This window comes from Chitinimonas sp. (genome assembly GCF_036568685.1).
Lineage (GTDB): Bacteria > Pseudomonadota > Gammaproteobacteria > Burkholderiales > Chitinimonadaceae > Chitinimonas.
Map to the genome: position 1 here is coordinate 1 of NZ_DATCSC010000006.1, position 46,891 is coordinate 46,891.

Sequence of the window (46,891 nt, forward strand, 5' to 3'; positions counted from 1 at the left end):
CTTGCCCACATCGCTGCCCGTTCCATGGTCGTAGCTGCTGCAGGTTTCGATGGCCTTTTCCAGGCCTGAGACAAATTTCCAGCCACCGTCGCCAAAATTTTCCCGAGAATGGTCATCGGTCCCGTATTTGAAGTGCATTACGCCGCCCACATCGTGGATATGGTAGGCGGCGGGATCACCTAGGAACTTGCCTTTCTGTGATACATGTTTCGTGAAGGTGGTATAGAGCACGCCCTGCATCACCGATCCCGAGAGCGATATGGGCTCATGTTTTGCGGGCGCGGGCAAGCCGCCCTGCAGCGCCTTCGCCCCCATCACGTCGGCTTCGCGCTCCAGCCCGATGTCGTCGTTTACCGGCACGCCGGTTTTCATCTGCATGGTCGGTTTGACCCGGCCCTGGGCCTGCTGCACCACGTGCCAAGCCTCGTGCGGCAGATGCTTTTCCTGGCCGGGGGCGAGGTGGATGTCGGTACCCTGGGCATAGGCGTGGGCGTTCAATTGGGCCGGCTGGGATGAGTTGTAGTGCACGCGTACGTTGTCCAGCGACATGCCGGAGAGTGACTCCACGCCGGATTTGAGCTGGTCCGGCAGGCCGGTTCGATTGGGCGTGCGTGCACCATGCGATACGGTGTTGGCATCGTTGGCCATCTCTGCCATCTGGGTCAGATTCCGTACCTGCGAACTCCGTTTTGCGATGGTGGCGAGCTGTGCCGATTTTTCGACCTGTGAGCTGCGTTCGGCCATGGCGGTCAACTGGGCTAGCGGCAAGTGGACCGCTGCCGCGAGCTGGCCATTTTTGCGCTGTGCCACTTGAGTGGGTGGGGTGATGTGACGATGCTGCAATGGCGCTTTGGGCATGACACGCTCCTGACCCGAAGTTGCCGGGGCAATATGGGATGATTTGAGAGCAGATTAGGATGCAATGCGCTATTCCGCCTCCTTGGATCCCACGCAGTCCGATGCTTGGACAATGCACCGTTCAATCAGCCAGGCGCCCGGCAGGGGTATGTCGGCAGGGAAGCAAGGGAGGCTACCAGGCTACAGCCTGCCTTGAATGGCAAAACTCTGTCATCACCCAAACGGATGAAGGCCGGTTCTTTATTCTATTTCCGCTGTCCAGTTGGCCGCGGCACGGTTCAGTCCTGTTGCACTACCCGCATTACCGTGTACTGCAGGATGCGCGCGTCGTTGCTGGCGCGGTGGCGGGAGAGTTGCAGCTCTTCGGTCACGGCCTGGCGGGCAGCATCCCAGTGGCTGGTATCGGTGCGCGCCAGCAGTAGGCGCAGGTCCTGCAGATTGAAGTGGGGCGAGGTGTCGGCGGCGTCGAAGAGGCGGCTGAGCCAGGTGTAGTCGTGGTACCAGGAATCGGTATAGACCGTGCGCCCGAGTAGTTTGTCGTTGAGCGCCTGGGCCACCGTCTGAGGGCTGCGGCCGCAGCGCAGCAGCAGGTCGCGCTGGATGCCGTGCAGCGCCTCGGCACGGTCGTCCCAATATTGCCAGCCGGGTTCGGGCTGGATCAGGGTGCAGTAGCTCTCGCCGTCGGGCAACACACAGCCCACCTCGATAGGGTAGCTGGCGGGGCCGAAGCCGGAAGCTTCGATATCGATGATGGTCGGTGGCAGGCTGTCCATCGCTTTCCCTCTTTTAATGCTGGGCGGGGTACTGCACCAGGCCCGGCAAGCAAGTTCCGCACCCTGTCCTTGCAACCGAGCCAGTGCATGCCGCTCGGGTATTACACCGCGCTCTTTGCACCGCCTTTGCGCACATCGCTCACCGGGCGCACCAGGTTTGCGTCGTGTGAAGGCGGTGCATTTCGTCGCCCTTTGCTGCGTTTGGTGCCATTGGCGGTCCATTCTGTCGCGGCCTTGGTTGTGGCTTGGGAAACCGTTTCCTAGACTGGCCGTCACAGTCTGGCTGTATCTATCCCACTATCGACCATAAAGGTGTGACGTGTTGCCCATTCGCCTCTCGCTGTCCCTACCTGCCGCTAGCCTTTTGCTGTGCGCTTCGCTGACCAGCCATGCCGATGGCCTGGCCGACCTCAAGGGTGCCTTGGCCCGCCTGCAGGGGCAGGCCCCGGTGAGCGGGGCTTTGGAGGTGAAATCCTGGCGCAAGACGGGCGACGGTAAGGACGCGCAGGAGAAGCAGGGCCAGGCCAACTTCAATATTGAAGAAAGCGCCCGCGGTCTGCAGGTGCTGTACGGCAAGGAGCTCCTGGCGCGGGCGGATGCCGAGGACCGCGCCAAGAGCAAGGACAAGAAGGCCAAGACACCGACCCTGTATGCCTTGGGTGAGGTAGGCAACAGAGAGCTGCGCAATATGACCACCGCGGCGGCGGCGCTGAGCCGCGAGCTGGAAGACGCGGTGTTCAAGACCGAGGCTGCCGATAGCTACAACGGCAAGCCGGCCCGCAAGCTGAGTTTTGAGATGCCGCTGGAAAAGCTCTCTGAAGAGGCACGTAAATACGTGCGCAAGTTCGATACCACCCTGGATATCTGGATTGCCAACGATGGCACCCCTTTGGCCAGCAGTCTGCACGTGAATGCATCGGGCCGGGCCTTTGTGGTGATCAGCTTCGAGCAGCGCTCGGACGAGGAGCGCCGTTACGCCGTTGTGGGCGACCGCCTGGTGCTGCTGCGCAAGGACGAGAAGGGGTCGTCCTCCGGTGCGGGTGAGAAGCAGGAATACAAGACCACCACGACACTGCAATTGGCATCCTGAGCCGCTTGAGCGGCCGCAAGAGGGGGAGTGGACATGAGGAAATGGATGTGGGGACAGACCCGTGTGCTGCTGGGCCTGGCAGTGGCGGCCGGCCTGCTGGCGGGAAATGTGGCGCAGGCGGCAGCCGCCGCGCAGCGGCTGGATGCTGCCGATCTCGGCGCTTTTGTCGACGGTTATCTGCCGATCGAGATGGAGCGGGCCGATATTGCCGGTATGGCGGTGGCCGTGGTCAAGGACGGCAAGCTGCTTCTGGCGCGCGGCTATGGTTACGCCGACCGTGAACGCAAGACGCCGGTGGTGGCGGATGAGACGCTGTTCCGCATTGGCTCCATCTCCAAGCTCTTTGTCTGGACTGCGGTGCTGCAACTGGTGGAGCAGGGGCAACTGGACCTGGACACCGACGTACAGGGCTACCTCGACTTCCCCTTGCCCAAGCGCGACGACAAGCCATTGACCCTGCGCCAGCTGATGACGCATACGGCCGGCTTTGAGGAGACGCTGCAGGACATGTGGGCCATGCCTGGCTCCAGCCTGGATCTGCGCGACTACGTGGTCAATCATGTGCCGCTGCAGCGTTACCCGGCCGGCAGCACCGTGGCGTATTCCAACTACGGCGCCACGCTGGCGGCCTATATCGTTGCCCGGCGCAGCGGGCTGAGTTTTGACGACTACGTGGCCCAGCGCCTACTCAACCCCTTGGGCATGCACCACACCAGCCTTCGCCAGCCCTTGCCCCATGAACTGGCAGCTGCCATGGCCAGCGGTTACGGCATGGGTAGCGAGGCAGCCCAGCCCTTCGAGCTTATCCGGGTGGCGCCGGCCGGCAGTGCGTCGGCCACCGCCGGCGATATTGCGCGCTTCATGCAGGCGGAACTGAGCGGTGGGCTGACTGCGGGGCCACGTATTCTGCAGCCGGCCTCGCTGGTGCAGATGCAGGCGCCTACCTGGCACTTGCACCCGCAAGGGCCGGCCATGACACTGGGCTACTGGGAGGTGGCGGGGTTTGGGCAGCGGGTGATCAGCCACGGTGGCGATACCATGTGGTTCCACAGTGGGCTCTACCTCTTGCCCGAGCAGCGAGTGGGCGTATTCATCGTGCAGAACAGCAATGGCGAGCGGGTGTTGCGCGATGCGTTCTTCCGTCGCTTTATGGCGCGCTACTTTCCATCCGCGCCGACGGCGGTGAAGGCGGATACCGGACCCATGCCCTGGTTGGCCGGCAACTACCTCGACACCCGCCGCAATGAGCACAGCCCCATGTATCTCTTGAGCTTGTTGAGCCAGGTGCAGGTGAGCCAGGCGGCAGACGGTACGCTGACCATGGACCAAGCACGCTGGCCCAATGGCAAGCCCATCGTCTTCCGCCCACGCGGTGCAGGCGTATGGCAGAACGGCGACGACAGTTCGCGCCAGCTTTACTTCCAGCAGGACGGGCAGGGACGTTGGCGCATGGGTGGGACGGTAGGGATGCAGGTGCTGGAGCGCGTGCTGTGGTACCAGGATATGGCCTTGTGGCGCTGGGTCCTGGGTGGGGCGATGGCGGTGGCCTTGCTGGCTCTGCTGGGCTGGCCCGCCGGGGCTGCCCTGCGCCGTTATGCAGGCCGCAGCCGGGTATTGCCGCCGGATCTGCGGCAGGCACAGTGGTTGGCGCGCGGTTCGGCACTGCTTACGGTGCTCCCGTGGGCCATCCTGGCGGTGGGCGGGCTCTGCTGGCAGAGCGCCGGCCTGCTGCAGGACTCCCGTCTGCAGCTGGTGCTCAGGGCCATGCAGCTGGCGGCTTGGCTGGCACTCCTGATGCTGCTGCCGCTGGCTCGTGCGCAACTGGCGGTCTGGCGTACCGCGGGTACCGGCTGGCAACGTGCCCATCATGCACTGGTGTGGCTGGCAGGGCTTGCCGCGGCAATCTTGGCCTGGCAGGGGCAGCTCTTGTTCTGGGCCGGCAAATACTGATGCCTGCCTGGCTTGCAATTATGCAAAGCACCACCACGTAAGCAGGATAGGCCCGCCGCTAAAGCGGGCCCGGTGCCTACCCAGCCAAGGAAACCCCATGACCCAGCTCGCCGACTTCCCTATCCACCAGAAATGGCCCGCCCAGCACCCCGAGCGGCTGCAACTGTATTCGTTGCCCACGCCCAATGGCGTGAAGGTATCCATCGCGCTGGAAGAACTGGGCCTCGCGTATGAGCCGCACTTGGTGAGCTTTGGTACCAACGACCAGCTCAGCCCCGAATTCCTGTCACTGAACCCGAACAACAAGATCCCCGCCATCATCGACCCGAACGGCCCTGGTGGCCAGCCGCTGCCGCTGTTCGAATCGGGCGCCATCCTGATCTATCTGGCCGAGAAGACCGGCAAGCTCATCCCTTCCGACGCCGCCAAGCGTTACGAAACCATACAGTGGGTGATGTTCCAGATGGGTGGCATCGGCCCCATGTTCGGCCAGGTGGGCTTCTTCCATAAGTTCGCCGGCAAGGAATACGAGGACAAGCGCCCGCTGCAGCGCTACCTCGATGAATCCAAGCGCCTGCTGGCCGTACTGGACCAACGCCTGGAAGGCCGCAACTGGGTGATGGGCGACGAATACACCATCGCCGACATCGCCATCTTCCCCTGGGTGCGCAATCTGGTGGGCTTCTACGAAGCCGGCGAGCTGGTGGAGTTCAGCAAGTTCAAGAACGTGAACCGCGTGCTGGAGGCTTTCGTGGCACGACCGGCGGTGGTGAAGGGCCTGGATATACCCAAGCGCGGTTAAGCTGCTGCTGCCTTGATACGGCCCCTGCCTCCATGCTGGAGGCGGGGGCCGTTTTCATTCAGAAGCACTCGTCAAGGCACAGATGAAAAGTCAGCTTGCCTTCGTCCGGCTCGGCCAGGCCGTAGGCCTTGAAGAAGGTCTGCTGTAGCTCGGGGCCGAATTCGGCCAGGCAGTTCCAGAGGATGGCCAGGTCCTGGTAGCGGTCCGCCACCCCCAGGCGACCCAGGTCGATCAGGCCGGTGATCTGGCCGTGTTCATCGAGCAGGATATTGTCCAGCGAATAGTCGCCGTGGCTGACTACCGGGTCCGGGATCAGCGGCAGGTACTGGGTCATGGCCTGCCAGACTTGCTCGGCTGTCCAGCCGGCGCGTTCCTCGTCGAAGTCGTCGACATCCACCTCTTCCGCATCGATACGGCGGCGCGCCTCGGCCAGCCGGCCGCTATGGTGGGCATGGTAGGGGCATTGTTCAGGCGGCAGCAGATGCAGGCTTTGCAGGCACTGGGCCAGGGCGGTGACGACCGCCTCGCTGCGCTCTGGTGCCTCGGTCAGCCATTGGTAGGCGGTACGGCCCGGTAGGGCACGGGTGGGCAGCCACGCCTCGTTGTCCGTCCATTCGAAGTACTCCAGCATCGCGGCCGGTAGCAAACCGGATAACCAGCGCAGCCGGGTCATCTCGTCGATCAGCTGGCTGACGGATTCAGCTGAAGCGTACTTGAGATAAAGATCGGCCTCGCCCGCTTTGGCAAGGCGGTAGACCGTTGCACCAGCCTGCCCTACCAGATTGCGCGTCCATCGAAAACCAGCCAGGCGCTGCAGCAGTCCATGGGGGAGCGGTGGGGCATCGGCCGGGACTTCGCGGACGGGGAGGGCGAGGCTGTTGGCGGACATGGGTCTATAGCATTGCGTCAGGTATCTACTTTAGGTGGCTGGCGGCGAGGGAGTTCCCCTGATACTCAACGGTAGGCAAGATGGTGGCAAGACGCCAATTCCGGCGGGATATTCTGGCCAGGCAGGAGCAAGCATGAGCGTAGGCAACCTCTTTGATGACGCGGGTGTACCCGTAAACGGCGAACGCTTTGACGTGCTGCTTGCGCATCGCAATCTGGTGGTGGAGCGCATCATCAGCTCCAGCGATATCACCCCCAGCCAGTATGTGCAGGAACAGGACGAGTGGGTGCTGCTGGTGCAGGGTGAAGCGGTGCTCGATATTGCGGGTGAGCAGAAAGCGCTCAAGGCCGGAGACTATGTCTTTCTGCCCGCGAAAACGCCGCACATGGTGCTCAGTACTTCACACGGCGCGATGTGGCTGGCGCTGCATTTGCACCCGGATGCAGCCCGGTAAGTAGCAAGCAGGCGATGCCCTATGCGGCAATTTGACCACGCCTGCTACCTTGCTGTGCACACGGCTTCCCTCTGACGGTGTGGTCCGCTATGGTGCCGGCTCGCCAATAAAAGCACGCAAGAGGGGGAGTCGATGCAAGGAATTCGAGTTGCCATGCTGGGTCTGGCGGCGCTGGTCGCCGCTGCGGCAGACAATCTGCCACAGCGGGGGGCGCAGCCGGTGCCGGTGCTGGAGGTCAAGAAGCTGGCACGGCAGTTTGTCGATCTTTGGGATGCGAGCAAGGATCTCCCCAGCGAGCAGCGGGTAGCGCGCTTCAAGACCGACATTGCCGTTCGCTTTCCCGAGTTCTACGGGGTAGAGCGCTATGCGGGAGCGGTCACCGAGGCTGAGCAGGACAAGCGTATCGCCAATGCTATCGAGAAGTTCGGCCCACTGCGGGAGGCCTACCTTGCCAAGCTGACCCAGTTTGACCAGGACCTGCCACGGCATATCGCCAGCTTTACCGCCGCCTTCCCGGACTACCGGCCCAGTGGGGAGACCTGGTTGCTGCACTCGCTGGGTGAGATGGACGGCGGCACGCGCGAATTCAAGGGTAAGCAATACCTGATCTTTGGTGTGGACGGGATGGTGCGCTACCACGGTACCAGCAACGAGGCGGCCTTCTTTCACCATGAGCTCTTCCATACCTACCATCAGAAGTCCTTTGGAGATTGCGCCCAGAGTGGTGTGTGGGAGCCGCTTTGGATTGAAGGGCTGGCGGTGCATGTTTCCAAGGTGTTGAACCCGGATGCCAGCCTGAAGGAGATGCTGCTGGATATGCCGGAGGGCCTGGTTGCCCGGACGGATGAGAAGCTGGCGGCATCGTTCGCTCAACTTGAATCGATTTTGGCCAGTACCGATGTCAAATACGCCGCGCCGCTATTTCAGTTCGGCAAGGATGACACCGGCCTGATCCCGCGGCGAGGTTATTACCTGGGCTATCTGGTTGCTCGTGAGCTTGGCAAGACGCGGGATATCCAGGCCCTGGGCAAACTGAGCTGCGAAGAGGCCAGGCCGCTGGTGTTTGCCACGGTGCACCAGCTCCGGCTGGAAGCAGAGCAGCGCCAGGCGGCGGGTAAGGCGCAGTAAAGAACGGGTAGTCCCAACTGGCCTGCAATGAAAACGGCGCAAACTCTTGCGGGCTTGCGCCGTTTGCTTGCCTAGGCGTCGATCAACCGGCGATAGGCAGCGGTGCGGCGGGGTGGACCAGCTCGGCGGCGCGCAGCTCGCGCCAGAAGTCGGCCGGGACCAGCTCGTTCAGCGCGGCGCGGTCCTCGGCAATGCGGCCGGGCTTGCTGGCACCGGGGATGACCGCGGCCACGGCCGGGTTGGCCAGGGCGAACTGCAGGCCTGCGGCCTTCATGCTGATGCCGTAGCGGTCGGCAATCGCCTTGATCTTGGCGACCTTGGCCAGGATCTGCGGTGTGGCCGGGGCGTACTCGAAATTGGGGCCGCCCACCAGGGCGCCGGAGCTGTAGGGGCCGCCGACGACGATGCCCAGGCCACGCTCGGCCACAGCCGGCATAACACGCTGCAGGGCGCGCTCGTGGTCCAGCAGGGTGTAACGGCCGGCGAGGAGGAAGCCGTCCGGGCGGTTGTTTTCCAGCGCCAGCAGGGTCTCGATCGGCTCGACGCGATTCACGCCCAAACCCCAGGCCTTGATCACGCCTTCGTCGCGCAGCTGGTCCAGCACCTTGAAGGCACCCTTGCGGGCGCTTTCGAACACGCTGAGCCATTCGTCACCGTAGAAGTCCTGCGCCACATCGTGCACCCAGACAATCTCGATATGGTCGGTCTTGAGCCGCTTGAGACTGTCCTCGATCGAGCGCAGGGTGGCGTCGGCCGAGTAGTCGTTGACGATCTTGTTAGGGCGGCCGTACTTGAACACGTCGCCCTTTTCCCCGAGGTCGCGGGCGCTGACATCCTCGACCTCATCGAGGATCAGTCGGCCGACCTTGGTGCTGATCACATAGTCGCTACGTGGCTTGCTGGCCAGCGCCTCACCCATGCGGATCTCGGCGAGGCCGGCGCCATAGAAGGGGGCGTTGTCGAAGTAGCGGATGCCGTCGTTCCAGGCGGCTTCTACCGTGGCCAAGGCTTCGGCCTCGGGGATGTCGCGGAACATATTGCCCAGAGGGGCGGTACCGAAGCCGAGCTTGCCGGGGAGAAGGTCTTTGAGTGCCATGATGGGTTCCTTTTAATGGTTGATTCGCCAGGGAGGAGCGGTGTCTTGCCGTTCTCGATAGCGAGATCATGCGCGCCCAGGGTGCCATTCCTGTAATTTATTCAATGGATTCAAGACATTCGTGTTATGAATGTCTGGTGAATAGAATTCACGCCACGCCGTATTTGCCTGCCCCCTACAGAGAGCACCCCCATGCGGTACGACCTGAACCTGCTACCTGTCTTTGTTGCCCTGATGGAAGAGCGCAATGTGACCCGTGCGGCCGAGCGGCTGGGCATCACCCAGCCGGCGCTGTCCAACTCGTTGGCCCGCTTGCGTACCGTGATGCGCGACCCGCTGTTCATACGCGAGCGCTATGGCATGCAGCCCACGCAAAAGGCCGAGGAGCTGGCGCCGGTGATTGCCGAGGCGCTGGCGAGGCTGGATGAGGTGGTGCTGGGGCAACAGGAGTTCGACCCGGCGCAGGCCAAGCTGCTAGTCACCATTGCGGTGAACAGCTATGTGGAATTTGTGATGGTGCCGGCCATCGTGGCCAGGCTGCGCGAGCTGGCACCTGGCATACGGCTCAGGCTTACACCCTTTGCCACCGATCTGGCCGAGACCGGCGTGATATCGGGCACCACCGCCATGGTGCTGGGCCGCATTAGCGACCCGCCGGATAACCTGGTGGTACAGCACGTGATGGACGACAGCCTGGCCTGCGTGGTGCGCGCCGACCACCCCACGGTGGGCAAGCGCATGAGCAAGCAGCAGTTCGAGCAGCTCAAGCATGTGAATGTGCTGCCGGCAGGGCGGCTACGGGTAGGCCTGGCGCAGACCCTAGCGCGGCACGGCTTGCGGCGCGAAGTGGCAGTGTCGGTCACGCACTTTTTGGCCACGCCGGAGCTGGTGGCGGCAACCGACTACTGCGCCACCTTGCCCTGCCTGATCTGCCGGCGGCTGGCGGGCGACACCCGGCTCAAGATCGTGCCCTCGCCGGTGGAGCTGGGCACCTTCCCGGTAGAGATGGCCTGGCATGTGCGCTACCGCACCGACCCGGTACATATGTGGCTGCGGGGGCTGGTGGCGGAGGTGGCGAAGGAAGTGTCGGGCGGGTGAGCGCCAGACGATAGAGATACAAAACGGCGCAATACCCCAAGAGGTATTGCGCCGCTAGTTCAGACTCAACGGCCCGTGAACTGCGTGTAGCCCTCGGCGCCGCCACCGAAGAAGCCGGCCATCGGGGCTTCAAACAAGGGGGCTTCGGTGCGCAGGCGTTCCACCAGGTCCGGGTTGCCGATAAAGGGCTTGCCGAAGGCCACCATGCTGGCGTGGCCTGAGCCGGTTGCATCAATAGCGCGTTCACGGTTATAGCCATTGTTGGCGATATAGGCGCCGGTAAAGCGTTCGCGCAGGGCCTTCACATCGAAGAGGTCGGTGCCGTCGCTGTCATGCAGCTGGCCTTCCACCACGTGCAGGTAAGCGAGGCCCATCTCGCTCAGCTTCTTCACCAGGTAGCCGTGGGTCTCCATGGGCGTGCTGTCGAGTGGGGTATCGCCAATCGCGGTGGAGAGCGGCGAGAGGCGCAGGCCCACGTGGTCAGCACCCCAGACCTCGATCACCGCCTCGGTCACTTCCAGCGTCAGCCGGGCACGGTTGGCGATGGAGCCGCCGTATTGGTCGGTGCGCTGGTTGGTGCTGTCGCGCAAGAACTGCTCCAAGAGGTAGCCGTTGGCGGCATGGACTTCTACCCCATCAAAACCGGCCTGCTTGGCGCGGATAGCGGCCTGGCGGTAGTCATCGATGATGCCGGCGATCTCCCCGGTCTCCAGCGCACGCGGCATGGAGGGCGCTTCGAAGCCTTGCTCGGTAAAGACATTGCCGCCGGCGCGGATGGCAGACGGTGCCACCGGGGCGATACCGTCTGCCTGCATGCTCACATGCGACATACGGCCCACATGCCAGAGCTGCAGCACGATCTTGCCGCCTTTGGCATGCACGGCGTCAGTCACGCGCTTCCAGGCAGCCACATGTTCATCGGTATAGATGCCCGGCGTGTAGGCATAGCCACGACCCTGGCGGGAGATATTGGTGGCCTCGGCAATGATCAGGCCGGCAGTGGCACGCTGGCTGTAGTACTCCACGGCCAGGGGCGTCTGCACGCCTTCCATATCGGCCCGCGAACGGGTGAGCGGGGCCATGGCAATGCGGTTCTGCACTTCGATAGCGCCGATCTTGGTGGGGGCGAAGAGGTTCATGATTTGCTCCAGTAGGTTGATTTTAAATACGAAGATCAATTCCATCGAGCCGTTCAATGGTGGCTCGGTAGCTGGAGCGAAGCATGCGCTGACGGGGTTAATTCATGAAATTTATTAGATGGATTTCAGAAATTTCTCGAGTGAATGTCTCAGTGGCGGGGGGTTTGAACAGGGATTACATCGAATTCCCTGGCGCACATATGGCGCAATGCCCTTAAGGGATTGGCCCTGCGAGCGGGCATGTGCGTTGCCGGCACGGTTCGATGCATATGTGGCCGCGGACCTTAACGGCGGATGTTGCGAGGGAAATGACCGGCGGGTCAGCCTACGGGGACCAGGGAGGCTTGATATGTCTGGGCCGTGTTTCAGTCCGGCAAGACAACCCGTATGGGTCGGCTTCCAATCTCCGCCCCGGTCACCTTATCGATGGCTAGCGGCTGAATCTCGGTCCCGGTTTCGGCATCGAAGAAGCGGGTGAGTTTTCCTTCCCCCCGGTGTTTGCGACCCCAGGCGCCGATCATGAAGAGTGCTGGCAGGAAGTCCTTTCCCGCGCTTGTCAGCACGTACTCGTCACGGGGTGGTCGCTGCGAGTAGCGGCGTTTGTCGAGTAGCCCTTCCTCCGTAAGCGTAGCCAGCCGTTTGGTCAAGATCGTGGGGGCAATGCCCAGACTTTGGCGGAACTGGTCAAAGCGGGTGAGCCCTGCATGGGCATCCCTAAGAATCAGCATGCTCCAGGCATCGCCCAAGAAAGCAAGGGTGCGCGCGATGGGACAGGCCGCGGCAGAAGATTTTTCGTCGTCCATATCATTTAAGTAGTGACTTACTACTCATTTAGTAGTAACGTTGATATCGAATTGATAGTAACACTTTCATGCTGAATCAGCCACTACAGATAGGAAACGAGATCCATGACTAAGATCGGAATGGGCGTAGCGCTCGTAACGGGAGCGTCGTCAGGAATTGGACGTGCAACGACCCAGGCTTTGTTGCAGGCGGGTTATCGTGTTTTTGGTACCAGCCGCAAGGAAGTTGTCGAGGGTGTCGACGGAGTCACCATGCTGAATTGCGATGTGACGGACGATGCGTCGGTCCAGAGCATGATGGCAGAGGTGCTGCATCAAGCCGGGCGTATCGACCTGCTGGTCAACAATGCGGGCGTAGGCCTGCTTGGTGGTGCTGAAGAGTCATCTACGCAGCAGGCTCAAGCCTTGTTTAATGTGAACGTGTTTGGTGTTATCCGGGTAAGCAACGCAGTGCTGCCATTGATGCGCCAGCAGGGACAAGGCCGGATCGTCAACGTCAGTTCAATATTGGGCCTGATTCCCGCCCCTTTCAACGCCCTCTACGCCGCCACCAAGCACGCCGTCGAAGGCTACTCTGAGTCGCTTGACCATGAGCTGCGAACCCAAGGGATTCGGGTTGTGTTGATCGAGCCTGGTGTTACCCGGACTTCATTTGAAGAAAACATCATTCGGCCAGACCGCCAAATCCCCGTCTACGACGTGGTACGCGATCGTATGGAGCAGTTGATGCGGAAATGGGTGGATGCGGGAGATGCGCCAGAAATCGTTGCGGACGCTGTGGTTTTGGCTGCCACGGCCGCGATGCCAAGAAGGCGTTACACCGCAGGCAAACAGGCCAGCCAGGTCCGTGCATTGCGACGATTCCTTCCTGAATCCGTCGTCGACAGGAGCTTGCGAAAGTTCAACGAACTCCCCGTCTGACCATCCCGATGTGTACGCATCAAGCGCCCCTGGTCGCGTGCCAGCCGCTACATTCAATTTGGAGATAAGCATGGTTATCTTTGCCGCTCCCGTCTTTGCCCTCGTGCTATCGGTATTTGGGTATGGCGTGATTCACGAACATGGCGCCTCATCGAAGAAACCGCAGTCCTCGGTCGTCCTTGACAGCACGCTACCTCCCCGTCCAGGCAGTAGCGTGGTGGCTGTCGAACTGGCCTGCCTGGATCAGGGGCAGGGGTGCCGGCAAATCGATGCATCCCCGGCAGCAACGACTGCTTCAACCCACCATGAAGGCATGGAGCAGACACAATGAAGGCTTACGTTGTAGCGCAGTACGGAAAAGGTAAACCTCTGCAGCTGCGTGAGATGCCTGACCCGGAGCCAGGTCCGCACGAGGTCTTGGTCCAAGTCCATGCCACGAGTGTAAATATGCTGGACTCCAAGATCAGGGATGGTGAGTTCAAAATGCTTCTACCATACCGTTTGCCGCTGATTCTCGGGAACGATGTGGCGGGTGTCGTGATGCGTGTTGGTGTAAACGTGCGTGGATTCAAGCCTGGCGACGAGGTTTACGCGAGACCGGATAAAAGCAAGATCGGTACCTTTGCAGAGCTCATTGCGGTCAACGAAGCGGACCTGGCAATCAAACCCAAGACCTTGTCCATGGAAGAGGCTGCATCCATACCTCTGGTTGGCTTGACTGCATGGCAAGTTCTGGTCGAGAGAGCGAATTTGCAAAAGGGGCAGAAAGTACTGATCCATGCGGGCTCAGGGGGCGTGGGCACCTTCGCCATCCAATTGGCAAAACATCTGGGTGCCAAGGTTGCCGTAACGACCAGCACAAAGAACCAGGCGCTTGTACGTGCCCTCGGCGCCGACGTTGTTATCGACTACACGAAGGAGGACTTCTCGACGGTTCTCCGAGACTACGATGTGGTGTTGAATAGTCTTGGCGCGGAAGTGCTCGAAAAATCGGTCCAAGTGCTCAAGCCAGGGGGACGTCTGATCTCGATCTCCGGGCCTCCGGATCCTGACTTTGCGAGAGAGTTGGGGTTGCCATGGCTGCTGGGGCTGGTCATGCGTATGTTGAGCTATCGCATCCGCAAGAAGGCAAAGTCCCACGGTGCCAGCTATTCATTCGTCTTCATGAGGGCAGAAGGAACGCAATTGCGCGAAATCAGCCACCTTATCGATACCGGCGCGATCCGACCTGTCATTGACAACGTCCTACCTTTCGAGTCGACCAACGAAGCGATCACCTATGTCGAAAGCGGCCGTGCAAAAGGCAAGGTTGTCATTAAATTGCGATAGTGCCGCGTTTCGTTGTTACCGGATTTCAGCCACAGCCCAGCAGGGTTTAGATGGCACCTAACATGGCAAGCGCGCCACCGAATCCCGCATCCGCAAGCTCAGCTCAAAGCTGCGCTCCACCGGCAAATTCATGCCATAGCAGCGGTTGAGCAGCCAGTTGAGGCTGCCTTGCACCAGCTCCGGTAGTGGAGCGTGGATGGTGCTCAGGCGGGGGGAGGCGTAGGCGGCCATGTCGATATCGTCGTAGCCGACCACCGAGATATCGCCGGGTACCTGCAGGCCCACGCCCTGCAGGCAGGAGATGGCTGCCAGGGCCATTTCGTCGTTGGCGGCGAAGAGGCCGGTGAAGGGTTTGTCCATGGCCAATAGCTGCTGGGCGCACTGCCAGCCGCTGGGCATGGAAAAGTCGCCGGTCACATGCAGGACTGACTCGCGTGCGATGCCTTGCTCGGCCAGCTCGGCGTAGAAGCCTTCCAGACGCTCGCGGTTATCGGTGGCGCGGTCCGGGCCGGCGATCACCGCCAGCTTGCGGTGGCCGTGTTCCAGAAGGGCGCGGGCAGCCAGTCGACCGCCGCCGCGGTGGTCCATGAAAAAGCAGCCTTCCTCGAGCAGCGGTACCTCGCGGTTGACCACGGCGAGGTTGGGCTGGCGGCGCTTGAATTCGCCCAGCTCGGCGTCGCTGATCTCGTGGCTGAACACCAGGATGCCATCGCACTGGCGCTGGATCAGGAAGTCCACGCCCTCAAGTGCCTCCTCGTGCGGGCCGCCGTGGCCACAACCGTTGACCGCCACCATATGGCGGTCCACCTTGCGCAGCTCGGTGTCCAGTACGCGCAGGATGGGGCCGTAGTAGGCGCCGCCAAAGTCGGGTACGAATACGCCGATGGTGCCCAAGGAGCGGGCCGAGAGGGCACGGCCGATATGGGAGGGGCGGAAGTCCAGCTCGGCAATGGCACTACGTACCTTGTCGGTGGCGCGGGCTGATACCGCACCCTTGCCCGAGAGGACGCGCGAGACGGTGCCTACGCCCACGCCGGCGAGCTTTGCTACATCCTTGATGGTGGCCACTGCCGTTTCCCCTAGCCCTGAAAGCGCATTCTGAATTGTGAAAAGGTTTAGTTAATTCAACACAATGACGAGCGTCAGCGAGGTTCCCCGCGACGGCGGGGCGGAGGGGGGGATTAAAACAGGAAAGAGCCGACTGTCTCAGGCTTCTCTGCTGCGTAGCGCCAGGGTCACCCTGGCGCCTGCACAACCCTCCAGCATCAATCAATGACTTACGATTTATACCAGGCTCAGAGTCGTTGTCCGTTGTCGCCCGAGAACAGCGAGATGCGGGTCTGGTCTATGCCGAAGTCTACCCGGCTGTCGGCACTGACTGGCAAGTCCTCTGCCAGCATGGCGGCCAATTGGCTCTGGCCCTGTTGCAACCAGACCACCTGATGGTTGCCCATGGGCTCGACCAGGGTCACCTGGGCCTGGTAGCCGGCACCGGGACGCAGTTGCAGGTGCTCGGGCCGCACACCCAGGGTAACGGGCATGCCGTGCTGTGGTGTGCCCTGGAAGGCGTAGCCGGCCAGCGGCAGGGCCAGCCCAGGGGCATGGAAGTGCCAGCTGTCGCCTTGCTGCTGCAGCTGGCCCTCGATGAAGTTCATGCCCGGCGAGCCCAGAAAGCCGGCCACGAAGCGGTTGGCCGGGCGGGCGTAGACCTCGCCGGGGGCGCCGATCTGCTGGATGCGGCCGTCCTTCATGACCGCGATGCGGTTCGCCAGGGTCATGGCCTCCACCTGGTCGTGGGTGACGTAGATCATGGTGGAGCGCAGCTGCTTGTGCAGTTGCTTGATCTCGCGCCGCAGTTCGCCACGCAGCTTGGCGTCGAGGTTGGAGAGCGGTTCGTCGAACAGGAAGACCCGTGCCTGCCGCACCAGGGCCCGGCCGATGGCCACGCGCTGGCGTTGGCCGCCTGATAGCTGTGCAGGCTTGCGCTTCAGTAGCGGGCCCAGCTGCAATATCTCCGCCGCGCGGTCTACCCGGCGTTGGATCTCGGCCTTGTCGGTGCCATTGATGCGCAGGCCGAAGGCAAGGTTGCGTTCCACATTCATGGTCGGGTAGAGGGCGTAGGACTGGAACACCATGCCGATATGGCGGTCCTTGGGGTCGGCCCAGGTCATGTCCTCGCCGCCGATCTCGATACGGCCGTCGCTGACGTCGATCAGGCCGGCGATGCTGTGCAAGAGGGTGGATTTGCCACAGCCCGAGGGGCCGAGCAGGACCAGGAACTCGCCCTCGGCGACTTCCAGGTCCAGCGCCGGGATGATGGCATTGCCGGAGAGGGTGATCTGCAGTTGCTGGATGGATACCTTGGACATGGGTCAACCCTTGACGGCGCCGGCGGCGATGCCCCGCACGAACCAGCGGCCGGATACGAGATAGATGGACAGTGGCACCAGCGAGGTAAGGATGGTGGCGGCCATGTTCACGTTGTAGAGCCGCTCGCCAGTGGTGGTGTTGATGATGTTGTTGAGCTGTACCGTCATGGGTAGGTTGTCGCGGCCGGCGAACACGAGGCCCAGGATGTAGTCGTTCCAGATGCCGGTGACCTGCATGATGACCGCCACGATCAGCATGGGCGTGGACATGGGCAACATGAGCTGCAGGAAGATGCGCCAGAAGCCGCCGCCGTCGATGCGCGCCGCCTTGAAGAGCTCGAGCGGGATGGAGGCATAGTAGTTGCGGAACAAGAGGGTCATGACCGGCATGCCGAACATGGTGTGGATGAGCACGATGCCGGGCAGGGAGCTGAAGAGGCCCACGCTGGCCAGCACCCGCACCAGCGGGAACATCATGACCTGCACCGGGATAAAGGCGCCGAGCATGAGGACGCCGAACAGGAGGTTGGCCCCGCGCGCGCGCCAGAAGGAGAGCGCATAGCCATTGAGCGCGCCCAGGAAGATGGACAGCACGGTGCTGGGCAGCACGATCTTGATGGAATTCCAGAAGCCGCCCTGTATGCCCTCGCAGGCGAGGCCGGTGCAGGCCGAGGACCAGGCGATGCGCCAGGCGTCGAGATTGAGGCTGCCGGGCAGACCGAAGAGATGGCCCAGGCGGATCTCGTCCATGCTCTTGAAGGAGGTGATGAGCATGACGTAGAGCGGCATCAGGAAGAAGATCGCCGCGCTCAAGAGGAAGGCATAGGTACCGAGCCGGACTGGCGAGTAGTGGCGGCGCTTGCGCGCAGCGGCGGCGGGCGTGGCAAGGGTGGTGGCGGTGGCGTTCATGCCCGCTCCTTGGCGTGGTTGCGCGCATAGGCAATGGGGGCCAGCAGGGCCAGTACCGAGAGCAGCAATACGATGGAACCGGCGGAGGCCAGGCCGATATTCGCGCGGCCGAAGAGGTGGTCCATGATGAACTTGGCCGGTACCTCGCTGGCGTCCCCCGGGCCGCCCTGGGTCATGGCGACCACGGCGTCGTAGAGCTTGATCACCGCTACCCACAAGAGCACAAAGACGGTGGCGAAAGTGGGTGCCAGCATGGGCAGGACGATGGAGAAATACACCCGCCAGCGCGGGATGCCGTCGATGCGGGCGGCCTTCCAGATGTCTTCATCCACGCCGCGCAGGCCGGCCAGGAAGAGCGCCATGACGACGCCGGAAGCCTGCCAGACACTGGCGATGACCACGGTGTAGATCACCTTGTCCTGGTTCACCAACCAGTCGAACTCGAAATTGGGAAAACCGAGCTGGCGTACCGTCTCCTGCAGGCCCAGGGTGGGGTTGAGCATCCATTGCCACACGAGGCCGGTGGCCACGAAGGAGAGGGCGTAGGGGTAGAGGAAGATGGCCCTGAGGATGCCCTCGCCGCGCACGTTCTGGTCGATAAAGACTGCGAGCAGAAAGCCGATGACCAGGCAGGCGATGATGAACAGCAGGCCGAACACGGCGAGGTGCTCCAGCGAGACCTGCCAGCGTTCATTGGCGAACAGCCGCACGTACTGCGCCAAGCCGACGAACTGGTCGGACGGGAAGGTGCGCGAGGCGGTGAGCGAAATCTTGAGCGACCAGGCGATGGTGCCCAGATAGGCGAACACCACCGTCAGCAGCATGGGCAGGAGCGCTGTATAGAGCGTGAACCCCTGCCGCCAGCCGCGTTTGGCTTTGGACATGTTGATAACCCCAGGGACGGCCGTTTACACACCACCGGGTGACAACCCGGCGGTGCCTAGAGTACGCCAGCACCCGCAGTGCCGCTATGGGCGGCGCGGACGGGCGGCAGGGAAGGTCAACCCTTCAGCGCGGAGGCAAAGGCCTTTTGTGCGTCTTCGACCGACTGGTTGGTGTTCCAGAACTTGCTGACGGCGTCCTGCAGTGCGCCCACCATATCGGGGGAGGTCAGCATTTCCGGGTTGGGGATCTGGCGGCTCTTGTCCTTCATGATCTCCACGCCCTGCTTGGCGCAGATATCGAGTTCGCCAAGGTTCACGTCGGTACGGATGGGGATGGAGCCCTTCTTGTTGTTGAAGGCCACCTGGGTAGTGGGCGAGGTCATCACGGTGGCCAGCAGCTTTTGCGCCTTCACGATGTCGGCCTTGTCGGTCTTGGGGAAGACGAACACGTCACCGGCGATGATGTAGGGCGAACGTGGGCCGAAGCCGGCAAAGCAGCCGAACTCCTTGCCGGCGGTCTGCTTGGCGGCGGCGAATTCACCCTTGGCCCAGTCGCCCATGATCTGCACGCCACCCTTGCCGGAGATCAGCATGGCGGTGGCGTCGTTCCAGTTGCGGCCGGGAGAGCCGGCGTCCACATAGTTGTGCAGGCGCTTGAAGTCGCTCAGTACCTTCTTGAAGGCAGCCGAGTTGACGGTGGCCACGTCACGGTCGCGGTAGATCTTCATATAGAGGTCGGCACCGCCCGCGTGGGCCAGCCAGGCGTCGAAGGTGATCTTCTCTTGCCAGCCCTGGCCACCGAGGGCCAGCGGAGTGACGCCGGCAGCCTTGAGCTTGTCGAGCGCGGCGAAGAATTCGTCCGGGGTCTTGGGTTCGGCCTTGATGCCGGCCTTGGCGAAGGCGGCCTTGGAATACCAGAACCAGGCCGGCATGTGGATGTTCACGGGGGCTGCGTAGTAGTGGCCCTTGACCTTGATGGCGTTGAGGATGGGCGCCGGCAGGATCTTGTCCCAGCCTTCCTTGGTGGCCACGTCGTCCACATTGTTGAGCAGGCCCTCGGCGATCACGTCGTGGAACTGCTGCGAGGTGTTGAACTGGGCCGCGGCCGGCGGGTTGCCGCCGACAATGCGGTTGATGGCGGCCGCGCGGGCCTGCTCGCCACCGGCGACGGCGCTGTCCACCCATTCGCCGCCTGCCGCCTTGTAGGCATTGGCCATTTCCTTGATGGCGGCTGATTCACCACCCGAGGTCCACCAGTGGATCACCTCCGCACGGGTACCCGCGGCTTGCGCGGAAAGGCCGGCACCGAGGAAGGCCAGGGCCAGGGCGAGCTTGAGTTGCTTCTGTTTCATCGGGTATGTCTCCTCTTTCGGGACTCCGAGCTGTGCTCATGTCCCTGTGGGTTTATGAGGCTGCCCGCCTCAAGGGCTACTGCAGTATGACAACTGCCCGTTACAGGGTGTTGCGACGCTTGCGCGCCGCCGTGAATGCGGCCAGCGCGTGGGCACTGTTCTTGGGCGTGCGGAACTGGGTGGCGTAGTCCACGTGGACGAGGCCGAAGCGGCGCTCATAGCCATAGGCCCACTCGAAGTTATCGAGCAGCGACCAGACAAAGTAGCCGCGTACGTCTACTCCGGCTTTCATCGCCTCCGAGACGGCATTGAAGTGCCGTTTGAGGAAACTGATGCGCTGGGCGTCGTCCACCACGCCGTCCACCACCTTGTCGTCCGAGGCCATGCCATTCTCGGTGATATAGATCGGGGGCAGGGTGGGGTAATCGCGGCGAAAACCGATCAAGAGGTCGCGCAGACCGTTGGGATAGACCTCCCAGCCCATCTGGGTTCGCTCCACACCGGGTAGCGGCACTTCCGTATAGCCATGCTTACCGTCGCTCTCCACATTGCTGCGGAAATAGTAGTTGATGCCAAGGTAGTCGAGGCGGCTGGCGATGACGGCCATGTCACCTTCAAGTATCAAGGGCTCGGTGCCAGGGTAAAGCTCGAACATCGCGGCGGGGTAGCTACCCTTGAGCAGCGGGTCCAGCACCCAGGCGTTGTGTTGCACTTCAAAGAGCTCGGCAGCGCGGCGGTCGGCCGGACTGTCGGTCTGTGGCGAGGATTTGCCCACATTGGCGACAATACCGACCTGCGCGCCAGGATCGTTACGGCGCAGCAGCGGCACGGCCAGGCCGTGGCCCAACAGCAGATGGTGCATGGCCTGCAGGGCATAGCGGCGGTTCTTGCGGCCGGGGGCGTGGGCGCCTTCGGCATAGCCCAGCATGGCTGAGCACCAGGGCTCGTTGAGGGTGGACCAGGCGGTCACGCGGCCTGACAGCTCTCGGCTCATCAGATCGGCGTATTCGGCAAAGCGGTAGGCGGTATCGCGGTTCAGCCAGCCGCCGCGGTCTTCCAGGTATTGCGGCAGGTCCCAGTGGTAGAGGGTGACAAAGCGCTGCAGACCCTGCTCCTGCAGGCGGTCGAGCAGGCGCTTGTAGAAGTCTATGCCCTTGGGGTTGGGGCGGCCTTGCGCGTCCATCACCCGCGGCCAGGCAATGGAGAGGCGGTAGCCATCCAGCCCCAGCTGGCTCAAGAGCTCGAAGTCGGATTCCCAGCGGTGGTAGTGGTCACAGGCGACATCGCCGTTGTCACCGTTGAGTACCTTGCCCGGAGTGTGGGAATAGGTATCCCAGATGGAAGGCAGGCGGCCATCGGCATGGGCCGCGCCTTCGATCTGATAGGAGGCGGTAGCGGCCCCGAGCAGGAAGTCGGGCTGCCAGAAACCAGAGTCGGCAGACGGAAAGAGGCTCTCGGCCAGTGGCGAGTTCATGGTGTTGTCTCCAATATCGTTATGGTGTGGACCGACCTCTATGGAACCGGTTCCACTCCTTCTGCGGCGCAATGTAGCACCGGCTTTTTTGTCATGTCAATCAATGCCTTTGCCGCATTGCAGCGTAGTCGATGCCGCTGTTGCTACATGCCATGTCGGGCTGGGCCCCGGGGGGAGGGCAGAGGCAAAAAAAGGGCGACCCCACGGGGTCGCCCTGCATGGGCTGCAGCTCGCGCTTTAGCGGCTGGCTTGTTTGGCCGTAGTGCGCTGGGTGGGGATGAAGTCCTGCATCACCGCTTCGCGCATCTGGCGTGGAGGAAGCAGGCCCTGGCCCAGGATGAAGTCATTGAATGACTTCAAGTTGAATTGAGCACCTAGCGCGATCTCGGTCTGGGTACGAAGGCTGCGCATATTGAGATAGCCGTAGTAGTAGGAAGTGGCCTGGCCCGGTGAGTTGAAGGCGTAGCGGTCGGCCTCCTGCTGGGCCATGGGTTCGGACAGCAGTACCTCGTCCATCAGGAAGCGCTTGGCCTCGTCGGGGCTGATGCGGCCGGTATTGACCATGGGGTCGAGGAAGGCACGGGCCATGCGCATCATGCGGGTCTGCAAGGTGAAGAGCTGGCCGTCCTCCGGGATATAGGGAAAGACCAGGGCCTCGCAATACAGCGCCCAACCCTCGACATTGGCGCTGTTCATGGCGAACAGCACGCGCGGCAGCGAGGTGCCGCGCTCCACCATGGAGGCGAACTGCAGCTCGTGGCCAGGGCGCGCCTCATGGGCGGCCAGCGCCCAGGTGATGGCATCGTGGCTGAAGTCGTCCATCACCGCCTTGGACTTGGCGTGCGGGTTGGTCAGCGGCAGTACGAATTCGCCATATTCACCGGTATTGCCGATCAGCCGCGGTGGCTGCATATGCGGTGCGGGGATCTGTGCCGATTCGGCCTCGCTGGCGAGGCGGATATTGGCCTGACGGTCCGGCAGGGTCAGCAATTGCTCGCGTCGGACGATAGCCTCGATCTCGCGCAGGCGCTGCCAGTAGAGCGGCAATAGGGCGGTGGGTTCAATCTGCGATTTCTTGAGTTCGCGGATCACGTCGCGATAGTCGCTGGATGGCAGCTTGCGCTGCTGGGCGATGCGGGCTGCAATGGTCTGCATCTGATCGCGTACTTCCTGGTAGTCGGCAGTGGCGCGTTCGATCAGCTCGTCGGGGCCGATATCCACGCCCATCTGGCGCAGCGTATCGGCATAGATCGCGACCGGCTGGCGGGCCTCCTTGCGGGTACGGGGCAGTACTTCCTTACGTACCCAGTCGTCGTAGCTATGCAGTTGCTGGCCCAGGGTGGCGAGCGGCTGCTCCCAACCGGTCAAATTAGCCTTCTTGAACAGCTCGGCCAGACCCTTGAGGTAGTAGTCGGTGTTGTCGAGCTGCTGCTGGACTTCATCCACATAGGGGCCGATCAGGCCAGGGCGCTGCAGCTCGGCCTGCTGGTAGACGCGGGCCTGCTCGGCCAGCGGCATGTAGCCGGTTTCCAGCCCGGCATAGCGCTTGAGGCGGATCAGCGCGCGCGCCTGCCGCTCGGGCTTGTTGCGGGCATCCAGCAGGCTCCGCAGGCCGCCAAAGACAATCTGCGAGACATCCACCGAGGCCAGCATCTGATCGTGATTGAGTTTTTCGCTCTGCAACTTGCGCTGCAGGGTGTCGATCATGATGTCGAGGTCCTGCTGCACATGGCGGTCGGTCTCGACCTGCCGCTCCTTGCGCAGGTCGGCCAGCAAGCCCTCGGTCACCTTCTGCTGGCGCTCAAATAGCTTGGGCCCCATGTCCACCACATTGGTGTCGAACTGTTCCTGGCCGCTGCCGCTGGCTCCTTCCGGGTCGAAGCGGGCGATGGCCGCGAGCACCGGTTCGGCCAGCTGGTTGCTGCGCGTCACCCAGGCTGGCGTGGCGGCGAAGGCGGCGGGGATCAGGGTGGCGAGCAGCAAGAGGCGGGGTAGATGGAGGCGCGACATGGGGATTCCTCACTGGGCGTATAGATTGGGTTGGCCGGATCGCGGCCATTGTGTTGAATGTATAACATACTGATTGGTATTTTTATACCAAGATCACGCAAAACAGGGCTGCTTTGCGGCCTTTGCAACACCGGGGGGCGATCAGGCCGGGAGATTGCCGGCAGACAGTACGGCGGGGGTGATCAGGCCTTCGAACTGCTCGGCTGGCATGGGGCGGCCGAACAGATAGCCCTGGTAGGCCAGGCAGCCGTTGGCGGCCAGGAACTGGCGCTGGCCTTCGTCCTCCACGCCCTCGGCAATCACCATCAGGCCGAGCTTGTCGGCCAGGGTGATGATGATGCGGGCAATGGTGGCGTCGTTTGGGTCAGACAGCACATCGCGCACAAAGGACTGGTCGATCTTGAGCTGATCCAGTGGCAGGCGCTTGAGGTAGCCCAGGGAGGAATAACCGGTACCGAAGTCGTCCAGCGAGAAGCCCACGCCGTGGTGCTTGAGCGCTGCCATCTTGGTGATGATGTCGTCGATGTTCTCGGCCAGCAGGCTCTCGGTCAGTTCCAGCTTGAGTCGGGTCGGGTTGGCGCCGGTCTCGGCCAGGATAGTGAGTACCTGGTCGACGAAGTCAGGCTCGTGGAACTGCTGGGCGCTCACATTCACCGCCAGTGAGAGCGGGGCCAAGCCGGGCTCGTGCGCCCAGCCGGCCAGCCGCTCGCAAGCGCTGCGCAACACCCATCGGCCCAGGGGCAGGATCAGTCGGGTGGCCTCGGCCAGCGGGATGAATTCGCCCGGCGATACCATGCCGCGGCGCGGGTGCTGCCAGCGCAGCAGTACTTCGGCGCCAATGACCTGGCCACTCTCGTCCACCTGGGGCTGGTAGTGCAGCCGCATCTCGTTGTGCTCCAGGCCATCGCGCAGGTCGTTTTCCAGTGCTACCCGGTGGTCGATCGCGGCCTGCATGCTGGCGTCGAAAAAGCGCAGGGTATTGCCGCCCGCGCCTTTTGCCTGGTACATGGCGAGGTCGGCATGCTTGAGCAGGCCATCCACGCCGCGGGTTTCTTCATCGAACAGGGCCACGCCTATGCTGGGCGTGCTGCGTTGCTCGCGCTGGCCCAGCACATAGGGCTGGCCCAGCGCCAGGAGGATCTTCTGCCCCAGGGCTTCTGCCGCCTGCGCAGCACGGTGTGGCTCTGTGCCCAGGTCATCGAGCAGGACCACGAACTCGTCGCCACCCAACCGGAACAACGCCGGGCTGCCGGCCGAGCAGTCGTAGAGACGCGCCGCCACCTGGCGCAGCAGCTGGTCGCCCTTGTCGTGGCCCAGGGTATCGTTGAGCGCCTTGAAATTGTCGAGGTCGATAAACAGCAGCGCGCCCTGCAGGCGGTTGCGGCGGCAGGCCTGCAGCGCCTGCTGCAACTGGTCGATCAAGCGGCGGCGGTTGGGCAGGCCGGTCAGCGGGTCGTAGTAGGCCAGCTGGTGGATGCGTTCCTCGGTGAGCTTGCGCTCGGTGAGGTCGGTATTGGTGCCCGAGACGCGTAGTGGCCGGCCTTCGGCGTCGCGCAGGATAAAACCGCGCGCAAGCAGCGGCACGTAGTGGCCCTGCTTGTGGCGCATGCGGAATTCGAGCTCGTAGGACCTTGCGCCGCTGCTGAGCGCCTTGCCGAACACGTTTTCCACCCGGGCAACGTCGTCCGGGTGGGTGACGCTGCGCCAGAGCGAGGAATCGACCGGCAAGGAGTCGACTTCGTAACCTATCATCTCCCACCAGCGTGGCGAGTAGTAGACCAGGTCGGTTGCCATGTCCCAGTCCCAGGGGGCGTCGCGTGAACCCTCCAACACCAGCCGCAGCCGTTCCTCCGACTTTTGCAGCGCCTGCTCGGCCTGTTTGAGTCCGGTTACGTCGGTGAAGCTGACGATGGCCTCGCTCAAAGTGCCGGCGTCGTCAAAGCGCGGGTAGCCGTTGCAGATCACCCACTGAATGCCACTCTGGTCCGGCCGCTGTATGCCCACCATCTGGTGCTGGATGACGGCGCGGCTGGCCAGCACACGGCTGACTGGAAATTCCTCGGGCCGCATGCCGCGGCCGTTCTCATGAAAGAAGCGCCACTCGCTGTCGGCGGCACCCTTGCCGTGCATCTCATCCACGGTGATGCCCAGGAGCTCGGCTGCGCGGGTATTGGCCAGCAGGATCTCAGACTGTGGGCCGTGTACCACCACGCCGGCCGGAATGTGCTCGATCAGCTCACGGTAGCGTTGCTCGCTGGCCGCCAGTGCGGCCTCGGCCTGACGGCGCTCGGTGGCGTCGCGCAGGATGCCGATGAAATGGGTGAGCCGGCCGCGCTCGTCGCGGGCCGGGCTGATGGTCAACTCGTTCCAGAAGGGCGTGCCGTCCTTGCGGTAGTTGAGCACCATGCCATCGAAGGCCTCACCGGTAGTGAGCGCGGCGCGGATGGCGGCGGCGGTGGCAGGATCGGTGCCCGGCCCCTGCAGAAAACCGCAGCTGAGGCCCAGGACCTCGTCGGCGCTGTATCCGCTGATGCGACTGAAGGCGGCATTGGCCGAGACGATGCGGCGGTCCGGCCCCGCCAGCAACACCCCCTGGGTGACGGCGTCGAGCGCACGCGCCAGCACCGCGTCGGCCTGGGGAGGCAGCGCGGGCACTGGAAAGCGGCGCAGGGACTGCACTGCGCGCTTGAGCAAGGCGGCGAAAGACATGGCTGGCACGGGTTTCCGGAAGGTCGGCAATGAGCTTGCCGGCCGCGCCCTGCCTGGAATGCAGGGTCGTCAGTGCGGCATATTAGAACAGACTAACATTGAAGCGCCATGACGGGTATCAAACCACTTAATGAGGTGCCGTGGCTATGCTCTGGGCGCGCCGGGCCAGATAGCGTTGCAGCGATGGTAAATGCCGCATGCCCTCTTCGCCCGCCTTGATAGCGGTATCGACCTGTTCCTCGGTGAGCGTCAGCCGGGTGGGAATGGCGTCGAGCCGCTTCCGGGTGGCCGGGTCGAAGCTGGCGAAGGACAGTAGCTCGACCTCGAACTTCACATCGTCACAACGCCAGCCATCCAGGGTGCCGCGCAAGCGCAACACTTCGGTGGCCGGCAGCTGGCAGCGGAAGGCAATGGTGTCGCGCTGCATGTCCTGCACCATGCGGGCGAAGGAATCGGCGGCAAAGCGGCTGGAGGCATCGATGGCGGCATCGGTGGACGAGAGCGCATAGTCCACCCCGTCCGGTCCGTTGGGCTGCCAGGTCCAGTCGCCGCGCGGGCCCAGGCCGGAATCGACCACCACGAACAGCATCTGCCGGATGCGTACCGCGTCGCGCTCGGTCAGTGGCGCGTGCGGCGTGCCGAGGAGGGCGCGGGTGATCAAAAGCGTGGAGAGGCCCAGGTTGTCGGTGATGCCACCATCCACCAGCTTGATATAGCGGGTACGGTTGGGGTCGCGATAGCTGGCGATGCCGTTGGCGGCGGCCGCGAACAGGCGCGGTGCATGCGGGTCGTTGCGGGTCTGTTCTATCCAGGCCGGCGGCGGCTCTATGCAGTGGTCCGAATAGCTCTGCAACACCACAGGGGCGAAGACCAGCGGCACCGCCATGGAGGCGGCCACCGCATCGGCCACCTTGTAGGGGCGGATGTCGCTGCACAAGAGCGAGAACACCCGTGGGATAAAGGGGAAGCTGATGCGGTGGTAGAGGTCGGTGGCGTTGATGCGCACGTCGGCGCGCGAATGTTGGTAGATGTCGCTGAAGGTGGCGCCCTTGAACACCTTGTCGTCGAGCACCGCGGAGAAGTTGGAGCGGTCGTTCAGTCCGCCACCCAGCAGGCGCATAAAGTTGCGCGGATTGAGGATGGACAACCGCATATCGCGCTCATAGTCGCGCAGCAGTACCTCCTGGCGGAAGTCGGCGAGGCCATCGCGGCCGTAGACGCCCCAGTAGGCCGAGACCAGGGAGCCACCCGAGACGCTGGAGAGCAGGGTGATATCGTCCAGCAGGTCGCCGTCCGCGGTGCGGGTTTCTTGCAGCGCCCGCAAGGCGCCGTGAGCGAAGGCGGCGGCGCGCAGACCGCCACCGGAGAAGGAGAGGGCGATCACATCCGGCCCGACGATATCCGTATGCGAGCCCATGTCGGGCGAGACATCGCCTTTGAGCGGTACGTTGGAGACCGGGTTGAACACCGAGGTGGCGCAGCCGCCCAGACATAGCGCAGTAAGCAAGAGGGCATGGCGCCCGTGGCGGGCGACGATCTGGTTCACACCTTGCAGGCCTGCCATGCGCGCTTCCTTGATTTGCCGGATGGCCGGCATTCTGGAGGGGGCCGTGCCTGGCCGTCTAGTCGCCTAGCGGCATCAAACACTCGCCGATCAACCACTGCAGGCCCTCGTCCTGTTCGCCGCGCTGGTGCCAGATAGCTTCCAGTCGGCCGATCAAGGGTTCGAAGGGGATATCCAGCACCGCTACCCGGCCTTGCTCGGCCGCTGCCTGCACATAGCGTCGCGGCAGGGTGGCGACCATGTCGCTGGCCTCGATCAAGGGCAGTACCGACGCGTAGTGCGGTACCGAGACAGCGGCCCGGCCGACCAGGCCTTCGGCGTCGCCGCCGCCCAACTCCAGCAGCAGCCGCTCCACCCAGACCCGGCGCGAGACACCCAGGTCCTGCAGAAAACCGTCCTGGGTGGGCTCGTTGCTGCCGGTCAGCTCCACCACCACGTGCGGGTAGGCCAGCAGGCGCTCGCGGCTCAGTTCACCGCTGGCCAGCGGGTGGCCGCGGCGCACCACCAGCGCCTCGTTGTCTTCGCAGATCAGTTTGCGGTGCATGCGTTGCGGCAGGTCGTTGAACCAGCCGATCACGATATCGATGCGGCCATCGTCGAGCTGGCGGATGGTGTCGAGCCGGCTGAAGGGAAAGACCCGGATGTCGATCTGCGGTGCGCTGCGTGCCACCTGGGCCACCAGCTGCGGCAACACGACTGAGCAGGCGTAGTCCGAGGCGGCGATGCGGAAGGTGCGCATGGACTGCGCCGGCTCGAACGATGCCGAGCGCAGGGCTGCGTCGATGCGCTCCAGCCCGCCGCGCACATGGGGTGCCAGTTCCAAAGCCCGGGCGGTAGGCTCCATGCCGGTCTCGCTGGCGACGAAGAGGTTGTCACCCAGCGAGACGCGCAGGCGCGAGAGGGCGTGGCTCACCGCCGAAGGGGTGATGTGCAGCTCGCGGCTGGCGGCGCGGATGCTGCGGTGGCGCATGACGGCCTCGAAGACGCGGAAGAGGTTGAGATCGACTCTGCGTAGTGCCACGAAGATTCCTTGTTGTGCGACGGCAATAAATAAGCGGCGGCGCATGATTCCCGAGCCGGTACCCTGCTGCCAAGCCTTGGGTGCTGAAGTTTATTCATCGCCGCGTTGCGTACCGTTCACTTTGGCATGAAGGTTGTTCAGTTGCTGGCTGAGGATTCTTCAATTGCCCGGCAAGCCGCACTTTATCTAGCATCCGCTGCGTTTGTCCCCGACCGGCGGCAACAAGGTGATGTGCCAGGGGAGGTTGGTTGGGCTCCCTCGAAAGGGGCATTCCTGCCCGGCAGTTGCTGACTATGATGAAGAGCGGTGTAGCGGTGCCCTGCGTGCCGGCCTACGCTGCGCCACAGGAGAGACGGAACCCGCTTCGATGCAGACCGCCCCAGAGCCCCACCGCTTTGCAGCTGACGAGCAGCCGCTCTTCCCTGGCTCGCCCTATTCGCCGCGCCACCCGCAGTTGCGCCGGCTGGGCTACGGGCTGATCGCGCTGTTGATGGGTATCAGCGCCACACTGGGCAATGCGCTGGTGACGGTGAACGTGCCCAACCTCGCCGGCGCCTTGGGCGTCTACGTGGTCGAGGCCAGCCTCTTGCCCGCGGTCTACGTGGCCTTCAATGCCTGCGCCAACCTGATGTTGATCAAGGCACGCGCACAGTTTGGCATTCCGGCGGTAACCACCAGTCTCTTGCTGGCCTACATGCTGGCCACCTTGGTACAGATTCTCTTGCCCGGCTACCACTCCGCCATCCTGGTGCGGGCGGCCAGCGGCCTGGCGGCGGCCGGCCTGACCACCATGACCATCTACAACCTGCTGCAGGCCCTGCCGCCCAAGGTGCGACCGGTGGCGTTGGCGGTGGGCATCGTCATTCCGCAGTTCGGCACCCCCATCGCGCGGCTGTTCCCGGTCGAGATGCTGGCGCTGAGTGCCTGGCAGGGGCTGCATTTCATCGAGATGGGCATTGCGCTGCTGGCACTGGCGGTCATGCACCTGGTCCCGCTACCCCCGAGCGACCGGCTCAAGGTCTTCCAACCGCTGGACTTCCTGACCTTTTCCTTGCTGCTGCCGGCCACGCTGCTCTTGTGCGCCGTGCTGAGCATGGGGCGCTACCTGTGGTGGACCGATACGCCCTGGCTGGGCTGGGCCCTGGTGGCCTCCATCATTCTGGTGGTGGCGGCGGTGTTGATCGAGCACCGGCGGGCCAAGCCCTTGCTGCAGATCAGTTGGGTGGCAAGCAAGGACATCCTGCGTTTTGCCGGTGTGGCGGTGCTGGTGCGGCTGGCGCTGGCCGAGCAGACCTATGGCGCGGTGGGTTTATTGTCTTCTTCAGGCCTGACCAACGACCAGTTGCGCTGGTTGTTCTTCTGGGTCCTGCTGGCCATGGTGCTGGGGGCGGTGATCGTGGTGCTGCTGCTCAACCCCACGCGCCTGCCCGTGCTGGTGGTGTCGGCGGCGCTGGCGATCGCGCTCGGCGCCTGGCTCGACAGCCAGTCCAACAACCTGACCCGGCCCGAGCAGCTCTACTGGAGCCAGGCCTTGTTGGGCCTGGGCACCGCGCTATTCATCGGCCCCTCACTGCTCTATGGCTTTGGTCGGATGATGCAGCGCGGGCCGGACTACCAGATCACCTTTCTGGTGCTGTTTAGCGTGACCCAGAACCTGGGTGGCCTGGCGGGCTCTGCCATGTTGGGCAGCTACCAGGTGATCGCCACCCGTGCCCATGCGTTGGCGTTGTCGGAAAAAGTACTGGCGGCGGACCCGCAGGCCGCCGCCCGTTTGCAAGGCGGTGCCGGCCGGTTGGCCGGCGTGATCGCCGATCCGGTCTTGCGCAGCGCGCAGGGCAACGGCCTCCTGGGGGCAGCCCTGCAGCGTGAGGCGGCTGCGCTCGCCTTCAACGATGTCTTTCAACTGGTGGCTGCGCTGGCATTGCTGACAGCAGCCTACGTGGCCATAGCCAACCTTCGCAGGGCGCTCATTCAGCGCCGCCAGGCGGCGAGGGAGGCCGCCCCAGCATGACCGAGAAACGTATGCTCCGGCCGCGCGGGCTGGTGGAGGGCGATGCCTTGGGGCCGCTGGACGGCCCCATGGGTGAAAGACGTCGCCAGTGGCGCCTGCTGGCGCTGCTGTTTGCCATGGCGGCGCTGTGCTACTACGGGTGGCTGTTGATGCGCGCGCGCTGGGCACGTGGGAGGGGTGGTCGATGAGCGAGCAACAGGCAGTCGCACCCGCCGCGGCACCGGCACCGGCACCGGCGCCAGTCGCCGAGGAAGCCAGACCGCACTGGCAGCCGCCGCCACGCAGTTGGCGCAATACCATCATCTTCGTGGTACTGGCCCTGATCGGCATCTTGCTGATCCTGGCCGGTTGGGGCCTGCCGCCCTTCGACAGCGGCATCGAGGCGACCGAGAACGCTTACGTACGTGGCCGTACCACGGTGATCGCACCGCAGGTGAGTGGCTATGTGGTCGAGGTCAAGGTCAAGGACTACCAGCAGGTGAAGGCGGGCGATGTGCTGGCGCGTATCGACGACCGCATCTACCGCGCCCGGGTCGCGCAGGCACATGCCAATCTTGAAGCCCAGCAGGCGGCCCTGGCCAATAGCCGCCAGGCGCACGCCTCGCGTACCGCCGGGCTGGCCGCCCAGCAGGCGAGCCATACCAATGCCGAGGCGCAGCTTTTGCGCGCCCAGGCGGACATGGTGCGGGTGGAGGAGCTGGTCAAGGATGGTTCGGTATCGGTGCGCGAGCGTGACCAGACATTGGCGGCGCTGCGCCAGGCGCAGGCGGCGGTACGGCAGACGCAGGCCGGGCAAGAGATCGCCCGTCAGGATATCCGTACCGTGGACGTGGGGCAGGGCGGGCTGGAGGCGCAGGTGAAGGCGGCGCAGGCACAGCTGCAACTGGCCGAGATCGACCTTGGCAATACCGTGATCGTGGCGCCCGAGGATGGCCAACTGGGTGAGGTCGGGGTGCGGCTGGGGCAGTACGTGACCAATGGCAGCCAGCTGATGTCGCTGGTGCCACCGGACCGCTGGATCATTGCCAACTACAAGGAGGCCCAGACCGCCCGCATGGTGGCGGGGCAGAAGGTGACCTTCACTGTCGATGCACTTGGGGGCGACAAGCTCAGTGGCAAAGTGGAACGGCTCTCGCCGGCGGCAGGGTCGGAATTCGCCGTGCTCAAGCCCGACAACGCCACCGGCAATTTTGTGAAAGTGCCGCAGCGCATAGGCGTGCGCATACAGATCGACCCTGACCAGCCCATGTTGGGTTGGCTGCGGCCGGGTATGTCGGTCGAAGTACGGGTGGATACGCGGAGCAAATCATGAGGCGCACGCTGGCAGGCGGCTTGTTGCTGGCGCTGGCGGCCTGTGCCGGCCCCCGGCCCAGCATACCGGCCGATGCGCTGCCCGATCCGCAGCCGAGCTGGCGCGGCCAGGTACAGGCCGAGGGCGGGCTGGACGCGCAATGGTGGCGTGGCCTGGGTGACCCGGTACTGGCGGCGGTGGTGGAACAGGCACTGGCCAACAATGTGGACATTGCCATTGCCGCGCGGCGGGTGGAGGAGGCGAGGGCGCAGTTCCGGCTGGCCCGTGGGCAGGAGCAGCCTGAGCTGGTCGGCGTACTCCAGCCATCCAAGAGCCGCACCGTGAGTGCCTTCGGCAAGCCGCTGACGCAGGAGGGCGGGGTGGCCCAGTTGAGCTTTTCCTACGACCTGGACCTGTTCGGTCGCTTGTCTTCGGCTACTGAGGCAGCACGGGCCGGTCTGCTGGCCAGCCAGGCGGCGCACGACACGGTAAGGCTGGCTGTCGCCGCCGCCGCCGCCAGCGGCTACGTGACGCTGCGCTCGCTCGATGCGCGCTTGAGCCTCTTGCGTGAGACGGTTGCCGCACGGGCGGAGTCGTTACGGGTAGCCACGCGGCGGGCCGACAATGGCTATGCGCCCTCCTTGGAGAGGCAGCAGGCGGAGGCCGAGTTCCGCGCTGCCGAGCAACTGATACCGGGCACCGAGCTGGCCATACGCCGGCAGGAAGATGCGCTCAGCCTGCTCCTGGGCGAGCCGCCGCGGGGCATTGCACGCGGGCAGGTGCTGGACGCCCTGCCGCTGCAGCGGGTGCCGGTCAGCATGCCGTCCGAGCTGTTGCGGCGCCGGCCGGATATAGCCCAGGCCGAGCAACAGCTGGTAGCGGCCGACCATGCGCTGGATTCGGCCCGCGCCGCCTTCATGCCCAAGGTGCAGCTGGGGATCTCGGGCGGCGTGGCTACCGCCGATATCCTGGCCGAACCCATACGTATCTTCTCGGTCGGTGGCAGCATATTGGCGCCCATCTTTGAAGGGGACCGCCTGCATGCGCAGGCCGACGCTGCCGCCATGCGTCGTGACCAGGCGGCCTACGCCTACCGCAAGGCAGCGCTGACTGCATTCCGCGAGGTGGAGGATGCACTTGCCACGGTGCAGTACAGCGAGGCGCAGGAGCAGGCGCTGGACAGCCAGCGCGAAGCACTGGCACAGACGCTGGTCTATGCCACCAAGCGTTACAAGGCGGGTTATTCGCCCTATCTGGAACAGATCGACGCGCAGCGCTTGCTGCTCTCTGCCGACCTCGCGCTGGTGCAGTCCCGCGCCGACCGGCTCAATGCCATGATCGCGCTCTACCAGAGCCTGGGTGGCGGCTGGCAGGCTGCTTCACATTGAAGGTAGGTTGGGTTCAAGTACCGTTCAGGTATTCACCCATGCCGGTTACCAACGCGTCGAACACCAACCGGTAACGGCGGCTGGCGCGCAGGTCGGCGTGCATGACGATCCAGGTATCGAAACCGATCTCGATGTCCTGCGGCAGCACGGCCTGCAGGTCCGGATTGCGCCGCGCCAGGCCGTGCTGGCAAAAGCCTACGCCCAAGCCGGCCCGCACTGCCGCCAGCTGCACCAGGCTGTTGTCGGTACGCAGTGCCAGCCGCTCGGGCCGGAAGGCCTCGCTCCAGTCCCCCAGACCACGCATATAGGCCGCCAACCTGTCGTAGCCGATCAGATGGTGGTGGGCCAGATCGGCCAGCTGCCGCGGGATGCCGTATTGCGCCAGATAGTCGCGGTGGGCGTAGCAACCCACGCTGATGCGGCCGACCTTTTGCGCCAGCAGGGCACCCTGCTCGGGTTGGGTCATGCGTACGGCAATATCGGCGTCCCGCTGCAAGAGGTTCCGGGTGCGGTCGGAGGCGACCAGCTCCACCGCCAGGGCCGGGTGGGCATGTCGCAAAGGGGTGAGGATGGCGGGCAGCACCTCGGCGCTGACCACCTCTGAGGCGGTGATGCGCACTGCACCGCTGATGGCTTCTGCCTCACTCCTGACGGTCCGCGCCAGCGCGGCGCTGGTGGCGCGCAGAGTCTCGGCATAGGGGCGCAGGGCCTGGGCGGCATCGGTAGGGGTGAGGCCGAGCTGGGAACGGCTGAACAGGGCGACCCCAAGCTGCGCTTCGAGGGCCTCGATCTGCCGGCCTACTGTGGGCTGGGTCAGCCCCAGCGCGCGGGCTGCACCCGATAGTGAACCTTCTTCCAGCACCGCCAGGGCGGTGCGGTACAAATCCCAACTGGGTTCCAGATCGGCATTCATACGAAAATGTATAGCTGATATGTAAATTGCGTCAATTGTGTTTGGTCAGGCCGTCGCGCACAGTGTGCTCATCACAACGCAAGGAGTAGGGCGATGGCACAGCAACTGGCATTGGTACTGGGCGCCACTGGCGGCATAGGCGGCGAGGTTGCACGTAAGCTGCTGGTACGCGGCTGGCGGGTACGGGCCTTGAACCGCAAGGCGATGGTGGACCGCAATGACGGCATCGAGTGGGTACAGGGTGATGCCATGCAGCGTGCCGATGTGGTGCAGGCCGCCCAGGGCGCGACCCTGATCGTACACGCCGTCAACCCGCCGGGTTACCAGCGCTGGGCCGAGCTGGTGCTGCCCATGCTGGACAACACCATTGCCGCGGCACGGGCCAGCGGGGCACGCATCCTCTTGCCGGGTACGGTCTACAACTACGGGCCGGACGCTTTCGCGCACCTGGACGAGTCCGCACCGCAGCAGCCGCTGACCCGCAAGGGCAAGATCCGGGTGGAGCTGGAGCGACGGCTCAAGGCCGCCAGCCAGCAAGGGGTGCGTACGCTGATCGTCAGGGCGGGCGACTTCTTTGGTCCACAGGTGGGCAACAGCTGGTTTGCCCAAGGCCTGGTCAAGGCCGGCCAGCCGGTGAGAGCGGTGGGTCGGCCCGGGCCGGAAGGCGTCGGCCACCAGTGGGCCTATGTGCCGGACGTGGCCGAGACCATGTTGCGCTTGGTCGAATGTGGTGACCGGCTGGGCGCCTTCGAGACCTTCCATATGGATGGACACTGGGATAAGGATGGCCTGCAGATGGCCGGCGCCATCGGCCGGGCGGTGGACGACCCGGTGATCACGGTGCGCCCCATCCCCTGGTGGCTGTTCACCCTGGCCTCGCCCTTTGTGACCGTGTTCCGCGAGCTGCGCGAGATGCGCTACCTCTGGCAGCAGCCGGTGCGCATGCGTAACGACAAGCTGGTGGCCCTGCTGGGGAGTGAGCCGCATACCCCGCTTGATGAAGCGGTGCGCACGACCTTGCAGGGCTTGGGCTGCTTGCCCGAGGCGGCGCTGGCTGCGGTTTGAAACGGCAACGGCCCGTGAGGGCCGTCGAAACGCGTGAACCGGACGGGACCCCTCTCTGCTACGAGCGCCGGCGAGGGCGGAGGAGTGGGATGTATGAAGGGGAGGGGCGCGTTGGGTGCGCGGCCCTTAAACGTCCAGCTGTGCCGGGCAATGGGTTGCTGGCCGAGCTTTAACTGCGCATAGTCTGGACTCAGACCCGACTAGCACCATTCTTGTCGATGGCGACCCGGTCGCCTACGCGCAGGCTGCCGATGGTGTCCTGGTCGAGGCGCTTGATGCCACCATTATCGAGCTTGACCGTCACACGCCAGAAGCGCTTGGGCTTGTTCTGCGACTTCTGGATCTCGTTCCCGACCACGGCACCGCCGACTGCACCGGCCACGGTCATGGCGGCCTTGCCCTTGCCTTTGCCGAACTGGTTGCCGACCACACCGCCCACCACGCCACCGATGATGGCGCCCTCCGGGCCGGTCTCCTTGGTCACCTCAATCCGGTCGATCTGCACCACCTTGCCGTGGGTGGCACGGTAGGCTTCCTCGCGGGCCTCCTCGCGGCGGGCTTCTTCACGGCGCTGTTCCTCGCGGCGCGCCTCGGCCCGGCGGGCCTCTTCACGACGGGCTTCTTCGCGCCGGTAGGCGTCGTCACGGTCGGTGTAGACCACCTTGGTGGTGGTACGGGCAGGGCGCTGGCTGGCGCAGCCGGTGGCGAACAGCACCAGGGTGCCGGTGGCGATGATGACGGCGGAACGAAACACGGGGGGATGCCTCTCGAAAACGCAAGGATGCGGCGGAGCAGGGGCGCCGCTGAAAGCGCGTAAGGATACCCTAATATTTCGGCGGCACGTCGCTTGGTTGGGGTCGCGGGGAAGGGGCGCTGCTTAATCTTTGTCGCTGCGGGCGATGGCGTAGAGCCGTTCCAGCTCGGCCCGGTGGGTCATGGTATTGCGGCTGTGCCAAGCCATGACAGCGGCCATGGTGGCGGCGACCAGGAGGCCAAAGGTGGCGACCGTACCGGTGACCGGCATGCCGGCATGGGTCATGCCGACATAGATGCCACCCAGGCCCAGGACGCTGGCCTGTTCAAAGAAATTCTGTACTGCGATGGAACGGCCTGCCCCCATGAGCTTGTGGCCGCGGTGCTGCAGAAGGGCGTTCATGGGTACGACCAGGTAACCGGCCAGTGCACCGAGGATGATGAGGAAGGGCACGGCGATCCAAACGCTGTGCACCAGCACCATGGCCATGACCAAGAGGCCCATGATGATCCCCAGCGGAATGACGCGGGTGGCCTGATCAAGCCGGGTACGGGCTGAGGCCAGTACCGCACCGCCGGCAAGGCCGATGGCGACCACGCCGCTGAGGGTGGTGGCCTGGGTGGTATCAAAGGTCAACACCGCGGCGGCCCAGGCCAGCACAATGTATTTGAGGTTGGCCGAAGCGCCCCAGAACAGGGTGGTGGTGGCCAGCGAGATCTGCCCCAGCTTGTCTGCCCACAACTTGGCGTTGCAGCGCGAGAAGTCGTTGACCAGGATGCGCAGGTTGTTGGTAAGCGGCTGCAGCGGCGCAGTGGTACGCGGTATACGCAGATTGAACAGCGCGGCCAACAGATAGACCGCCATCAGCACGCAGATGGCGGCCTGCGGCGGGGTATCGATGCCGGTATTGATGAGCGGCACATCGATCGCCAGCAGGAGGCTGGAGATCGGTACGCCCACGAGCTGCCCGCCGAGCACCACGCCCAGGATGATGGACAGCATGGTCAGCCCCTCCATCCAGCCATTGGCCTTCACCAGCTGCGAGCAGGGCAGCATCTCAGTCAGGATGCCGTACTTGGCCGGCGAGTAGGCGGCTGCACCCAGACCCACGACAGCGAAGGAGAGCAGCGGGTGCACGCCCAGCAGCATCATCAAACAGCCAATGATTTTGATGGCGTTGGACCAGAACATGACCTGGCCCTTGGGCAGGGAATCGGCAAAGGCACCCAGAAAGGGGGCCAGTACAACGTAAAAGAGGGCAAAGATGGGAACCAGGGCGGCGCTCTGCCACTCGGGTGCATCGTTCAAACGCAGCCAGGCGACGGCGGCGGGGAAGAGGGCATTGTCGGCCAGCGAGCTGAAGAACTGCGCCGCCATGACGGTGTGAAAGCCGCGTTTCATGTACTACCTGTAGCGGTGTGACCGGGCGGAGTGTGCACCTATTCCTGAGGGAAGCCAATCGCTCGCTTGGTGTTGCGCGTCGCCCTGCATGGGCGTGATAGAGTCGGCCGATCTAGATGCGGGCCTGCTGTGACGGCGCGCCTTTAAATACCGAACGGAGCTTGGCAATGCAGGTATGTGGTGTAGAGATCAAAGGCAGTGAGGCGGTCTTCGCCCTGGTGGCGCTGGCGGATGGCGTGGTTAGCCATGTGCCGCTCGCGGTAAAGAAGCTGGCGCTGGAGGACGATGACGAGCAGGCCCATGTGCGGGCCTTTGCGGAGCAGTTGGCAGCTTTTGCGAAGGGCAATGGCCTTACGCGTATCGCCATCAAGAAGCGCGGCAAGAAGGGCGACTTTGCCGGTGGGCCGACCACCTTCAAGATCGAGGGCGTGTTTCAGCTCTTGGTCGATTGCGAGGTCACGCTGATCTCCGCCCAGACCATGAGCGCGCAGGAGCGCAAACATGGCTATGTGCTGCCGGATAGCCTGAACAAGTACCAGCACGAGGCCTATCGCGCGGCGTGTGCCCTGCTGCTTAAGGGCGTTAAATAAGCCTTGTTAACGGCCAGCCAGATATTGCGTAGGCGCGACCCCGAGCGCCTTGCGGAACATCGCCGAGAAGGCGCTGGGGCTGGCGTAGCCCAGGGCGGCCGCGATGCGGGCGATGGGCTCGCCCTGGTCCAGCCGGCATAGCGCGTCCGCCAGGTGCACCTGCTGCAGCCATTGCCGGTAGTGCAGGCCGGTCTCCTTGGGGAAGAGCCGGATCAGGGTGCGGCTGCTGGCGCCGGCGCTGGCGGCCCAGTCCTCGATGCCATGCTGGCTGCCGGGTTGGTCCATGATGGCCTGGCAGACGGCCAAGAGGCGTCGGTCGCGCGGCCAGGGGATGGCGATGGGCACGGAGGGGGCCCTGGCGATCTCGGCCAGGATGAGCGCGGCCATGTGCTCGCCACGGCCGGGGATGGGGTACTCGACCGGTTCGGCCAAAAGGCTCAGGATCAATTCACGCAGCAGGGCGCTCACGCCCAGCACGCGGCAGTCCGGGCCGGGCAGGGTGGCGGCTTCGGGCGCGATATACACGGTGCGGAGGGCGACCGTGTTCATCATGGTCAGGCGGTGCTCCACGCCGGGTGGTACCCACAGCGCCCGCTGCGGCGGGATGGTCCAGACCCGGCCGGGCGTGTGCACCCGCATGACGCCCTGCACCGCATACAGTAGCTGGGCGCGCGGGTGGCTGTGGGCCGGGACCTCGGTGCCGTGCGGGTAATCCTTGGCCATGGCGGCTAAGGGGCGCGGCACGTGCTGGTAGTCGGCGGCATTGCGGCTGCGCTCGGGCATGGTTGGCAGTTACTCGACGAACAATGGCATGGGGCCTGATGGGTGACATCGTAGACTAGGCTGGCCCTATCTACCCTGCTTGCCGCCATGTCCAGCCTTGAGAACACCCTCGCTTCCCCCGTACCGCTTACCCAGCCGGCGCCCAGCGCGGCCAACCAGGCTGGCCACTTTCTGCTGCCGGTGGTGGGGGCGGTCAGCTTTGTGCACCTGCTCAACGACCTGATCCAGGCCATCCTGCCCTCCATCTACCCCATGCTGAAGGCCAGCTACGGCCTGAGCTTTGCCCAGGTAGGGCTGATCACGCTGGTCTTCCAGATCACCGCTTCGCTGTTGCAGCCGGGCGTGGGTTTCTATACCGACAAGCACCCCAAGCCCTACTTGCTGCCCATCGGCATGGTATTCACGCTGTGCGGCTTGTTGATGCTCTCCCTGGTGCACTCCTTCCCGCTGCTGCTGGTCGCCTCGGGCTTGGTTGGCCTCGGTTCCTCGGTGTTTCACCCGGAAGCCTCGCGGGTGGCGCGCATGGGTTCGGGCGGGCGCTTTGGCCTGGCGCAGTCTTTCTTCCAGGTCGGCGGCAATGCCGGCTCGGCCCTGGGGCCGCTGCTTGCAGCTATCATCATCATCCCGCGCGGGCAGGGGGCGGTGGCGTGGTTCTGCCTGTTTGCCATGCTCGGGATCGCGGTACTGTGCCGGGTGAGCCGCTGGGTGGTGGAGAGCCATGCCAGCACCAAGGCCCGTGCCGGCGGCGCGGTGCGGCAGGACCTCACCCCGCGGCAGGTGAAGCGCGCGCTGCTGGTGCTGGGTGTGCTGGTGTTCTCCAAATACTTCTACATGGCCAGCCTCAGCAACTACTACATCTTCTACCTGGTAGAGCGCTTTGCCCTGCCGGTGCAGGAGGCACAGATGTTCCTGTTCCTCTTCCTCGCCGCCGTGGCGCTGGGTACCTTTGCCGGCGGCCCCATAGGCGACCGTATAGGCCGCAAATACGTGATCTGGGCTTCCATCCTTGGCGTGGCTCCCTTCACCCTGCTGCTGCCACATGCCAACCTCGTTGGTACCGGTGTGCTGAGCGTGCTGATCGGCCTGATTCTGTCTTCCGCCTTCTCGGCCATCATCGTCTACGCCCAGGAACTGGTGCCGGGCAAGGTGGGCATGATCGCCGGGGTGTTCTTCGGCCTGATGTTCGGCTTCTCGGGCATCGCGGCAGCCGCCTTGGGCCAGTTGGCGGACATGACCAGCGTGACCCATGTCTACCAGCTGTGCGCCTATCTGCCGCTGCTTGGAGTGATTACGGCGTTGTTGCCCAATCTGGAACGCAAGGCTGGCTAGCGCCAGGCGGGCTTGCCCTGGCGGTGCTCGATCGGCTATCAAACAGGGGTCGGCGGTGCATTGCACGGGCCGGCCCCGTCGGTGCACCTGGGCGCATGGCGGGTGGGGAATGATGGCTCGCATGCAGGAGTGGATATGCCTGGTCTCAGCCGCCTGGCGCCTTGGTTGGCCGCCGTCTTGTCCTGCTTGCTGCCCACGTTGGCGCAGGCCCAGCTTCCCCGTGTGATCCAAGTCTGCAGCAAGGCCAGCGAATGGCCGCCGTATGTCTATTTTGTGCGCAAGGATGGACTGCCTACCCCTGAAGTGCAGGGTTATTCGGTGCAGTACCTCAAGGCTGTTCTGGCTGCGCAGGGCGTGCAGGCCCATATCGAGCTGCTGCCCTGGCGGCGCTGCCAGCAGGACGTGGCAGCCGGCCGTGTCGACATGCTGCTCGATGCCTCGCTCAACGAAGAGCGGCGCGATACCTTTCTGGTGAGCCGGGTCTACTACCAGATGACCGATGTCTATTTCTACGCCAAGGACAAGCCGCCACCGGCCATTGCCAGCGTGGCCGATCTGCACCGGCAAGCAGTGTGCGGGCTGACAGGAGCCAACTTTGGCAACTACGGCCTGCGCGAGGCGGAGGTCGATGCCTCGACCGCCTCGTTGCCCCTGGCCATGGAAAAGCTCAAGGCCGGCCGCTGCACCGTGGTGCTGGCACGGCTTGAGATCGCTGCCGGCCATCGCCTGATCAACGGTGTGGACTACAGCCGCAATCCGAACTTCGGCTGGGGGCAGATACCTGGGACAGCCCCGGCAGCCTTCCATATGCTGGTTAGCAAGCGTGTGCCCTACGCGCAGGAACTGCTGACCGTGCTGGACCAGGGCATAGCCGGCATGGCGGGCAGCAGGCAGGAAGAGGTGCTGGTACGCGAGTTCCTGATGCGCTAGCTTCGCATACGCGATCGGCCGCTTTTATGGCTTAATGCCGGGTTAAGGCTAGTCCGATCCAATCCGGCCGGATCAAATCCCGTCTCTACGCCTCGTATTGGCCCGAACCCGCGGTCGGTACGGGGCTGTGCCTCTTTCCAGGATGCTTCACGTGCAGCGCATTTTCTCCGCTACGCCCCGTTCTTCCCTTGTCGACCGCTTGCGTAATCGTCCCGAGCTACGGGTCGAGACCCTGGTCGCGCTGCTGAGCGTTTATTTCATTCTGTTCTGCAACAGCGCCTTCTGGCAGAACGCGCTGGCCGGCCGCGATGCCGCCTCGGCCAGCAGTTGGCTGTTTGCCGCCATGGTGGGTGTGGCCCTTGCCGCGCTGCACTTCTTCTGCCTGGTCCTGGTGAGCAACCGCTGGACGATCAAGCCCCTGATGACGGTGCTGATCCTCGCCACCGGCGCGGCCAGCTATTTCACTGCCAAGTACCACGTCTATTACGACACCTCCATGGTGCGCAATGTGCTCAAGACCGACCCCAAGGAGGCCAGCGAACTTCTGACCATGGGGCTGTTCCTCCACCTCTTGCTGGTGACCAGCCTGCCGCTGGTGGTGCTGTGGCGCAGCCGGATCAAGCGCGTACCAATTGTACGTGCCGTGTTGCAGCGCCTGGGCTGGATGCTGGTGGCACTGTTGGCGGCGGTATGTGCGCTGCTGCTGGTGTTCCAGAGCTTCTCTGCCCTGATGCGCAACAACCCGGCGCTACGCCATTTGATCACCCCGGGTAATTTTGTCGTATCCCTGATCAAGGTGGTTGCGGCCGATCAGCAGCGGCCAGCCGGCCCCAAGACGGTGGTGGGGGCGGATGCCAAGCTGGGCGCCAGTTGGGCCGAGCGCAAGCGGCCGACGGTGCTGGTGCTGGTGGTGGGCGAGACTGCCCGCGCGGCCAACTGGGGCCTCAATGGCTACAGCCGGCAGACTACGCCGGAGCTGGCGGCGTTGAACGTGCTCAACTTCAGCCAGGTGACCTCCTGCGGCACCAATACCGAGGTCTCGGTGCCCTGCATGTTCTCGCCCTTTGGCCGGCACGACTACGACGAGACCAAGATCAAGACGCACGAGTCCCTCCTGCATGTGCTGAACCGCGCCAAGCTCGACGTGACCTGGCGCGACAACCAGTCCGGCTGCAAGGGTGTGTGCAGCGACCTCAAGACCGACCAGCTCGACAACGACAAGGACCCCAAGCTCTGCGCCGATGGCCGCTGCCTGGACGAGATCCTGCTCAAGGACCTGGACCAGCGCATTGCCGCCAACCCGGGCAGCATGGTGGTGGTGCTGCACCAGTTGGGCAACCATGGCCCGGCCTACTACGAGCGCTACCCGGCGGCGCAGAAGGCCTATACGCCGGTATGCGAGACCTCCGAGCTGGGCAAGTGCCAGCGGCAGGAGATCGTGAATGGCTACGACAACGCCATCCGCTATACCGACCACTTCCTGGCCCAGGCCATCCGTCTGCTGCAAACGCAGACCAGCCACGATGCGGCCCTGGTCTATGTCTCTGACCATGGCGAATCGCTGGGTGAAAACGGCGTCTACCTGCACGGCCTGCCGCGTGCCATTGCCCCGGCCGAGCAGACCCATGTGCCCATGATCATGTGGCTGAGCCAGGGCTATGCCGAGAGCTTCAAGCTCAAACCCGAGTGCCTGCGCCAGAAGTCGGCCGAGCCGCTGAGCCACGACAATCTCTTCCACACCCTCTTGGGCATGCTGGATGTGAGTACTCAGGTCTACGACCGGGGCTATGACTTCACTGCTAGCTGCAGGCAGTAAGATTTAGCGCTGTAAAACAAACGCCCCCCGCCAATTGGCGGGGGCGTTTGTTTTGGTTTGTTGGTGCTAACAAACAGGTTCTGCGACTGCCGCCTGCTGCTCTACGGGTAGGGCAGCGATGTACTGGTGGATCTGCGCCACCACGGCCGCACCTTCACCTACTGCCGCAGCTACCCGCTTGGTCGAGCCGGAGCGCACGTCACCGATGGCGTAGACGCCGGGGACCGAGGTCTCCAGGGAGACACAGCTGCGATCAAGGCCGATGCCGGCCTTCTCGCCGGTGAGCACGAAGCCGTTCTCGTCGGTGGTGACAGCGCAGTCCTTGAGCCAGCTGGTATTGGGGTCGGCACCGGTAAACAGGAAGAGGTTGCGGATGGCGTGCTCGGTCGGCTCTTCCTCGCCACGCTTGCGCCAATGCACCGTCTTGAGGCCGGTCTCGTCGCCATCCACGCCGGTCACCTCGGTATGGGCGTGCAGGGTGACGTTGGGCAGGCTGGCGATGCGGTCGATCAGGTACTTGGACATGGAGGCGGCAAGGCTGGGGCCGCGGATCAAGAGATGCACATGGCGGGCGTGGCTGGCGAGGAAGACCACCGCCTGGCCGGCCGAGTTGCCGCCGCCGACGATGGCGACCTCCTCGCGGGCGCAGAGTCGGGCCTCGACCGGGGATGCCCAGTAGTAGATGCCCTTGCCCTCGTAGGTGCAGAGGTTGCGAAAGCGCGGCCGGCGGTAGGTTGCGCCACAGGCGATCACGACGGTGCGGGCGCGGACGCGGGTGCCATCCGAGAAGGTCAGCACCGGTGGGGTGGTACTGCAATCGAGGTGGCTGACCTGGATGGGGATCGCGAGTTGGGCACCGAACTTCTCGGCCTGTACCAGCGCCCGACCGGCCAGCGCCATGCCGGAGATACCGGTGGGAAAGCCGAGGTAGTTCTCGATCCGGGCGCTGGCGCCGGCTTGGCCACCGGGGGCGCGGCAGTCCAGGGTGAGCACCGAGAGGCCTTCGGACGCGGCATACACCGAGGCGGCAAGGCCACCGGGGCCGGCGCCGACCACGGCCACGTCGTAGATGTCGTTCTCGTTGAAGCTGGGTAGGAGGCCCAGGGTATTGGCCAGCTGGGCCTCGGTCGGGTCATGCAGGATGGTGCCGTCCGGGCAGACGACCAGCGGCATTTCGGCCACGTCGGGCGAGACGCGCACCACCAGCGCGATGGCCTCGGGCGCGGAAGAACAATCGAGTGTGGTATGCGGGTGGCCGTTGCGGTGCAGGAAGTTCTGCAGCGAGATCAGCTTGGGGTGGTTGACCCTGCCCACCAGCACCGGACCGCCGCCACCGGTCTCGATCAGACCCACCCGGCGCAAGATCAGTGCGCGCATGATGCGCTCGCCGGCCTCGGCCTCCGCCACCATGACAGCGCGCAGGCCCTCAGGGGAAATGACGATACCTTCCACGTCGGAGGTGGCCAGGGCATTTACCAGGGCGCGCTGGCCGCTGAGCTGGCCAACCTCACCAATAAAGTGGCCGGGCGTGTGGTCGACGATCTTGTGGCGCTTGCCGTGGGCGTCGAGGTAGGACATTTCCACCTGGCCGCCGGTGATGATGATCATGCCAGGGCCGACCTTGCCCGATTCGACCAGCAATTGCCCCTCGCTCCAGCTCTGCACCTGGCCAAAGCGGCGCATGCGCTCGATCTCGTGATCCTTGAGCTGCGGGAACATCTGGTGGCCGCGGGTGGCGATCAGGCTGTGGGGCGCGTCGGACTCGTCCGACGGGGTGACGATCTGGGTGCTCATGCTGCGTGCTCCGGTGGGGTGACGGCGCGTATAGGGCTGCCTGCCTGTGATAGGCCGCGGTGCAAGGCAAGTCAATGTGACCGCCTGGACAGGCGATGGGTTAGCTTGCGCTCCGAGTATTACGGATAGTGTGGACCCGACGAGCGGTCGCGCCTATCCCTCTAAAGGGGGAGTGACATAGAACCGACAGACAAACGCTAGGTTCCATGGCTGATGCGCTGGCGCGCGACACGATGCTTCCAGCTCAATAGGCCTACGGCATAGCAGACGTAGTAGCCGGCCAGGGTGCCAAAGATCACCAGCGTGAGCGGGCTCAGCATGTCTTGCGGGTCTTGCCGGCTGTTGCCGAGCTCGCCGGCAAAATAGAGATGGGCCAGGCGATAGAGCACGCGGCCTACCAGCAGCAGCGAGAGGGCGATGCCGAGGTGGGCGTTGGGGGTGTAGTAGAGCCCGGCCGCGGTTGCCTCGAAGCGGGTGGTGCGCAGCCCATAGATGCCCAGGCCGACGCCCAGTGCGGCGCCGCCGGCCAGGGCGGCCAGATTGAGCGGATGGCTTAGCGAAAACAGTACCAGCACACTCAGCAGCAAAGGCAGCAGCGTGACTGTGAGCCACGGACGGATGGGCGAGAGCTTTTGCTGTCCCACCAGGCGCCGCACCCGACTGTAGATGCGCCACGCGACCAAGGGAACGACCGCGAGCAGGACGAAACCGGGAGCGGCGTGGACGGCCATGGTGTGTATCCGGGTGGAGGCAAAGCAGGCATGGTAGCGCAAGCCCAGGGCAGAACTGTGACGGCGCTGTAAATGCGCGGCTGCCTGTACCATGGAAGACACGGCTGTCGCCCCGGCTTGCCGCAGGCCCTGGCTAGCTGCTATCGATTCCAGTAAACGCCTCGCTCAGGAACCCACCATGCATACCCGCAAGACCGCTCCCTATGGTACCTGGGCCTCGCCCATCTCGGCCGCCTGGCTGGCCGCCGGGGTGCTGCCATTGGCCTCGCCCAGGCTCGATGGCGGTACCGCCTATTGGCAGCAAGGGCTGCCGGCCGAGGGCGGCAGGCAGACGGTGGTAGGCGGCAAGCCGCACGATGTGCCGCGCCAACGTGTGCCAGCGCCGTACAACGTGCGCACCCGCGTGCACGAGTACGGCGGTGGGGCCTATCTACCGGCTGGCGGCGCGCTGTATTTCTCCAACTTTACCGACAACCTGGTCTACGTCAGCGAAGCTGACGGCAACATCCGCGCGCTGACCCAGGATGGCCAGCAGCGGCATGCGGACTTTGTGCTGGACCGCTTGCGTGGCCGCTTGATTGCGGTGCGCGAGGATCACGGCATGGGTGGCGAGGAGCCGGTCAACAGCCTGGTGGCGCTGGGGCTGGATGGCCGCCAGCAACTGCTGACCAGTGGTTACGACTTCTATGCAGCGCCGCGGCTCTCGCCCGACGGCCGCCACCTGGCCTGGCTGTGCTGGAACCATCCGGCCATGCCCTGGAACGAGACCGAGCTGTGGCTGGCCGATGTGGATTCGGACGGCGCGTTGCAGCGGGTGCGCAAGCTCGCGGGTGGCAGTGGGGAATCGCTGTGCCAGCCGGTCTGGTCGCCCGATGGCGTACTCTACGTGGTGTCGGACCGCAGCGGCTGGTGGAATATCCACCGCGTGGCCGAGCAGGTTCTGGTGCCGGTTTGCCCCATGGCGGCGGAATTTGGCCGGCCGCAGTGGGTGTTTGGCCAGAGCATGTACGGCTTTGCCAGCGCGCATGAGATCGTGGCCAGCTATATCGAGCAGGGCGAGGGCAAGCTCTTGCGGTTGGACCTGCGCAAGGGCGAATGGCAGGCCATCGCCACGCCCTACACGGACTTTCAGGATATTGCCGTGGGCAGCGGCTGCGTGGTGGTGGTGGCGGCATCGCCCACCCAGGCGGCCCAGGTGGTGCATATCCAGCTTGCGACCGGGGAAATGACCGTGCTGGCCCGCAGCTTGGCCGAGCCACCGGCGGTCGAACATCTTTCAGTCCCGCAGTCGTTGCACTACCCCAGTGGGGAGGGGCGTAGCGCGCATGCCTTCTACTATCCGCCACAGCATGCCGGCTACCAGGCCCCGGCGGCCGAGCTGCCGCCCCTGATCGTCACCAGTCATGGTGGGCCGACCTCCATGGCCAGCAACAGCCTCAAGCTGGGCATACAGTACTGGACCAGCCGCGGCTT

Annotated in this window: 41 protein-coding genes; 19 read left to right on the forward strand and 22 right to left on the reverse strand. The window is 64.1% G+C overall.

Annotated elements, in window-relative coordinates:
* Nucleotides 1-744: DUF4157 domain-containing protein (locus VIM95_RS00895; RefSeq protein WP_331981705.1), on the reverse strand; the 744-nt coding region annotated here is incomplete at its 3' end.
* A gap of 392 nt (nucleotides 745-1,136) precedes the next feature.
* Nucleotides 1,137-1,631 (reverse strand): hypothetical protein, encoded by a 495-nt coding sequence (locus tag VIM95_RS00900; RefSeq protein ID WP_331981708.1) that lies wholly within the window; start codon nucleotides 1,629-1,631, stop codon nucleotides 1,137-1,139.
* 319 nt (nucleotides 1,632-1,950) lie between these two features.
* Between VIM95_RS00900 and VIM95_RS00905 the strand changes: the two genes are divergently transcribed.
* From VIM95_RS00905 to VIM95_RS00915, 3 genes are all read left to right on the forward strand, one after another.
* Nucleotides 1,951-2,721 carry a hypothetical protein gene (locus VIM95_RS00905; protein ID WP_331981711.1) on the forward strand — a complete coding sequence of 257 codons (771 nt, stop codon included), beginning with the start codon at nucleotides 1,951-1,953 and terminating at the stop codon, nucleotides 2,719-2,721.
* 33 nt (nucleotides 2,722-2,754) lie between these two features.
* Nucleotides 2,755-4,671 carry a serine hydrolase domain-containing protein gene (locus VIM95_RS00910; protein WP_331981713.1) on the forward strand — a complete coding sequence of 639 codons (1,917 nt, stop codon included), beginning with the start codon at nucleotides 2,755-2,757 and terminating at the stop codon, nucleotides 4,669-4,671.
* A 97-nt stretch (nucleotides 4,672-4,768) separates the two neighbouring features.
* Nucleotides 4,769-5,473, forward strand: coding sequence for a glutathione S-transferase N-terminal domain-containing protein (locus VIM95_RS00915; protein WP_331981716.1), 705 nt, complete (start codon nucleotides 4,769-4,771; stop codon nucleotides 5,471-5,473).
* A 58-nt stretch (nucleotides 5,474-5,531) separates the two neighbouring features.
* Here the strand turns inward: VIM95_RS00915 and VIM95_RS00920 are convergent, their stop codons facing one another.
* Nucleotides 5,532-6,362: an APH(3') family aminoglycoside O-phosphotransferase gene (locus VIM95_RS00920; RefSeq protein ID WP_331981719.1), complete on the reverse strand. Its 831-nt coding sequence runs from the start codon at nucleotides 6,360-6,362 to the stop codon at nucleotides 5,532-5,534.
* A gap of 133 nt (nucleotides 6,363-6,495) precedes the next feature.
* Between VIM95_RS00920 and VIM95_RS00925 the strand changes: the two genes are divergently transcribed.
* Nucleotides 6,496-6,816 (forward strand): cupin domain-containing protein, encoded by a 321-nt coding sequence (locus VIM95_RS00925; protein WP_331981722.1) that lies wholly within the window; start codon nucleotides 6,496-6,498, stop codon nucleotides 6,814-6,816.
* A gap of 132 nt (nucleotides 6,817-6,948) precedes the next feature.
* Nucleotides 6,949-7,944, forward strand: a complete 996-nt coding sequence (locus VIM95_RS00930; protein WP_331981725.1) for a hypothetical protein — start codon at nucleotides 6,949-6,951, stop codon at nucleotides 7,942-7,944.
* Between the two features lie 82 nt (nucleotides 7,945-8,026).
* On the opposite strand, the gene VIM95_RS00935 is transcribed toward VIM95_RS00930, so the two are convergent.
* Nucleotides 8,027-9,040, reverse strand: coding sequence for an aldo/keto reductase (locus tag VIM95_RS00935; RefSeq protein ID WP_331981728.1), 1,014 nt, complete (start codon nucleotides 9,038-9,040; stop codon nucleotides 8,027-8,029).
* Nucleotides 9,041-9,232: 192 nt separating this feature from the next.
* Between VIM95_RS00935 and VIM95_RS00940 the strand changes: the two genes are divergently transcribed.
* Nucleotides 9,233-10,138 carry a LysR family transcriptional regulator gene (locus VIM95_RS00940; protein WP_331981731.1) on the forward strand — a complete coding sequence of 302 codons (906 nt, stop codon included), beginning with the start codon at nucleotides 9,233-9,235 and terminating at the stop codon, nucleotides 10,136-10,138.
* Nucleotides 10,139-10,203: 65 nt separating this feature from the next.
* Here VIM95_RS00940 and VIM95_RS00945 read toward each other — a convergent pair whose 3' ends face one another.
* Nucleotides 10,204-11,280, reverse strand: a complete 1,077-nt coding sequence (locus tag VIM95_RS00945; RefSeq protein WP_422653319.1) for an alkene reductase — start codon at nucleotides 11,278-11,280, stop codon at nucleotides 10,204-10,206.
* 362 nt (nucleotides 11,281-11,642) lie between these two features.
* On the reverse strand, nucleotides 11,643-12,080 hold the full coding sequence (locus VIM95_RS00950) for a helix-turn-helix domain-containing protein (protein ID WP_331981738.1): 438 nt from the start codon (nucleotides 12,078-12,080) through the stop codon (nucleotides 11,643-11,645).
* A 105-nt stretch (nucleotides 12,081-12,185) separates the two neighbouring features.
* Between VIM95_RS00950 and VIM95_RS00955 the strand changes: the two genes are divergently transcribed.
* The 3 genes from VIM95_RS00955 (at nucleotide 12,186) to VIM95_RS00965 (ending at nucleotide 14,330) form a co-directional block, all read left to right on the forward strand.
* Complete coding sequence (locus tag VIM95_RS00955; protein ID WP_331981741.1) at nucleotides 12,186-13,001, forward strand: oxidoreductase; 816 nt, start codon at nucleotides 12,186-12,188, stop codon at nucleotides 12,999-13,001.
* Nucleotides 13,002-13,071: 70 nt separating this feature from the next.
* Nucleotides 13,072-13,332, forward strand: coding sequence for a hypothetical protein (locus VIM95_RS00960; RefSeq protein WP_331981744.1), 261 nt, complete (start codon nucleotides 13,072-13,074; stop codon nucleotides 13,330-13,332).
* A gap of 53 nt (nucleotides 13,333-13,385) precedes the next feature.
* Entirely contained in the window at nucleotides 13,386-14,330 is a 945-nt protein-coding gene (locus VIM95_RS00965; RefSeq protein ID WP_331981823.1) for an NADP-dependent oxidoreductase, read from the forward strand.
* Between the two features lie 57 nt (nucleotides 14,331-14,387).
* Here the strand turns inward: VIM95_RS00965 and VIM95_RS00970 are convergent, their stop codons facing one another.
* The 10 genes from VIM95_RS00970 to VIM95_RS01015 all read right to left on the reverse strand — a co-directional run bounded on the left by VIM95_RS00970 (nucleotide 14,388) and on the right by VIM95_RS01015 (nucleotide 28,622).
* Nucleotides 14,388-15,398: a LacI family DNA-binding transcriptional regulator gene (locus tag VIM95_RS00970; RefSeq protein ID WP_331981747.1), complete on the reverse strand. Its 1,011-nt coding sequence runs from the start codon at nucleotides 15,396-15,398 to the stop codon at nucleotides 14,388-14,390.
* 227 nt (nucleotides 15,399-15,625) lie between these two features.
* The gene (locus tag VIM95_RS00975) at nucleotides 15,626-16,699 is read right to left on the reverse strand and encodes a sn-glycerol-3-phosphate ABC transporter ATP-binding protein UgpC (RefSeq protein ID WP_331981750.1); all 1,074 of its coding nucleotides are present in this window, start codon (nucleotides 16,697-16,699) and stop codon (nucleotides 15,626-15,628) included.
* Nucleotides 16,700-16,702: 3 nt separating this feature from the next.
* Nucleotides 16,703-17,608: a carbohydrate ABC transporter permease gene (locus VIM95_RS00980; protein WP_331981753.1), complete on the reverse strand. Its 906-nt coding sequence runs from the start codon at nucleotides 17,606-17,608 to the stop codon at nucleotides 16,703-16,705.
* Complete coding sequence (locus VIM95_RS00985; protein WP_331981756.1) at nucleotides 17,605-18,492, reverse strand: sugar ABC transporter permease; 888 nt, start codon at nucleotides 18,490-18,492, stop codon at nucleotides 17,605-17,607. The genes VIM95_RS00980 and VIM95_RS00985 overlap by 4 nt, the downstream gene beginning before the upstream one ends.
* A 116-nt stretch (nucleotides 18,493-18,608) precedes the next feature.
* Nucleotides 18,609-19,844 (reverse strand): ABC transporter substrate-binding protein, encoded by a 1,236-nt coding sequence (locus tag VIM95_RS00990; RefSeq protein WP_331981759.1) that lies wholly within the window; start codon nucleotides 19,842-19,844, stop codon nucleotides 18,609-18,611.
* Between the two features lie 100 nt (nucleotides 19,845-19,944).
* A complete protein-coding gene (locus VIM95_RS00995; protein WP_331981762.1) occupies nucleotides 19,945-21,318 on the reverse strand; it encodes a GH1 family beta-glucosidase in 1,374 nt (457 codons plus the stop codon).
* A gap of 237 nt (nucleotides 21,319-21,555) precedes the next feature.
* Nucleotides 21,556-23,328: a DUF885 domain-containing protein gene (locus tag VIM95_RS01000; RefSeq protein ID WP_331981765.1), complete on the reverse strand. Its 1,773-nt coding sequence runs from the start codon at nucleotides 23,326-23,328 to the stop codon at nucleotides 21,556-21,558.
* Nucleotides 23,329-23,469: 141 nt separating this feature from the next.
* On the reverse strand, nucleotides 23,470-26,037 hold the full coding sequence (locus tag VIM95_RS01005; RefSeq protein ID WP_331981768.1) for a sensor domain-containing protein: 2,568 nt from the start codon (nucleotides 26,035-26,037) through the stop codon (nucleotides 23,470-23,472).
* Between the two features lie 127 nt (nucleotides 26,038-26,164).
* A complete protein-coding gene (locus tag VIM95_RS01010) occupies nucleotides 26,165-27,601 on the reverse strand; it encodes a patatin-like phospholipase family protein (RefSeq protein ID WP_331981771.1) in 1,437 nt (478 codons plus the stop codon).
* A gap of 58 nt (nucleotides 27,602-27,659) precedes the next feature.
* Entirely contained in the window at nucleotides 27,660-28,622 is a 963-nt protein-coding gene (locus tag VIM95_RS01015) for a LysR family transcriptional regulator (protein ID WP_331981774.1), read from the reverse strand.
* A 367-nt stretch (nucleotides 28,623-28,989) separates the two neighbouring features.
* Between VIM95_RS01015 and VIM95_RS01020 the strand changes: the two genes are divergently transcribed.
* The 4 genes from VIM95_RS01020 to VIM95_RS01035 are packed head-to-tail and all read left to right on the forward strand — an operon-like array spanning nucleotide 28,990 to nucleotide 33,312.
* Entirely contained in the window at nucleotides 28,990-30,633 is a 1,644-nt protein-coding gene (locus VIM95_RS01020) for a hypothetical protein (RefSeq protein ID WP_331981777.1), read from the forward strand.
* Nucleotides 30,630-30,821 (forward strand): hypothetical protein, encoded by a 192-nt coding sequence (locus tag VIM95_RS01025; RefSeq protein WP_331981779.1) that lies wholly within the window; start codon nucleotides 30,630-30,632, stop codon nucleotides 30,819-30,821. The genes VIM95_RS01020 and VIM95_RS01025 overlap by 4 nt, the downstream gene beginning before the upstream one ends.
* A complete protein-coding gene (locus VIM95_RS01030) occupies nucleotides 30,818-31,945 on the forward strand; it encodes an HlyD family secretion protein (RefSeq protein ID WP_331981782.1) in 1,128 nt (375 codons plus the stop codon). Before VIM95_RS01025 ends, VIM95_RS01030 begins: the two co-directional genes overlap by 4 nt.
* Entirely contained in the window at nucleotides 31,942-33,312 is a 1,371-nt protein-coding gene (locus VIM95_RS01035) for an efflux transporter outer membrane subunit (RefSeq protein ID WP_331981785.1), read from the forward strand. The genes VIM95_RS01030 and VIM95_RS01035 overlap by 4 nt, the downstream gene beginning before the upstream one ends.
* Before the next feature lie 13 nt (nucleotides 33,313-33,325).
* Here the strand turns inward: VIM95_RS01035 and VIM95_RS01040 are convergent, their stop codons facing one another.
* Nucleotides 33,326-34,225 carry a LysR family transcriptional regulator gene (locus VIM95_RS01040; RefSeq protein WP_331981788.1) on the reverse strand — a complete coding sequence of 300 codons (900 nt, stop codon included), beginning with the start codon at nucleotides 34,223-34,225 and terminating at the stop codon, nucleotides 33,326-33,328.
* A 93-nt stretch (nucleotides 34,226-34,318) separates the two neighbouring features.
* Here VIM95_RS01040 and VIM95_RS01045 point away from each other — a divergent pair, with 93 nt between their 5' ends.
* Nucleotides 34,319-35,290 carry an SDR family oxidoreductase gene (locus tag VIM95_RS01045; protein ID WP_331981790.1) on the forward strand — a complete coding sequence of 324 codons (972 nt, stop codon included), beginning with the start codon at nucleotides 34,319-34,321 and terminating at the stop codon, nucleotides 35,288-35,290.
* Between the two features lie 190 nt (nucleotides 35,291-35,480).
* On the opposite strand, the gene VIM95_RS01050 is transcribed toward VIM95_RS01045, so the two are convergent.
* Complete coding sequence (locus VIM95_RS01050; protein ID WP_331981792.1) at nucleotides 35,481-36,044, reverse strand: glycine zipper 2TM domain-containing protein; 564 nt, start codon at nucleotides 36,042-36,044, stop codon at nucleotides 35,481-35,483.
* 123 nt (nucleotides 36,045-36,167) lie between these two features.
* Nucleotides 36,168-37,445, reverse strand: a complete 1,278-nt coding sequence (lplT, locus tag VIM95_RS01055) for a lysophospholipid transporter LplT (RefSeq protein ID WP_331981796.1) — start codon at nucleotides 37,443-37,445, stop codon at nucleotides 36,168-36,170.
* 167 nt (nucleotides 37,446-37,612) lie between these two features.
* Between lplT and VIM95_RS01060 the strand changes: the two genes are divergently transcribed.
* On the forward strand, nucleotides 37,613-38,035 hold the full coding sequence (locus VIM95_RS01060; RefSeq protein ID WP_331981799.1) for a DUF3010 family protein: 423 nt from the start codon (nucleotides 37,613-37,615) through the stop codon (nucleotides 38,033-38,035).
* Between the two features lie 6 nt (nucleotides 38,036-38,041).
* Here the strand turns inward: VIM95_RS01060 and VIM95_RS01065 are convergent, their stop codons facing one another.
* A complete protein-coding gene (locus VIM95_RS01065; RefSeq protein WP_331981802.1) occupies nucleotides 38,042-38,818 on the reverse strand; it encodes a helix-turn-helix transcriptional regulator in 777 nt (258 codons plus the stop codon).
* A gap of 87 nt (nucleotides 38,819-38,905) precedes the next feature.
* Here VIM95_RS01065 and VIM95_RS01070 point away from each other — a divergent pair, with 87 nt between their 5' ends.
* The 3 genes from VIM95_RS01070 to VIM95_RS01080 all read left to right on the forward strand — a co-directional run bounded on the left by VIM95_RS01070 (nucleotide 38,906) and on the right by VIM95_RS01080 (nucleotide 42,893).
* The gene (locus VIM95_RS01070; protein ID WP_331981805.1) at nucleotides 38,906-40,147 is read left to right on the forward strand and encodes an MFS transporter; all 1,242 of its coding nucleotides are present in this window, start codon (nucleotides 38,906-38,908) and stop codon (nucleotides 40,145-40,147) included.
* A 135-nt stretch (nucleotides 40,148-40,282) separates the two neighbouring features.
* Entirely contained in the window at nucleotides 40,283-41,077 is a 795-nt protein-coding gene (locus VIM95_RS01075; RefSeq protein WP_331981808.1) for a substrate-binding periplasmic protein, read from the forward strand.
* A gap of 151 nt (nucleotides 41,078-41,228) precedes the next feature.
* A complete protein-coding gene (locus VIM95_RS01080; protein WP_331981811.1) occupies nucleotides 41,229-42,893 on the forward strand; it encodes a phosphoethanolamine--lipid A transferase in 1,665 nt (554 codons plus the stop codon).
* Nucleotides 42,894-42,959: 66 nt separating this feature from the next.
* Here VIM95_RS01080 and VIM95_RS01085 read toward each other — a convergent pair whose 3' ends face one another.
* Together VIM95_RS01085 and VIM95_RS01090 are read right to left on the reverse strand one after the other, a co-directional pair.
* Nucleotides 42,960-44,687 (reverse strand): FAD-dependent oxidoreductase, encoded by a 1,728-nt coding sequence (locus VIM95_RS01085; protein WP_331981814.1) that lies wholly within the window; start codon nucleotides 44,685-44,687, stop codon nucleotides 42,960-42,962.
* Nucleotides 44,688-44,884: 197 nt separating this feature from the next.
* The gene (locus VIM95_RS01090) at nucleotides 44,885-45,418 is read right to left on the reverse strand and encodes a hypothetical protein (RefSeq protein ID WP_331981817.1); all 534 of its coding nucleotides are present in this window, start codon (nucleotides 45,416-45,418) and stop codon (nucleotides 44,885-44,887) included.
* A 178-nt stretch (nucleotides 45,419-45,596) separates the two neighbouring features.
* On the opposite strand from VIM95_RS01090, the gene VIM95_RS01095 reads away from it, so the two are divergent.
* Nucleotides 45,597-46,891: hypothetical protein (locus VIM95_RS01095; protein WP_331981820.1), on the forward strand; the 1,295-nt coding region annotated here is incomplete at its 3' end.

What these genes read in the sequence shown, in the direction of transcription:
- VIM95_RS00920 (WP_331981719.1), bottom strand. Translation starts at nt 6,362, where the DNA reads ATGTCCGCCAACAGCCTCGCCCTCCCCGTCCGCGAAGTCCCGGCCGAT.
- VIM95_RS00985 (WP_331981756.1), bottom strand. Translation starts at nt 18,492, where the DNA reads ATGTCCAAAGCCAAACGCGGCTGGCGGCAGGGGTTCACGCTCTATACA.
- VIM95_RS01070 (WP_331981805.1), top strand. Translation starts at nt 38,906, where the DNA reads ATGTCCAGCCTTGAGAACACCCTCGCTTCCCCCGTACCGCTTACCCAG.
- VIM95_RS01060 (WP_331981799.1), top strand. Translation starts at nt 37,613, where the DNA reads ATGCAGGTATGTGGTGTAGAGATCAAAGGCAGTGAGGCGGTCTTCGCC.
- VIM95_RS01040 (WP_331981788.1), bottom strand. Translation starts at nt 34,225, where the DNA reads ATGAATGCCGATCTGGAACCCAGTTGGGATTTGTACCGCACCGCCCTG.
- VIM95_RS00925 (WP_331981722.1), top strand. Translation starts at nt 6,496, where the DNA reads ATGAGCGTAGGCAACCTCTTTGATGACGCGGGTGTACCCGTAAACGGC.
- VIM95_RS00955 (WP_331981741.1), top strand. Translation starts at nt 12,186, where the DNA reads ATGACTAAGATCGGAATGGGCGTAGCGCTCGTAACGGGAGCGTCGTCA.
- VIM95_RS00980 (WP_331981753.1), bottom strand. Translation starts at nt 17,608, where the DNA reads ATGAACGCCACCGCCACCACCCTTGCCACGCCCGCCGCCGCTGCGCGC.
- VIM95_RS00935 (WP_331981728.1), bottom strand. Translation starts at nt 9,040, where the DNA reads ATGGCACTCAAAGACCTTCTCCCCGGCAAGCTCGGCTTCGGTACCGCC.
- VIM95_RS01090 (WP_331981817.1), bottom strand. Translation starts at nt 45,418, where the DNA reads ATGGCCGTCCACGCCGCTCCCGGTTTCGTCCTGCTCGCGGTCGTTCCC.
- VIM95_RS00930 (WP_331981725.1), top strand. Translation starts at nt 6,949, where the DNA reads ATGCAAGGAATTCGAGTTGCCATGCTGGGTCTGGCGGCGCTGGTCGCC.
- VIM95_RS00995 (WP_331981762.1), bottom strand. Translation starts at nt 21,318, where the DNA reads ATGAACTCGCCACTGGCCGAGAGCCTCTTTCCGTCTGCCGACTCTGGT.
- VIM95_RS00965 (WP_331981823.1), top strand. Translation starts at nt 13,386, where the DNA reads ATGCCTGACCCGGAGCCAGGTCCGCACGAGGTCTTGGTCCAAGTCCAT.
- VIM95_RS00975 (WP_331981750.1), bottom strand. Translation starts at nt 16,699, where the DNA reads ATGTCCAAGGTATCCATCCAGCAACTGCAGATCACCCTCTCCGGCAAT.
- VIM95_RS01085 (WP_331981814.1), bottom strand. Translation starts at nt 44,687, where the DNA reads ATGAGCACCCAGATCGTCACCCCGTCGGACGAGTCCGACGCGCCCCAC.
- VIM95_RS00950 (WP_331981738.1), bottom strand. Translation starts at nt 12,080, where the DNA reads ATGGACGACGAAAAATCTTCTGCCGCGGCCTGTCCCATCGCGCGCACC.
- VIM95_RS01075 (WP_331981808.1), top strand. Translation starts at nt 40,283, where the DNA reads ATGCCTGGTCTCAGCCGCCTGGCGCCTTGGTTGGCCGCCGTCTTGTCC.
- VIM95_RS01045 (WP_331981790.1), top strand. Translation starts at nt 34,319, where the DNA reads ATGGCACAGCAACTGGCATTGGTACTGGGCGCCACTGGCGGCATAGGC.
- VIM95_RS01025 (WP_331981779.1), top strand. Translation starts at nt 30,630, where the DNA reads ATGACCGAGAAACGTATGCTCCGGCCGCGCGGGCTGGTGGAGGGCGAT.
- VIM95_RS00900 (WP_331981708.1), bottom strand. Translation starts at nt 1,631, where the DNA reads ATGGACAGCCTGCCACCGACCATCATCGATATCGAAGCTTCCGGCTTC.
- VIM95_RS01065 (WP_331981802.1), bottom strand. Translation starts at nt 38,818, where the DNA reads ATGCCCGAGCGCAGCCGCAATGCCGCCGACTACCAGCACGTGCCGCGC.
- lplT (WP_331981796.1), bottom strand. Translation starts at nt 37,445, where the DNA reads ATGAAACGCGGCTTTCACACCGTCATGGCGGCGCAGTTCTTCAGCTCG.
- VIM95_RS01020 (WP_331981777.1), top strand. Translation starts at nt 28,990, where the DNA reads ATGCAGACCGCCCCAGAGCCCCACCGCTTTGCAGCTGACGAGCAGCCG.
- VIM95_RS01035 (WP_331981785.1), top strand. Translation starts at nt 31,942, where the DNA reads ATGAGGCGCACGCTGGCAGGCGGCTTGTTGCTGGCGCTGGCGGCCTGT.
- VIM95_RS01010 (WP_331981771.1), bottom strand. Translation starts at nt 27,601, where the DNA reads ATGGCAGGCCTGCAAGGTGTGAACCAGATCGTCGCCCGCCACGGGCGC.
- VIM95_RS00960 (WP_331981744.1), top strand. Translation starts at nt 13,072, where the DNA reads ATGGTTATCTTTGCCGCTCCCGTCTTTGCCCTCGTGCTATCGGTATTT.
- VIM95_RS00990 (WP_331981759.1), bottom strand. Translation starts at nt 19,844, where the DNA reads ATGAAACAGAAGCAACTCAAGCTCGCCCTGGCCCTGGCCTTCCTCGGT.
- VIM95_RS00915 (WP_331981716.1), top strand. Translation starts at nt 4,769, where the DNA reads ATGACCCAGCTCGCCGACTTCCCTATCCACCAGAAATGGCCCGCCCAG.
- VIM95_RS01000 (WP_331981765.1), bottom strand. Translation starts at nt 23,328, where the DNA reads ATGTCGCGCCTCCATCTACCCCGCCTCTTGCTGCTCGCCACCCTGATC.
- VIM95_RS00940 (WP_331981731.1), top strand. Translation starts at nt 9,233, where the DNA reads ATGCGGTACGACCTGAACCTGCTACCTGTCTTTGTTGCCCTGATGGAA.
- VIM95_RS01030 (WP_331981782.1), top strand. Translation starts at nt 30,818, where the DNA reads ATGAGCGAGCAACAGGCAGTCGCACCCGCCGCGGCACCGGCACCGGCA.
- VIM95_RS01005 (WP_331981768.1), bottom strand. Translation starts at nt 26,037, where the DNA reads ATGTCTTTCGCCGCCTTGCTCAAGCGCGCAGTGCAGTCCCTGCGCCGC.
- VIM95_RS00910 (WP_331981713.1), top strand. Translation starts at nt 2,755, where the DNA reads ATGAGGAAATGGATGTGGGGACAGACCCGTGTGCTGCTGGGCCTGGCA.